Raw genomic sequence first — 57671 nt, 5'->3', positions numbered from 1 at the left:
GCTCCGCTCACCTGTCAATGGCGATCATCACGTCGGAGGCCTTGATCACGGCATAGGCCTGCTCCCCGACCTGGAGTGCGAGTTCATCGACCGCCTCGTTGGCGATCGAGGCGGTCACGATGGTGCCATCCAAAAGCTCACCCAATTGGGCGTCACTCAAGGCTACGTGATAGAAGCGCCGGGAGAAGTCCCGGCTGATCTCGGCTGGAAGCTCTACCCGCCGCCCGGCCACCTCGGTGAGGCGACGCTTCTGCGCCCTGGCCCATGGACTGGCCAGAAACACAAGGATGACGAGAGCAGAACCAAGATGGAACATCATGGACGAATCTCGGGGATGGACGAGCGCCTGACATTGCCATGGTCATGCGCGCCGCGCTATAGCCAATGAAACATAACGCTCAGGGAGGTTGATATCATGCGGATTGCCCATCGTCTCGGATTGTCGCTCCTCGGTGCGGCGCTTCTTGGTCTGGGGCTTGGCCCCGCGCCGATCTGCGGTCCGGCGCAGGCGCAGGGCAAGGAACTCGTCATCTTCGCAGCCGCCAGCCTGAAGAATGCCCTCGATGAGGCGTCGGCCGGCTTCGTGACGCAGACCGGCAAGCCCGCCCCGAAGATCTCGTACGCCGCCAGCAACACCCTGGCCAAGCAGATCGAGGCCGGAGCCCCCGCCGATGCCTTCGTCTCGGCCGATCTCGACTGGATGGACTATCTCGCCCACAAAAACCTGATCCGGCCTGAGACCCGGGTGAATTTGCTCGGCAACAGGATCGTGCTCGTCGCGCCCAGGAACGAAGCCAAGCCGATCGCGATCGGACCGGGTCTTGATCTCGCGGCCGTGCTGGGCGCAGGCAGGCTCGCCATGGGCAACATCGATGCGGTGCCGGCGGGCAAGTACGGTAAGGCCGCGCTGGAGAAGCTCGGAGCGTGGGACGGCGTGAAGAACCGGGTCGCCCAGGCCGACAACGTGCGGGGCGCACTCCTGCTCGTGTCCCGCGGCGAGGCGCCGCTCGGCATCGTGTATCAGACCGACGCCGCGTCGGATCCCAATGTCACCGTCGTGGGCACCTTCCCGGAGGACAGCCACCCGCCGATCATCTACCCGGTCGCCGTGACGAAGGACTCGAGCAACCCCGATGCGGGGGGCTTCGTAGCCTATCTTCGCTCATCCGGGGCCAGGCCCGCCTTCGAGAAGCAGGGCTTCACCATCCTGAACAAGCCCGCTCCCAATTCGTGAGACAGAGCCGTCAGGCCTGAACCGCGATCAGCTCGGACAGGCGCGCGACATCCTCGGCCACGGCCCGATCGGTGGCTTCCTGCATGCGGCGGTAGCGGGCGAGAACCTCGATCCCGAGCGGCGTCAGGCTGGCGCCGCCGCCCGCCTTGCCTCCCGCGGACGAGATCACGAGCGGCTGGCGGAAATAGTGGTTGAGGGTGTCGACGAGCGTCCAGGCCCGCTTGTAGCTCATCCCCATGCGCCGGCCGGCCGCGGCGATCGAGCCGGTTTCCTGGATGCCCTGGAGCAGATCGGCCTTGCCGGGGCCGAGCATGGTCTCCGCATCGAAGTAAATCCGCAGCCTGGCCTGGGGATATGCCGTCACCCTTCTCTCCCGCCCTGAGCACACTCTGAAGGTGACTTACCCGCATTGTTCGGACAGGAGCAAGCGGATGGACCGGAACTCCTCCATCGAGGTCCGCTGACGGGACAGGCGCCGCTCGCAGATCAGGGCGGAATAGTCCCTCCCGCTATCGGAGGATGCGGCGGGCCCTCGGGAGGCAGCGCAATGCCGCTCGGCTGCCGATTCGCCTGCAGGAAGGGCTCGCCACCCGGAATGGAGCGTCAGCCGCGCCGCGCCGCTTCGATCGCGGCAACGTCGATCTTCATCATGCCCATCATCGCCTCGAACGCGCGTTTGGCTTCATCGCCGCCAGCCGCCAGCGCCTCCGTCAGAACGCGTGGCGTGATCTGCCAGGAGATGCCCCACTTGTCCTTGCACCAGCCGCACGCACTTTCCTGACCGCCGTTGCCCACGATGGCATCCCAGTAACGGTCGGTCTCGGCCTGATCGTCGGTGGCGATCTGGAACGAGAAGGCCTCGCTATGCCTGAACGTCGGGCCCCCGTTGAGGCCGAGACAGGCAACGCCTGCAACCGTGAACTCAACGGTCAGAACGTCACCCTCCTTGCCGGACGGGTAGTCACCGGGCGCACGGTGCACGGCATGCACCGCACTGTCGGGAAAGATCTCCGCGTAGAAGCGGGCGGCAGTCTCGGCATCCTTGTCGTACCAGAGGCAGATCGTGTTCTTGACCATCGCGAGTTCCTTTCGCCGTAGAGCCGGCACTCCGGCCATTCTCGGCCCAAGCTCTTCCGAAATCGTTAGCAATCCGCCTTTCTCCCTTGCGAGGAGAGCCATCCCGATCACGCGCGGTCAGGCGAAGGCCGAGCCGAACCACAGGACCAGGAACGTCAGGAGAACGGCAACGGCTCCCCACTCCGCAGGGGTCAGGCTGAGGGAGGATGCAGAGGATCGTGTGCTCTTGCTCATCGTGATGCCGGCCTGTCAGAAACTCCGCCATGTCCCGATGAGGGTGCGAGGCGGATTCGCGCTCATGATCATCGATAAGCGTTCATATGCCGTCCGGCTGTGCCGGAGAACACACGCAAAATATCATGAGTGCGGAATTCCAGCGTCGGTCGCGAAACGTTCTATCGCTTACCCTGCCAGATTAAGCGGCAATCCCTGTGAGATGCAGGGTGAGCTCATCTGGCTGCCGTGCGCGACGAACGGTCGTGAGATGCCTCAGGGTCGCGCTAGCAGAGAGTTTTATCTTAAAAGACCAGAGCGCGGGATCATACTGCCTTCATTGGGAGCCAGAGGGTCGGCTTCGGGTCAACCCGAGATGTTCCGGAGGATCGGGCAATGTCCGATACTCTCTCCTTATCGGATTTTGCAGGTCGGCGCAGAAACTGCGGTCGTTCTAGATCACCTCAGCCCAGCCGAGCCACGGCCGCAATAAGATCGAACTCGGTGATCTCATCTCTCCTGGCTTGGGCCGTCCGCCGCGCCGCCTCGTTCATCACCCACTCGACATCGCTCATAGGGCGTCCAGCCAACTTCGCGGCGATGTTGGGCAGGTTCGGCATGTCTGCATGGGACCTGTCTGCCAGCATATGCTTCATGGCCAGCTGAACCTCGTCCGCGCCTGGATAGCCGATCTCAATCGAATGATCGATGCGGCCGCGCCGAAGAATGGCGGGATCGAGCGCATCGCGGCGGTTCGTGGTGGCAATGACGAGGATCCCGTTCTGGGACGCCTTCTCAACCAGCTTCAAGAACTCGGTGATCTCCTCGATCTTGTGGTCATGGCTCATAGGTCCACGGACGGCGGCCACGGCGTCGATCTCCTCCAGCACCATGAGTGCGGGTGAAGCGGCCTTGGCCTCGTCGAAAACCTTGCGGAGTGCGACACTCGTCTGGTGGATAAAGGGGCTTCCAACGGCACCCAGGTTGATCTCGAAGACAGACCACCCAAGCGCGCGCCTGAGCTTATCGACGGTGTGGCTCTTCCCGGATCCAGGCGGCCCGTAGAGAAGGATGCCGTTCGGCATCCTTACGCCGAGAGCCTCGTAGCGCTCCGGATCGGAACTCGGCTCAATGACGTACTCGTTGAAAAACCTCTCCAGCTCAGGCCGGCCGGGGAGAGAGAATGATATAGGCACCTTCGAGGGACGGACCCTTTCTTCCGACATCGCCTGGATGCCTTCACCATCAAAGGCTGCCAGGAAACGTTCGATCTCCCGATCGGAGACCCTGCCGTTGAATGAGCGGATCTCTTCCTTCGACAGGGTGGTCAGAGCAACGCCTCCGGTCAGGAGGGCCACCGCCATTTCCCGGCAACCTCCCCTGCCGTTGCGGCTCAGCGTGGAGAGTAGCGCACGACCAGGGAGGATGAGTGCAGACGAGAGATCAGCGTCCGGCTCGCGCTCCAGGAGATCCACCGTGGCGGAGGCGATCTCCTCGATCTCGTCCGGATCGTTGACTGGCCCCCGCTTCACCCGTTCCCGCAGCGTCACCACCTCTTCACCCAAGGCGATCGATGCAATGAGGAAGGTCTCTCCGCCGTACTCGAACTCCCGGAAGAACTGGCGGACATGCGCCGGCTGCCTGGCCAGGTCAGCCCCTGCTGGGCTGTCCGGTCTAAGTACAAGGGCAGTGCGGGCATCCTTCCGGCTCGCCAGCACCTGATAGCCTGATCCCTCCCGGATGAGACGCCCCACCTCCAGGGCGTCAGGGAGCACGCAGCCGATAGGGAACCACGGGAAGGAATGCATCTGCCTCACCACCGCATCAGGCTGGCCAGGGTGGAGGTCTGTGCTGCCGCTCCGACCCGGAACATGTTGTCGTGCATCCGCGACATGGCGCGACGCACACCGTCGATGTCCGCTTGGCTGATAGCCTCCTCTCCTTTCCGGACAAGCCTGTCGTGCAGATCCTTGTCTATGGCGAAGTGCCTGTCGCCAGCCATGTCCCGGAAGATCGAGACGATGAACTCGGGGCGCTTGTACAGGTCCGCCCGAGCCAGAGCCACGGCCTCGCGGAGCGAGGCCTGGGCGTCCCTGATGGCTTCCGGGGTGCCTCGCGCGACGGCATCCTGCGCATGCGCGAAGAGACGATCCGCCTGGGAATTGAGCTTGGGATCGGCATCGGGCCTGACTGCGGTGTCATAGGCGCCACGGAAGCTCCTGATCTCGGCAGCAAGGCTGTGCCCGAGATGCTCCGGTCGCGTCTTGATCCGGGCGATCTCCTGCCGGATCAGACGCCCCTCCTCCGCCACGGAGCGACGGGTATCGGCGTCCCATGCCGACTCGAGGTTGGCGCGCTGTCGGTCGATGTGCGTGGCGATCTCGGCGGCCTCGGCCTGCACTCTCGACCCGAGAGCCTCCCGAAGGTTTTCCAAGTCAGCCTCGGCGTCGTCAAGAACGGCGGAGGCCAACCTCGTGCCCTCTTCGCCGTCGAAGTTCCGGTGACCGGCTGTGGCGACGTAGAACTTGCCGACGTTGAACTCCCGGCTGATCGCCGGCAGCGACAGGGTGCAGTTCAGAAGGCCATTGTCGTCCATCGACCACTGGCAGATCACCTCGTCTCCGCGCCTGACCACCTCACCTCGCTCGAGATCCTCGGAGTCGATCCGGAAAGCACCGATGTTCAAGTTGAGGTCCGGATCGCGTACGCCTTCCTCCTGCTGGTACAACTCGAAATCGAGATGAGTGCCGTCGCCGGCACGCATGTCTCTTGCGGACCGGAACTTCTGCGTTCCACTTTCTGGAAGGAGGGTTCCCTTTTTCACAAGGTCGCAGAGCGCGTTGTACTCGGCTCCGGGAGCGCCATCGACGATCTTGACCGAGACTGTCTGGGTCGCGGGGATACCCGCGGCGCTGGCATCGGTCCGTGTCACCGTGAACTGGATGCTGGCCTCGGGAACCGGCGAGCCGTTCGGGTCGAAGACAGTGATCCGGAACCGGTTGTCGCCGCGGCTCGGCACCGGAACGTCGTTGACCGAGGTGTTCCCCTCGACCGCGACCTGGCCCGACGTCCAACCCTCCGCATTGTCGATCTGGGCGCGGTAGCCGTTGCCGACCGATGCTCCCGGCCTGATCCTGATCCTGATCCGGCTGTCGGACGTGCGGGCTGGGTAGTCGAAGCGGATATCGACGGGACCTTCCGCCCGGGCAGAGCCACGGGTGGACTTCGCGCTCGAAGCTGTTCCGCTCCAATCGCGGCTCTCGGCATAGATGGCGGCGCCCTTGGCCACAGCCGTCATCGGATCCGTATCCAGGTCCGCAGCAATCCCGAGTTGCTCCGGCACGCGCGAACGGACGATCGGCATGCGGCTGGGCCCACCGATGAACACGATCCGGTCGACGTCGCCGGGCTGGTACCCATTGTCGGCCAGGAGCTTGCGGCACAGGGCGATCGAGCGGTCGATCTCGTCCACGATCAGCTGCTCGAGGTGCCCACGGGTGAGTTCGGCGTCGAGGTAGATATCCTCCCCGCTGCGATCCCGGGCCCCGATCTGGTTCTCGTCCGCAAACACGCGGGCGGTTTCCTGGACCGATAGTTCGATCTTGGCCCGCTCGGAGTAGAACTGGGCGACCCGAAGCATGCGGTTGTAGGTGGAATCCGTCTGGAAGTTCTCCGGCAGGTCGAACTTCTCCAGGAGCCATGGGCGAACGACCGAGTTCACGATCACCCGGTCGAAATCGCGTCCGCCCAGCATGTTGATGCCGGCGTGCGCCACCACGTTCACCGTGCCGCCGACGCTCTGGACGATCGCAACGTCGAACGTGCCGCCACCGAGGTCGTAGACGAGGAACTGCCCGTTCTTGTTGGAGGCCTCCGCGATCGAGGCCATGGCCGCCGCGACGGGCTCCTGGAGGAGCCCGACCTTGTCGAGGCCTGCCGCTGCAGCGGCCCGCATCGTGGCCTCGGACTGCATCTGGTTGAAGGCCGCCGGAATGGTGATGATCGCGCCCTCTACCGGAAATTCGCCGGCCGCCATCCTGGCCTGCGCGAGGAGAGCCTTGACCACCTCCGCGCTGGCCTCCTCGGGGCTCATGGTCCTGTTCGGGCCCGGGAAGTGGACCGTGCTGCTCGTCCCCATGAGGCGCTTGAAACCCTGGGCGACGTTCTCCGGCGAGAATGCAGTCTGCTCGTAGGCCTTCCTGCCAACGTGCACGTTTCCGCGTCGATCGATGAGGATCGCGCTGGGAAGAACGTCTGCCCCCTCGACGGTCTTGAACAGCCGGAGGGTGCCCTTGTCGTTGCCGAAGATGGCCGAGTTCGAGGTGCCGAGATCAATCCCGAGATGCATTCGCTTCGCTCCTGGCGAGAAAAACCTTGCCCGTGACCACGGGGACCATGTCGGACACCACCGCGGGTTCGAGTGTTCGTTCGATGACGAGACCTTCCTCGTCGGAGAAATCGTCCGCATTCACGGCCGAGACTGGAAGGTTGACCTCGAATGTGCGGCCGTCGAACCCGAGGACGGACATCCCGCGCTCGGCGAGGATTGCGTCCAACCTGCCAGCCGCATATCGGGCCTGGGCCTGGAGGCGAGCCTTCGCCGCGTCGGGCACGTTTTCAGCGGCACGCTCCAGTGTGCGGAGCACCTTCCAGAATTCCGCCGCCAGGGCGGCTATGGTCTTAACATCGTCCATCGAACTCTCTCAGTTTATGGGGCAGCGGACGTAGGCGTATCTCAGCATGTCCTCTTCCCGGTACAGGCGACCGTTCGAGAGCACGTAACCAAGATTCCCGACGCCGGCCGGGCACTCCGCCGTGACCTTCCAGTTCTTGGCGGATCGCGACATGCCGAGGACTTTGCACTCGCGTCCGAGCCCTTCGAGCTCGTACGAGGTGATGCGAAGGGAATTGGATGTGTCGCCTCCCGGTGCCGGGCAGTAGCTCGGATCCCTGGCCCAGACCCCGATGACGGTCTCTTCAGCACGGGTCACTCGCGGTCCGTAAAGGGCCTTCTCGGCACTAGCATCCCAGGAATCGTCAGCCGGAAGGTTGTTGGCCGCCTTGAAATCGCGGAGCGCATAGCGTGAGGCCAGGCCCCAGACGCCGTCACCGGCCCCGCTGTAGAAGCCGAGTTCGGAAAGACGACGCTGCACACGTGCGGCATCGGCCTTGTTCAGCGGGTTGAGTGAGGCTCCTCTCGGAGGCGGGTAGCCTGCCGGGATCCAGCGGTCGGACTTGCTCGTCAATGTCCCCGAGGCACGGCGAGCGTATTGGCTGAGGAGAGCCGTCTCCGTCCGTTCATCCCAGACGTCATCCCGCGCAAGGCCGTTGGCCATCTTGAAGTCGCGCAGGGCGGTTCGGGACCTCGGGCCCCACATCCCGTCGACAATTCCTGTAAGGTAGCCGAGATCCGACAGACGCTGCTGGATCCGGGTTGCATCCTCCACCCTCAGCAGGTCGCTGAATTCGGCTGCATAGGCGGCTGCCCCACCCCCGGTACCTGGGATCGAGGCGATGTCCACCGGAGGCGGCAACGACTGCACCGGAGATGGCGCCGGGGTGTTGGCGGGCTGCGGGATCTGGGACTGCGGAACGGCCACGGGAGTGGCCGGAGCGGAATTGTAGGTGCTGGCTGGAGCAGGCGGTATGCTCGACGGCGTCGGCCACACGCGTGATGGCATCGATGCCGCGATGCGCCGGCCTTCGGCTTGAAGATCCGATCGCTTCGACGAGAGAGAGAGCTGAGCAGCCGTCATGTCGCTCTCTCGGTAGCGATAGCGGCTGCAGCGCGCGTTCCAATCGTCGACCATTCCGTTGAAGCGGGATACGTCCTGGCTCTCGGAGAGCTCCGTGCGGATGGTTTCAAGTCGGACCTGCTGGAACAGGCAGTACCTGATCTGCGATGCGCCCAGCGCGCGGGAGCCGTCGCCGACCGATGGCATGTCCTCGGTATCCAGTCGTGCAGGAACCGTCGGCGCAGGATCAGGCCTCGGGACGGTGGGAGCCTGGGGCGGGGTCGGGCGTGGGGCCGGCGCCGTGTACGGGGGTGACGAGTACGTCGTCCGCGTGGGGGTTGGCTTCTGATTGGCAATGAAGAGGATGATGCCGCCGATGGCTGCTGCCCCCCAGAAAAGCCGGCTCACGAGCCGCTTGCTCTTCTGCTTTCTCTGATGCTCAAGGCCCGCACGAACCTTCAGAAGGAAATCTCGCTCCTCCCCGCGGCCTTGGACATCCCCCAGGAGCCTGTTGACGATCGCAAGCGCCTCGTCGCGGCGCCCAGCCTTGACATGTTCCATGAGCTCGCGCTGGGCGATGATGCCCTCGATGTCCTGCTTGTCTGACTTCAAGCGGTCGCTCACCTCCTGCGACGGCGGGTGGCGGCTGGCGTGGTACAGCGCGCCCTTCAGCAGTGCCAAGGATCCTTGGGGAGCATCGAGGTCATTGTTCAGGGAGATCGCTAGGTCACGGATTGCCATCCATGGCGCATCGGACAGGTCCGTACCCTTCGTTCCCGCGACCGCTGCAGCGAACAGCTCGAAGAGGCGCTCGGCCTGTCCCGTGGCCCCGGTGCCGAAACCACCGCGCCGGAGATCGGAATCCAGGAAGGTAAGGGAGTCCTTCAGTTCCTGGATGTATTCGACGAGGGGCCTAAAGGGCTCGAAGGCGATGTTGCTCTGCAGGATATCGAGATCGCCTGCCATCTGCTCGCTTGCCCGAGGAAGCCGCGCGAAGGCCTCGATGGCCGCGTGCAGGATTCTTCCTGATAGGGAGTGTAGGCCGTGCTCGTTGGCGACCCAGAGGTAGATGTCCCTGACTTCACCGAACACCTCCCGGGCCCGCGGGTCGTCGCGTCCCTTGTGCTCCTCGAGGATCTGCAGAGGCCGCCCTATGCCGCTCCAGGCATGGAGGTTCCGGATGAGGGACTCGGGAGGCTCCGGATCCTTGGGGTTCTCCTTCAGCCCTTCACAGGCCGAACGGATGGCCTCGAGCCGTCGCGAGAGTTCGGGATCCGAAATCTGCCCGTAGGCGCTCATGAACACGTCGAGGCGTTCCGCCAAGGCCGGGTCGGATGCTCCGAGAAGCGGCTCTATCGCCTTGGTGGCCGCTTCCGCCGCCGTTTCCGGGTTCGCGAAAGTGGCAAGGACCGCCTTGTCCTGGGTCTCGAACAGGTCTCTCAGGACCTGGGCGACCGCCTCGCGATCGGCCTTGACCATGCCGGCAGTCTCGCGGGCATCGTTGATGGCGTCGAGGGCGGCACCTGGGGCCGCCGCGGCCTGCGCCTGGAGCAACGTTGCAAGGGCCGATCCGTCAGCCGGCACTCGCGCATGGACATGAGCCAGGAAGTTCGAACGCGGGAGAGAGTGAAGCTTCGTCGAGAGAGTGGCTGCGGCGTCCGAAGCAAGCCCCGGAGACTTCAGCATCCTCAGCACCTCCTGGACGGTCCCGAGATCCACATCGAGCAGGTAGGAGACCTCGGCTTCCAACCTGATGCGCGGTGTCATCAAGACCTGACGGGCCCGCTGAAGGTCCTGCTCGGGGGCGACTTCGTCCGCGACCGCGTCCCCGAAGGCATCCTCGATCTCGCGGGCGTCGGCCGTCATCTTCACGCCGAGGAGCGCGAACGGGTTCGACAGCAGGTCGAAGGCTGAGGGCATCGCGGCGCCGGTCATCGTCCGGCCTCCGGCTAGCCGGCCGTGTGGCCGTCGTCGCGTCTCAGGCTGCGCGCACGCAGCCATGCGTCGACCGCCCCATTCGCGCCGGAGGATGCAGAGATATCAAGGTCGGTGTCCGCCCTCTTGAGGTCCTTGATGAGGGAGGATCCAAGGCGCAACAGGATCTGCCGGCGTGTGCCGGCAGCATGAGAGACCCCGTCTTGCGCGGGATTGTCGGTCATGGTCGATGCCCCCAGCCGATCGAGCCGATAGCTCGATAGGTACCGTGAACATCGCACGGATCCGCAGAGTGTAAAGTCCTATATGCGGGTTTGACGCCTAATACCAAGACCCTGAAGGGCAGATCCGCTTGTGCTCTTCGGGACAAGGCGAGTGTCATTCAGTTTGGTGAGCCAGGGTGGCTCGCCGTGCCAATCCCACTCCGTTCTGCCTTTGATGCGCCTCAGCTTCGCGTGCTCGCCCGCGAGACGAAGAATGCGCCCCAGATGCGGCGGCTTCTGGCGCTCACAGTTCTTCCGGTACCTCAAGGACCAATGAAGCGAGCCTCTCTCAAGAGCTCGGCCGCGTATGAACTAGATGCCGTAATGGGCCTGCCGCTCACGAGGTAGCGGAACGGGTGGCTGTCCCTCAGAGTGATGTGTGTTGAACCGGGGTCCGAGTGATCGGCCCCAAGCATCATGAGGGACAGCCATGGACTACTATGCTGGAATTGACGTGTCTTTGGAACTCAGCAGCGTCTGCATCCTCGATGCCTCCGGGCAGATCATCCGCGAGGCGAAGGTCGCCAGTGAGCCTGAGGCGCTCGCTACCTTCCTCGCCAGCCTGGACCTGCCACTCACCCGCGTCGGCCTGGAGGCCGGGCCGCTCTCGCAGTGGCTGCATGCCGGCCTTCTGCACGCCGGGTTCGAGGTCGTGCTGCTGGAGACCCGGCATGTGAAGGCGGCGCTCTCGGCCATGATCGTCAAGACCGACCGGCGCGATGCCCGCGGCATCGCCCAGCTGCTGCGCATGGGCTGGTTCCGGCCCGTCCACTGCAAGTCGCCGCCGGCGCAGGAGGTCCGGGCCCTGCTCATGGCCCGCAAGCAGCTGCAGGCCAAGATGCGCGATATCGAACTCAGCCTGCGTGGGTTGTTGCGCGGCTTCGGCCTGAAGATCGGCGCGATCAGCAAGGGCCAGTTCGCCACGCGGGTGCGCACCCTCACGGCAGGTCATGAGATGCTGGAGAAGATCGCCGAGGCCATGTTACGGGCCCGAGAGGCTCTGCAGACGGAGTTTGCCCGGTCGCATCGCGCCATGCTGGCGATCGCCCGGGAGAACGAGGTCTGCCGGCGGTTGATGAGCGTGCCAGGCGTCGGAGCGCTGATTGCAGTCACCTTCACCTCCGCGGTGGACGATCCCGAGCGCTTCTCGCGCTCGCGGGCGGTGGGAGCGCACTTTGGCCTGACCCCTAAGAAGTATCAGTCAGGCGAGACGGATATCACGGAGCGGTGAGCCGGGTGGGTGACCCGATGGTGCGCACGGCGCTGTATGAGGGCGCCCACATCCTGCTGACGCGGGCCGTGCGCTTCTCGGCGCTCAAGCGCTGGGCGCTCGAGGTGGCCAAGCGGCGCGGCATGCGGCGGGCCAAGGTGGCGCTGGCCCGGAAACTTGCGGTCATTCTGCATCGCATCTGGATCGACGGCACCACCTTCCGCTGGAGCCGGCAGGGTGTTGCCGCATAGGAGGAGCAAGCATTCGGAACAGGGCGGCTCTCGTCCTGTTCCCCTGAGGTCCCGTCGCCGGGACGATGGAGGCGGTCAAGCCGTAAGTAGTGCCGTGAGCACCCATCGGGTGGAACACGCGTCCTAGATGGGCTGACCGCATCCTCTCTGATGGCATGGTGGGGCGGCCTCGCGCCGACCCCGAACAGAAGCAAGACTTCGGCGACAGGACTATCACTCAGGGGATTGACACCAAACGGCCCATTACAGAAGCACTGCGCCGATTTCTGCGACATGGTGTCCGGCATGGGCCGAACATGAAGAAGATCGCTTCTTAAATTCCGCCTTTTAGGCTAAAGTTCTCACGCTCGGGAATGATGGAACGTCAGCCCGGGTGCGCTTCGTGGGGCAGGCACGATGTGCCTTCATGATATTTTGGCTGCCGGGCCGATCCGCGATGGGACTTTGTGCCCGAATCGGCCAAACCCAGCCGGACAACCTGCTTCTGAGCCATTCGTATCACTCCGGGCCGCTCCTTATCCGGGAGCAGGCCTCCTTTGACCGGCCGACGACACAATGCCTTCTACTCTCGCGATCACCAGCTCCGCCAACATCTACATCAGGGCTCTGCTCGGCGATGAGAAATGGGGCACCGACAGTTTTACCTATAGCTTTCCGGCCTCCTCCACCTTCTATGAGCCGTCCTACGGCTACGGCGAATCATCCAATAATTTCGGAGGCTTCCTGAGTGCTCAGCAGACGGCCGCGCGCGCGGCGCTGACGCTCTATGCCTCCGTTGCCAACCTGTCCTTTCAGGAAATGTCGGAGACGGCCTCCCGGCACGCGGATATCCGCTTTGCGCGCTCCGATGCCCCCGGCACGGCCTGGGCCTACTTTCCGACCGAAGCGGAGTCCGGCGGCGATGTCTGGCTGAACAGCTCGAGCCACACCTACGATGCTCCGCGGAAAGGAAACTACGCTTACGCGACCATCGTGCACGAGCTCGGCCACGCTCTCGGGTTGGAACACACCCATGAGGGCACCGCGATGCCTCTGAGCCGGGATTCGATCGAATACTCCGTCATGAGCTACCGCTCCTATGTCGGAGCCTCCCTGTCGTACGGCTACACGAACGAGACTTGGGGCTACGCGCAATCGCTGATGATGTATGACATCGCGGCGATCCAATATCTCTACGGCGCGAACTACGCGACCAACAGCGGCAACACGACTTATGTCTGGACCCCGGCCGGGCGCGCTTATGTGAACGGCGTCCTGCAAAGCACCGCCGGCGGCAACCGGATTTTCGAGACGGTCTGGGACGGCGGCGGGACCGATACCTACGATTTCAGGCAGTATACGACCGGACTCAAGATCGATCTCAATCCGGGCGCATGGACCATCACGTCGAGCGCACAGCTTGCAAAGCTCACCTGGAGCGGCACGAAGCTCGCCGCCGGCAATATCGCCAACGCGCTCTTGTACGGGAACGACATGCGTTCCCTGATCGAGAATGCGCTGGGCGGTTCGGGCAACGACATGATCAAGGGAAATGCCGCTGCCAACTCGCTGCAGGGTGGCGCAGGAAACGATCAGCTCTATGGCCGCGACGGGAATGATCGCCTGTCCGGAGGCAGCGGGAACGACAAGCTCTACGGGCAGGGCGGAAGCGACATTCTGTCCGGCGGCAGCGGCGCCGATGCGTTCGTTTTCCTGAGCCTGAGCGATTCCCCGGCAGCGTCCAGGGACAGGATCACCGATTTCAAGCGCGGCCAGGATCATATCGATCTGCGCGCCATCGATGCCAATACCAAAATCGCCGGCGATCAGGCTTTCACCTTCATCGGAAAATCAGCCTTCTCCGGACATGCCGGGCAGCTCAAATTTGCCGGCGGCGTGCTGTCGGCGGATGTGAACGGCGACAAGATCGCCGATTTTGCGGTCAGCGTGACCGGCCTGACCGCGCTTTCCAAAGACGATTTCTACCTTTGACGCTGCCGGCGCCGATCCAATGCGCCGGTCCTAAAGCGCGGATGCCTCCAGATAGATCCGGACAAGCCGCTCGCATCCTTCACGGTCTTCCTCATCGAACCGGTTCGGATGCGGACTGTCGAGATCGAGAACTCCGAACACCTGCCCGTTCTTGATGAGCGGCACAACCAGTTCGGAGCGGGACGCGCCGTCACAGGCGATATGGCCCGGGAAGGCGTCGACATCCGGCACCACGACCGAAGCCCTGCGCTCCACGGCCGTCCCGCAGACCCCGCGCCCCACCGCAATGCGCACGCAGGCGACCTTGCCCTGGAAGGGGCCCAGGACCAGCTCCGGGCCGCGCATGAAGTAAAATCCGGACCAGTTCAGATCGGGCAGAAGCTGATAGATCAGGGCGGACATATTGGCCGCGTTGGCGATGGCGTCCGGCTCGCCCTCCAGCAGGGCGGCGAGCTGCTGAGCAAGCGAAGCATAGAGATCGCGCTTGCTGGCGGACGAAGGGAGAGTTTGAGCTTGGAACATGAGACTCACTTATGAGGCCTGTTCCCGCTTGTCCAGCCCACCTCAGGCCCCGGCGGGATCACAGGAACTCCTCGTTCGCGAGAAAGCCCTCGAAGGCCGGCTGCCCGAGGCCGTTGAGGCCGGATCGCCTATGGAACCATGAGGTCGATCGTCTCGAAGCCTCTGCTCGCCAGACGTTGCGCAAGGACGCGCCGGTGGCAATTGGCAGGATCGCGCTCGAAGCAGAGAAGGCAGATCGGCCGCGCCGCGGCCAGGGCTTCGAGGTCGCGAAAAGCCTTCTGGGCGTCTTCCGTCGAGAGGACTTCGTCGCAGTAGATCCGGCGCATCAGATCGCCGTCGCCGGCCCGGGCGGCCTGGCGGCCCGCTTTGGGCGTTCCGAGCTTGATGAAATGCTCGTACCCGATGCCCTGCCCCAGCAGCCCCTCGCGGAGCGCGGATTTCGAGAACCCGCGCTTCCGGGACAGTGCAACGGCGCGCACATCCGCGAGCGTTTCGACGCCCGCATCCTTCAGTCTGGCGAGGAAGCGGTCGAGATCCGCTCCCTCGTATCCGATGGTGAAAACCTGCGGCTTGGACATGCAGGAGATTACATAGACGGCATCGGATGCTGCGGCAAGTTGGGCTGAGTGTAGGGTCTCAACGCTTCCGGCGTGCGGAAATCACCCGGGACCGCGAAGTCGCGCGCGGCACCGCGAGCCTGTTCGAGTCCGCGCGGATACCCGGTCCGATCCGAGTAATCCTGCATCGGCGGCAGCGGATGCGGGCTCTCGCGGCTCAGGGTCTGGGCGCAATAGACATCGAGCGCCGTCACGCCGGCGACCGCCGCCATGGCAATGCCGACATTGCCCTTGTTCGGATTGGGGCCTTCGAGCGCGGTTGCAAGCGTCGCGAGGTCGAGGCCGTCGCCGGCCACACGGCCCCAGATCCATGGCGTCGGATCCTTCGAGGCGAGGATTCCCACGCCCGTCGCGATTTCCCGCACCCCATAACCGACGATCACTCCCTCCTGGCCCTTCATGCCGAGCGCACGGGCCAAAGCGCGCGGCGCAACGACCTCCGCAATGCCAAGGGCGATCGAGAAGACGCCGAGGCCCCGGGCGAGCGTGTCGGTCGCGGTGTCGGCCTGACCGCGCCGACGGGTTCTTTCGGTTTCGTAGCGCATGACATCCACCTTTTAAGGTTTGAGAACGACCTTGACGCACCCGTCCTGCTTGTCCCGGAAAATCTTGTACATCTCAGGCCCCTCTTCGAGGCCCACCGTATGGGTGATCACGAAGGACGGGTCGATCTGCCCGTCCTCGATGCGCCGCAGAAGATCGTCGGTCCAGCGGTTCACGTGGGTCTGGCCGGTGCGGATCGTAAGGCCCTTGTTCATGATGGCGCCGAAGGGAATCTTGTCGAGCAGTCCGCCGTAGACGCCGGGCACGGAGAGCGTTCCGGCCGGGCGGCAGACATAGGCCATCTCGCGCAGCACGTGCGGACGGTCCGTTTCCATCATCGTTGCCTGCTTCACGCGATCATACATGGCGTCGACCGTACCGGCCGCATGCGCTTCCATGCCCACGCAGTCGATGCACTTCTCCGGCCCCTTGCCGTTGGTGAGTTCGTTCAGACGCTCAATGACGCTCTCCTGATCGAAATTGATGGTGATCGCGCCGCCGGCTTCCGCCATGGCGAGCCGCTCCGGAACGCGATCGATCACGATCACCTGCCTGGCGCCGAGCAGGATCGCACTGCGGATCGTCATCTGGCCGACGGGACCCGCCCCCCAGATCGCGACGGTATCGGTCGGCTGGATGTCGCATTGCACCGCGGCCTGCCAGCCGGTGGGGAAGATGTCGCTCAGGAAGAGCAGCTTCTCGTCCGGAATGCCGTCGGGCACCTTGATGTGGGTGGCGTCGGCGAACGGCACGCGCAGATATTCCGCCTGACCGCCCGGGTAACCGCCCGTCAGATGCGTGTAGCCGAACAATCCCGCGGTCGTATGGCCGAAAGCCTTTGCCGCGATATTGCCGTTGCGGTTGGTTCGCTCGCAGACCGAGAAATTGCCGCGTTTGCACTGGTCGCATTGGCCACAGATAATGGTGAAGGGAATCACGACCCGGTCGCCGACCTTCAGTTTGCCTTTGGCTTCGGCGCCCACTTCGACGACCTCGCCCATGGTCTCATGGCCCATGATGTCGCCGTTCTGCATGCCGGGCATGAAATGGTCGTAGAGGTGGAGATCGGAGCCGCAGATGGCACAGCTCGTCACCTTGATGATCGCATCGCGCGGATGCTCGATTTCCGGATCAGGAACCGAATCGCAGCGAATGTCCGTCGTGCCGTGCCAAACGAGGGCCCTCATCGAAATCTCCTTCCAGCATGCCTGTGAACGGCCAAGCTGCGCCGCATGGCCGCGTCGATACGGGAAAGACTTCTTGGGAAGGGTTGCGTTCCCTAACGGGCGGAAATTTCCAGACCTTACCTCAAAAGACGCGGGCCTCAGACATGCTGGGGCAGACGGCGGATCAGGTCCGCGAGCGCCGGCTCCAAGACCTGGAGAGCCGCCTCCTCGACCTCGAACCAGCGCGCGTCGCGCTGCCCCTTCTCGCGCCAGGATTTGAGCTGTTTCGAGACCTCGAGCGGGTACACGTTCACGCGGCAGAGATCGAAATGGGAGGCGCGACGTTTCCAGTAATCGTAGGTGCCCATGGGTTTCTGCTTGATCGCGCCTTTCACGCCGGCTTCTTCCTCCGCCTCCCGGGCGGCCGCCTTGTAGGGCTTCTTGCCCTTCATCGGCCAGCCCTTCGGGATCAGCCAGCGCTTGGTCTCGCGGGATGTGACGAGGAGCACCTCGATCCGACCGTCCTTGATGCGGAAAGGAAGCGCTGCGACTTGGCTGAGTTCTTCTTGTGGCGTCCGGGGCATTCGACGAGAGTATGATTTTGCGCGGTTAGCTTGTAACGTAATTGATCTGAGCCGGCTAATAAAGGATCAATTTCACAGGCCCGGGGACATCTCCTTTCATCGGAGAAGGTTTCCTCCTGTATTTTCACGACCCTTTATGAACGTGTGACAACAAACCGGCCGCCCTGTGGATCCTGAGGAACGCCTGAACGCCATGACGACACACAGCCTGGACATGAGATTTGCCGCAGCCTGCGCCATTGCGCGTGAGGCAGGGGTGCTGGCCCGCAAGCGCTTCCTGGAGCGCCCGCGGTCTCAGCGTCCGGATTTCAAAGGCCCTCAGGACTTTCTGACCGCGACCGACGCGGAGGTCGAGGAGCTGATCCGGCGCCGCCTGGGAGAGCTGTTTCCCGCCGACTCCTTCTTCGGCGAGGAAGGAGGCGGCTCGTTCGAACGCGACGTGTGGGTCGTCGATCCCATTGACGGAACGGCGAACTTTGCCCGCGGCATTCCGCATTTCGCCATCTCGATCGCCTTCGTGCGCGACGGCCGGGTCGAAATCGGCGTGATCTACGACGTCATGCATGCGGATCTCTACACCGCCCAACGCGGACGGGGCGCAGTCCTCAACGGCGAGACGATCAAGGTGAGCGGATTGTCCGACATCCGCCAGGCGACGGTGGAGGCGGGCTGGTCCTCCCGCCTGCCGGCAGAGCCCTATGTCGATGCGGTCGCAAAACTCAAGGCAAGCGGCGCGAATGTGCGCCGGGCGGGCTCCGGCACGCTCGGTCTCGCCTATGTGGCGGACGGGAGGATCGACGCCTATTGCGAGCTCCACATCAATTCGTGGGACGCTCTGGCGGGCCTCCTCATCATCGAAGAAGCGGGAGGCTGGACCAACAACTTCCTGGCCAAGGATGGGTTGCGCAGCGGAAACCCCGTTCTCGCCTGCACGCCCGAACTCGCGGAAAACCTCATGGCGGCGACCGGAATCGCGAAGGAGCCCTGACGCGACGACATTATTCTAAAGATTCATTTTCACATGGACGGCAAGGCTCTTGACCGGAAGCGCCATTGAGGGGAGCTTAGCCGACCAATAAAAACCGTGACAATAACCGTAAGGGAGGAAACCAGAATGATGAAGAATTTCGCGGCCGCCACGATGCTGGCCGGCTCCATGACCGCCTTGTCCTTCTTCTCGGCCGGTGCGGCGCAGGCTCAGGGTGAGCTCGTGATGTATTGCGGCGTTCAGGAGGAATGGTGCCGCGCGATGACGAACGCCTTCGAGCGCGATACGGGCATCAAGGTTTCCATGACCCGCAAGAGCTCGGGTGAGATCTATGCCCAGATCAAGGCGGAATCCGCCAATCCCCGCGCCGATATCTGGTGGGGCGGCACGGGCGACCCCCACATGCAGGCTGCCGAGGAAGGCCTGACGGTCGACTACAATTCGCCGAAGATGGGTGAGCTGCAGGATTGGGCGGTGCGCCAGTGGGAGCAGTCCAAGCACCGCACCGTCGGCATCTATTCCGGCGCGCTCGGCTTCGGCTACAATACGGAACTCGCCAAGACCAACAACGTGCCCGAGCTGAAATGCTGGGCCGACCTGCTCAAGCCCGAGCTGAAGGACGAAGTTCAGGTCGCCGACCCGAATTCCTCGGGCACGGCCTATACGCTGCTGGCGACGATCATCCAGATCATGGGCGAGGACAAGGGCTTCGAATACCTCAAGGCCCTGCACAAGAACATCAACCAGTATACGAAGTCGGGCGCCGCTCCCGCCAAGGCGATGGCCCAGGGCGAAACGACGGCCGGCATCGCCTTCATGCACGACGTCGTGACGATGATCGTGGACAAGGCGCCGGTCAAGGTTGTCGCCCCTTGCGAGGGTACGGGCTACGAAATCGGCTCCATGTCGATCGTGAAGGGCGCCAAGAATCTCGACAGCGCCAAGAAATTCTACGATTGGGCCCTGAGCGTGGATGCGCAGAAGCTCGGCGCGGAAGCCAAGTCCTATCAGGTGCCGTCCAACAAGAACACGCCGGTTCCGCCCCAGGCTCCGAAGCTCAGCGATATCAAGCTCATCAATTTCGACTTCGCGAAATACGGCTCGTCGGAAGAGCGCAAGCGCCTCCTGTCCAAGTGGGACAACGAGGTCAAGAACCTGCCCAAATAGGCTGCCTGCACCGGCCGGCGAAGAGCGCAGCGCTCTTCGCCGGCCCGTATTTTTCGACCGTATGGTTTTGACGTCGGGCTTCGACAGGGGCCCGCCTTTGTTGTTACGCGAGAACTGATATGTCCCGGGCAACCCTTGGCTGGATCATTTTGGGCTGGGTCGGCTTCGTCCTCCTGCCCTGGTATGGCTTCGACCGCTCAGCCGCTCCGACCATGGCCGACTATGTCGTCGGCGGGTCGGCGCTCGTCCATGGCCTCAAGGGAGCCTGGTGGCTTCTGCCTGTTCTCGCACCGCTGCTGATGAGCCTGCGGCCTGCGGCTCTCCCCGCGCGGACCGACAACAGCATCTGGCTGATCGCATCCGGCATGCTGGGGCTCGCGCTGATCGTTCTCCAGGGCTTCACCATCGGCCTGCACGGCTGGACGATCGACATCCTCAAGGCGGCCACCGGCAGCGCCGGTCCGAGCCAGGCCGGCATGGGCTATGGCGCGACGCTCACCGCCGTCGCCTTCCTCATCGTCCTGTGTCATGGGCTTGCCGCGCGGGGATGGTGCCGGGGCGATGCCTTCGTGACCTCCTCCATCGGCGTCGTGATCGCGCTGATCCTCGTTTTCGTCTTCTTTCCCGTGACGACGATTCTGGCGAGCGCGTTCGCCGACAACAACGGCAACTTCGCCCCTCTCGAGTTCGTGACCAAATTCATGGACCGGTCCATCTGGGGGCTCGACTGCCTGTCGAGCGATCTGCGCTGCGGCGTGGCCTGGAACACTCTGTTCCTCGGTCTTCTCGTGGGCGTCGGCACCACCGCCCTCGGGCTTGCCTTCGCGCTCATCGCCACGCGCACGGCGTTTCGCTACAAGAAGCTCCTGCGCGTGATGAGCGTCCTGCCCATCATCACGCCGCCCTTCGTGATCGGTCTCGCGCTGATCCTGATCTTCGGACGCTCCGGCGCCCTCTCGGCCGTCCTGTGGGAGTGGTTCGGAATCCCGCGCTCGCGCTGGATCTACGGCCTCCCCGGCGTCTTCATCGCGCAGCTTCTCGCTTTCACGCCCATCGCCTTCCTGGTGCTCATCGGCGTGGTGCAGGGCATCAGCCCGACGCTCGAGGAGGCCTCCCAGACCCTTCGCGCCAAGAGCTGGACGACCTTCCTGACCGTGACGCTGCCGCTGATGCGCCCGGGCCTGGCGAACGCCTTCCTGCTCGGCTTCGTGGAGAGCCTGGCCGATTTCGGCAATCCGCTCGTCCTCGGCGGCAATTTCGAGGTGCTTTCCACCAAGATCTTCTTCGCGGTCGTCGGCGCACAGCAGGATCAGGGGCGGGCCGCCGTGCTCTCGATCATTCTGCTCGCGTTTACGCTCGGGGCGTTCTGGCTGCAGCATGCGTGGCTCGGCAAGAAGGTCTACACCACGGTGACCGGCAAGGGCGATGCCGGCATTCCGCTGCCCTTGCCGCGCCGGGTTGCCCTGGCGTCCTATTTGACCGTCATTCCCTGGGCTCTGTTCACGGTTGCGGTTTACGTCGTCATCCTGGTCGGCGCCTTCGTGCGCTCCATGGGCCGCGACTACACGCCGACCCTCGACCATTTCCTCACGGCTTTCCGGATCGAGCGGGCCGATTGGGGCCTCTATTTCTCCGGCTCGGCCTGGAATTCGTTCTTCGCCACGATTAAGGTCGCGGCCCTCTCCGCGCCGCTGACCGCGGCCATCGGCCTGCTGACGGCGTATCTGCTGACCCGCCAGCGCTTCTCGGGCCAGCGCGCCTTCGAATTCGGCACCCTGCTGAGCTTCGCGATCCCCGGCACGGTGGTGGGCGTCTCCTACATCCTCGCCTTCAATGTGCCTCCCATCGAAATCACCGGCACGGGATTCGTGCTCGTGATGTGCTTCGTGTTCCGCAACATGCCCGTCGGCGTGCGCTCCGGCATCGCGACGCTCAGCCAGATCGACAAGAGCCTGGACGAGGCCTCCCTGACCCTTGGCGCCAGCTCGGCCACCACCATGCGCCGCGTGGTGCTGCCCCTACTCCGCCCCGCCATCGTGGCCTCGCTGGTCTATTCCTTCGTTCGCGCGATGACCGCGGTCAGCGCCGTGATCTTCCTGGTGACTGCCGAGTACAACATGGCCACGACCTACATCGTCGGCCGTGTCGAAGCGGGCGAATTCGGCCTCGCAATCGCCTATTCCACCGTGCTCATCGTCGTCATGCTGCTCGCGATCCTGGCGATCCAGCTTGCCGTCGGCGAACGGCGTCTCGGACGCCGCTCGCAGAGTACTTCAGCCAGCCCCGTTGCCGCGCAAGCCATTCCATGAACCAGATATCCTCCATCAGCTCCCTGTCCCGCTCTCCCGCCTCCAAGAAGCAGGCGGCTTCGGTCGAGTTCCGCAACGTGACGAAGCGCTACGGAAGCGTCACGGCCGTGGACGACGTCTCCTTCACCATCGAGCCCGGCCGGCTCGTGACGCTGCTCGGCCCCTCCGGCTGCGGGAAGACGACGACGCTGCGCATGATCGCAGGTCTCGAAATGGCGAGCGAAGGCCAGATCCTGATCGGCGGACGCGACGTGACGAACCTGTCCGCCGCGGATCGCGACGTGAGCATGGTGTTCCAGTCCTATGCGCTCTTCCCGCATATGTCGGTTCTGGAGAACGTGGCCTATGGGCCGACCGTGCAGGGCGTCTCCAAGAAGGACGCCTACGAGATGGCCATGGAGAAACTCGCGCTGATCGGCCTGAAGGGTCTCGAGAAGCGTGCTCCCTCGGAGCTCTCCGGCGGCCAGCAGCAGCGTGTGGCCGTTGCGCGCGCGCTCGTCCTGGAGCCGCAAGTGCTGTTGTTCGACGAGCCCCTGTCGAATCTCGATGCCAAACTGCGCCGCCGCGTGCGCGAGGATATCCGCGAGCTGCAGCAGAGCCTCAACCTCACCGTGGCCTACGTCACCCACGATCAGGAGGAGGCGCTCGCCGTCTCCGACCGCATCATCGTCATGTCGAACGCCCGGATCGCTCAGACGGGCACACCGCGGGAACTCTATGAGGAACCCGCGGACCTGTTCGTCGCCGACTTCATCGGCGATGCCAATATCGTGTCCGGCGAGGTCGTCGACGGATCTGGAGCGACGGCGAATGTCCGGATCGGCGGCGTGAATCTCGAGCTTCCTCGGCGCGGCGTGGGACAGGGGCCCGTGAAGCTCGCGATTCGACCCGATGCGATCACGCTCGACGACGGCTCGAACGCCGCCGGCAAAACGATGGGAACGGTCAGGAAAGCATCCTATCTCGGCACGCAGGTGGAATACGAGGTCGAGAGCCCCGTCGGGAACCTGTTCGTCGTTCAATACGGCCGCAAGGATTCCATCGCCGCCGGCACGCCGGTCGCGATCGCCTTCGCGCCGGAGCGTGGCATCGCGATCATTCCCGGAGCCTGACCCGAGAGCATCGGACGTGAAAAGTGGGATCCGCTTTTGGGTCCGATGCGCTAGACGTCGCCTTCGTCCGGAATGTTGAGGACCGTGCCGCAGGCCTTGCAGTGCACCGCATCCCTGTCGTGCCGCTGCAATCCGCAGACAGGACAGGGATGACGCACCTTGTTGGGCCGCAGGAGAACCTGCACGAGGCGCAGGAACAGCGTCACGCCGCAGATCATGATGATGACCGAGAGCAGGTGCCCCAGGGTGCCCGTGAGCGTGATGTCGCCGAAACCCGTCGTGGTGAGCGCCGCGATGGTGAAGTAGAGCGCATCGACGTAATTGCCGATCGCGTGATTGGTCCGGTGCTGCGTCTCGTAGACGAAGCCCGTCATGATGAAGATGAACACGCCGAGATTGACGCTTGCGATGATCACCTCCTCGTTGCGCCTGAAAAAGGGGCTGTCGGAGCGCAACCGCACCAGAAGCTGATAGGTCCGCAGCAGCCGGACGGTGCGCAGGATGCGCAGAAAGCCGACGCCTTCGCCGACCACGGGAGCGAGGAAGGACACGATGGCCGCGATATCGGCGAAGGTGGCCGGATGGGCGAGGTCGCGCCACCGGTTCCGGCTGATGACGATCCGGGCCAGAGAATCGGCCAGAACGCCGAAGCCGATCACCATGTCGACCCGCTCCTCGAAGGGATAGCGCGGCAGGAAGGACGTGATGACGATGAAGAGGATCGTGATGATGTCGAAAAGGAGAAGGCCGTAGCGGAACCGGTGCGCTTCCGGGGCGTCGCCTTCGTAAAGAAACCTGAGCCGCTCGACGAATTTCCAGCGGGACTTTCCGCCGCCTTTACGGGTGGGCGCTTGATGCATAGGAAAACAGTGCTTTCTTTCAGGACCGGGACCCTGACACTATCTATATGGCAGGCCTGCAATTCTAACAGGGTGTCATTCAGGCCGAACCGGTTTACCAGAGCATTGAACGCAAAACCGGGAACCGGTTTCGCGTGAAAAGATGCTCAAAGCCAAACTGTTGCAGCGTAGGACGTGAGTTCGATGTCACGTCCTGTGCTGCCGTGACTCACCGACTTTCCCGAGATGGACGAATGCTCAAAGCTCTGATTTTCGACATGGATGGCACTCTGGTGCACAGCGACCCCGTCCATCTGCGGGCATTCGCCGAGGTTCTCAGCCCCGAGGGCGTGACGATCGACGAGCATGTCTACCGCTCCACGATCATCGGCCGCACCAATGAATCCATCTTCGCCACTCTCCTCCCCCACCGGTCGGTCGAAGACCATGTGGCCTTCGCCGATGAGAAGGAGGCGGCCTTCCGCCGCCTGGCTCTCGACCTGAAGCCCCTGGACGGTCTCGTCGAGCTTCTCGACTGGGCGGATGAGCGCGGGATCGGGACTGCGCTCGTCACCAATGCCCCCCGGCTCAATGCGGAACACATGCTGGACGTCCTTGGAATCACCAAGCGTTTTCCCATCCAGGTCACGATCGACCAGGTGGAGCGCGGAAAGCCGGATCCCCTTCCCTATCTGACGGCCCTGGAACGCCTCGGCGTGCGCGCGGACGAGGCCATCGCCTTCGAGGATTCACCCTCGGGCATGAAAGCCGCCAAAGCAGCAGGCCTCTTCTCCTTCGGCATGCTCACCGGGCTGACAGCCCAGGACATGCGCGACGTGGGTGCGGACGTCGTCATCGCGGATTTTCACGCCTCTGCCCTGTGGAATGTACTCCACAGCAAAGCTGCTGCCTGAACCACGCGTCAGGCTGCGTCCGATCGCACGACAGTCCCTGTTGCCTCGTCGAAGCGTCGTCGCGCCTGCAGGATCTCCTGCCGATTCTCGATCGCCCATGAGCCGAGGGCCTTCACAGTCTTGAGCAGGCTGCAACCCAGCTCTGTGAGACGGTACTCTACCCGCGGCGGGATCGTGGGATAGACCGTGCGCGTCACGAGTCCGTCGCGCTCCAATCCGCGCAGGGTCAGGGTCAGCATGCGCTGCGAGATTCCGCCGACCGCGCGGCGTAACTCGTTGAATCTCTTGGAGCCTCCACCGAGCTGCACCACGACCTGGACGCTCCACTTGTCGCCGACGCGGGAGAGAATCTCCGTCACCGTATGGCAATCGGTGGGCACATGGATGTGACTGGGTGTCATGAAAGTGCCTCCTTGCACAAGGCCCGCCAAGTTACCTAATGAGCCCTGGTTACGTAAGGGAACCTAATATCCGTTCCCATCTGTTGCAAATTCAGGATTCAAGATGACGCTCAAGCTTCACACCATCGTGGCCAGCACGCGCCCCGGCCGCATCGGGCCCGGCATCGCACAATGGTTCAACGACTTCGCCGCCCAGCATGGCAAGTTCGATCCCGTTCTGGTGGATCTGGCCGAGTTCAACCTGCCCATCTTCGACGAACCTGAGCACCCGCGCCTGAGAAACTATCGCCACGCCCACACCAAGGCCTGGAGCGAGAGCGTGGCGTCGGCCGACGCCTTCGTCTTCGTGACGCCCGAATACAATTACGGACCGCCGCCGTCGCTTCTGAACGCCCTCAACTATCTCGCGCTCGAATGGGGCTACACGCCCGCGGGCTTCGTGAGCTATGGCGGCATCTCGGGCGGCCTGCGCGCCGTGCAGGTCACGAAGCAGATCCTCACCACGTTCAAGGTGATGCCGATTCCGGAAGGCGTGCCGATGCCGATGGTGTTTCAGAACCTGGACAACGGAAGGCTGAAGCCGGCGGACATCCACAAGACCTCCGCCGCCACGATGCTGGACGAGCTGCACAGATGGGCCGAGAGCCTGAAGGCCCTCCGCACCCAGCACAAGGCCTCGCTGGAGAGGAAGGCTCAGGCTGCTTAAAGAGGCAGTCGGCAGATCCGATATGAAGGGCGTCGCTGCTCCCGCGGTGGCGCCTTTTTCGTTATCGGGAGTCAGGCCGTGCTCGCCTCGGGCGGTCGAAGGCGCCATGCACCGGGATGAATCAACACCGGCAAGAACCCGTACAATGGGCAGAACCCGTACAATGGGCAGGATCCTGTCCATCGAAGCGCCGGCGCGCGGAGACGATCTCGCTTCGGTTCCCGACAATCCATTCGACGAGCGGCGTGACGGCGCTCAGCAGAGAACGCCCGAGGTCCGTCAGCCGATACTCGACACGAGGCGGGACGGTCGGGAAAACCGTTCGTGCGACTATCCCGTCCCGCTCCAGATTCCGCAGCGTGAGGGTCATGATACGCTGGGAAATCCCATCGACGTCTCGCCGCAGCTCATTGAAGCGCCTCGGCCCATGCCCGAGCTGGATCAGGACCTCAACACTCCACTTGTCTCCGGTGCGCGACAGGATCTCCGTCACGGTATGGCAACTCCTCGTCACACGCAGGTTCCCCGGTAACAAAATTGTGCCTCCTTGCAGCGCGTAGCGAAGCGGTTTTAGGTGGAGGGACCGGCGGCCGCAGGCCGGAAGATGCACCGCATACCCTCAGGTCACTGACACGTTATATCGATGAAATTCCATATTGTCATCAGCAGCACACGACCCGGCCGGGGCGGAGTGTTCGTCGCCCGGTGGTTTCATGAGCAGGCGATCCGGCACGGAAAATTCGAGATCTCACTCATCGATCTCGCGGACTTCGATTTGCCGCTCCTCGATGAAACCAACCATCCCAAACTTCAGACATATGAGCATGATCACACCAGGTCCTGGAGTGACTGTGTGCGGGCGGCAGACGCCTTCGCGTTCGTGATGCCGGAATATAACCATAGCCCATCGCCCGCGCTGGTGAACGCTTTGGATTACTCTCCAGCGAGTGGCACTATAAACCCGCCGCATTCGTGAGCTACGGGGGTGTATCGGGAGGCCTTCGCGCCGCCCAGATGACCAGGCTGATCGTTGTCGGCCTCAAGATGATGCCGATCCCCGAAAACATCTCCATCCAGCACTATGCGCAGTATCTCGATGAAGAAAAGAACTTCACGCCTCCGGCTCAGATCGTCGCCTCGGTCGAACCCATGCTCGACGAGCTGCACAAATGGGCGGAGAGCCTGATGTCCCTTCGCACTCTGCCCGGGGCCTCGCAGGAGGCGAAGGCTCAAGTGCCTCGAAGAGGTGTTGTCCGATAGGACTTCAAAGGCATCCATGCAGGGAGCGGCGATGTCTTTTCCCTATGTGACGGGTCGAGTGCGCTTTGGGCCGTAAAAGATCACCCAGGTTTTGAACTCGTCCGAGAAAGTCTCGAAACGATGCGGGACATGGGCCGGCACATAGAGAAGATCGCCGGGGCCGAACGTCACGATTTCACCCCCACGGCTGAAGGTGCCGTGCCCTGATGCGATGACGTAGAGCTCATCCCGCTCGTGCGGCTGCTGCTTGTCGGTGCCGACCGGCGCATAAAGTTCGACGGTGATCGCGTCACCCTGTTCGAAGAACGTCTTGAACGGTTTCGCCGCCGAAAGATGTGCCGCTGCTTGAGCAAGCGAAACTTGGATGTCGCTGCCGGAATCGTCGTCCATGAACTTCCTCCAGTTTCAGAACCGGCGCGTCTGAAGATCCGGCGCGCCGCTTCTCATCCCACCGTGATCGGGAGCGACGATCAGATCCGTCCGGCAAGTGCGTCCTCGAAGAGCTTGCGGGCGCTCTCCTTCGTGATCGGCACGGGGTTGCCGCCGGCGGTAGGGTCGTTGGGTGCCATCTCGGACATTTCCTCGAAGCGGGCGCCGTCGACCTTCAAGCCCTCCAGCGTGTGCGGCACGCCGAGATCCTTGCGAAGCTGCAGCACCCAATCGAGGAAGGCCTGGAAGGACGGTTGAAGGCCGATATAGGCGGCCAGGCGCTCGATCCTCTCTTCGATGGCCAGGCGGTTATAGGCCAGAACATAGGGCATGAAGACCGCGTTCGTCAGACCGTGATGGGTATCGTAGAGCGCGCCTGTCGGATGCGACAGGGCATGGATCGCGCCGAGCCCCTTCTGAAAGGCGGTGGCCCCCATGGCGGCCGCGGACATCATCTGCGCGCGGGCTTCGATGTCCTTGCCGTCCCGATAGGCGCGCGGGAGGTATTCCTTCACGAGGCGAATGCCCTCGACCGCGATACCGTCGGCCATCGGATGATAGCCCGGCGCGCAATAGGCTTCGAGGCAATGGGCGAGCGCATCGAGGCCCGTGCCTGCGGTGATGTGCGGCGGCATGCCCACGGTCAGCTCCGGATCGCAGATGACGATCTTCGGCATCATGAGCGGGTGGAAGATCACTTTCTTGGTGTGGCTGGCTTCCTGAGTGATCACGCCCGCGCGCCCCACTTCCGAACCCGTGCCGGCCGTCGTCGGCACGGCGACGATCGGCAGGATCCCCGAGGGATCCGCACGGGTCCACCAATCTCCGATATCTTCGAAATCCCACATGGGACGGGTCTGCCCCGCCATGAAGGCGATGACCTTGCCCGCATCGAGCGCCGAACCGCCGCCGAACGCGACGACGCCGTCGTGCTTGCCGGCCCTAAGGGCCTCGAGACCTCTATAGACGTTCGTCTCGACCGGGTTCGGCCTGATGTCGGAAAAGATCGCGGCCCTCAGGCCGGCGCCGGTCAGTTGATCCAGCGCCGCCTTCGTCATCGCCTGAGTGGCGAGGAACGGGTCCGTGACGACGAGCGGAGCCTGCATGCCCACGGACTTGCAGGCTTCGGCCAGTTCCGCGATGCGGCCCGCGCCGAAGCGGATTGCGGTGGGATAGTTCCAGTTGGAGCGCAAGGACGTGGTCATGGTGCCTTCGATCAGATCTGACGGAGATGATAGGATTTCGGACGGGTGAGGAACTCGTAGGCCAAACGCGACAGGCTTGCGCCGCGCCCCGTATCCTTCACGCCGGTCCAGGCGAGAGCGGGATCGAGATAATCGCAACGGTTCATGAAGACGGTACCGGTTTCGAGCTTCTCGCCGAGAGCCTCGGCTGCATCCACATCGGATGTCCAGATGGCCGCCGAGAGACCGTAGGCCGAGTCGTTCATGAGGCGGATCGCCTCTTCGTCGCCCTTGACCTTCATGATGCCGACGGTGGGCCCGAAGCTCTCCTCGCGCATGACGCTCATGGAATGATCGACATCGGTGAGGACCTGCGGCGCCAGATAGGCGGTGCTGCCCGTATCCGCAGGAAAGTTCTTCGCATCGATATGAGCCCTCGCGCCCTTCGCCAGCGCTTGCGCATTCTGCTCGCGCACGAGATCGGCGAACCGCCGATGCGCCATGGGGCCGAGCGTCGTCGGATCCTCCAGCGGGTTGCCGAGCACGTACCTGTTGACCAGATCGACGGCTCCTTCCACGAAACGGTCGTAGTGCTTCTCATGCACATAAATGCGCTCGATGCCGCAGCAGCACTGGCCCGAGTTGAAGAACGCGCCGTCGACCAGGTTCTCGATCGCATGGTCGATATCGGCATCCTCCCGCACATAGGCCGGGTCCTTGCCGCCGAGTTCGAGACCCAGCGACGTGAAGGTGCCCGCAGCCGCGCGCTCGATGGCGCGCCCGCCGGCCACCGATCCGGTGAAGTTGCAATGATCCACGAGACCGCCGCTCAAGATGCGGCCCGTCTGATCGTGGCTGAGATGAAGGTTCCGGAACAGGCCCTTCGGCATGCCCGCGCGATCCATCGCCATCTGGAAGCGCTCGCCCGCGAGCAGGGTCTGCGACGCGTGCTTCAGCAACACCGCATTGCCGGCCATGAGCGCGGGCACGATGGTGTTGATGGCGGTGAGATAGGGATAATTCCACGGTGCGACGACCAGCACGAGACCCACCGGCTCACGTTTGATCATGCGTCGGAAGCCCGGCTTTCCATCATCGGCAGGAAGAGGCAGGAGACTCTTTTCCGCAATGCGGATCATATGGCGCGCCCGCTCTTCGACGCCGCGGAACTCGCCGCCGTAGCGCACCGGGCGACCCATCATCTGGGCGATTTCCGGCACGACCTCCTGGTTCATGGCGATCAGCGCTTCGAGGAAGGCCGAGACCTTGCCCGCGCGCTCGTCCAGGGGCACGTGGCGCCAGGCCGCTTGCGCCGCGCGGGCGGACGCGATCGCTTCGTCGATGGCGGCATCGGACATGACGGGACGGCGGACAAGCTCGCGTCCGTCGATCGGGGAAATACAGACGATATCGGTATCAGCCATGGTCTTTGCATTGAAAGACTATGGCCTGGTGAGGCCACAGCCTTCTCCCGTGTTGAAGCTTGAATAGTCTTTTAAATGATTTCGAAGTAGCGGGCGAGCTGCCAATCCGTGATGGCCTTGCGGGCCTCCCTCTCCTCCCATTCGCGCGTCGCGGCGTAATGGTCCACGAAGGTGTCGCCGAAGAGATGGCGCGCGGCCTGCGAGTTCTTCAGCCTGCCGGCTGCCTCGCCCAGGGAACGCGGCAAGGCGCGTTCCTTCGGGTGCTCCACCGCATAGGCGTTCCCTTCGACCGGCTCGCCCGGCTCGATGCGGTTCTCGATGCCCCAGAGACCGGAGCCGATGGCTGCGGCCAGAGCGATATAGGGATTGATGTCGGCGGCGGCGACCCGGTACTCCACGCGCTGGGATTTCTCGGAGCCCGGAATGACCCGAAGCGCCGTGGTGCGGTTCTCCACGCCCCAGGCGGAATCCGTCGGCGCCCAGAAACCCGGAATGAGACGGGTATAGCTGTTCACGGTCGAGGCCACCATGGCGAGGATCTCGGGCATGAGCTTCTGCTGGCCGCCCACATACCAGCGCATGATCTCGGACATGCCGTATTTGGCGTTCGCGTCGTAGAAGGCTCCCTTGCCCGTACTGAGATCGCGCAGGGACGAATGCAGATGGCCCGATTGGCCGGGCCAGTCGCGGGACCACTTTGCCATGAAGGTTGCCATCCAGCCTCGGCGCTGCGCGAGGATTTTCGTATAGGTCTTGAACAGAGCCGCCTTGTCGGCCGCACGAAGCGCATCGTCCACCCGGATCGCCGCCTCCAGCACGCCCGGTCCGGTTTCCGTGTGCAGCCCCTCGATCTCGAAATCCATCTTGTTCGCAAGATCGAGGAGCTCGTGATAGAAATCCGCATGCGCCCCTGAGCGCAGCACCGAATAGCCGAAGAAGCCCGGCGTGATGTTCTTCAGATTGCGGTAATCCTTCTCGCGCACGGAATGGGGCGTCTCCTCGAAGAGGAAGAACTCGAACTCGGCGGCGGCGGATACGCAAAAGCCCATGTCCTCCGCCCTCTTCAAAACCCGCCGCAGAACGCCCCGCGGGCACGCGGGCTCCGCGTATCCGTCGAACTCGGCCAGGAAGAACGGAAGATCGTTCTCGAAGGGGATGAGGCGCATGGTCTCGGGCACAACCCGTGCCGTCGCGTCCGGATAGGCCGTGTGCCAGCCCGTCAAGGTCGTGTTGTCGTAAAGCTGGTCGTTGGAGTCCCAGCCGAGCACCACGTCGCAGAATCCGAACCCTTTCTCGAGGGCGGATTCGAACTTGTCGCGGGCCATGTACTTGCCCCGCATGATGCCGTCGACATCGCTCAGCCCGATCTTGACGAATGGCAGGTCGCGGCTGCGCACATAGTCCATGGCATCGGCGGCGTTCTTGATTGTGGGAGCGGTCATGCTCGAAACCCCAGCGAGACGGATGGAGGGAGCGCACATCATGCGCGCTCCCGGACGGCGATCAATAGGACTTGTACTCGGTCTCGCCCCTGGAGACGGCGAACTCCTCCTCCGGCGAGAGGATGAGCTTGTGGCGTCCGTGAACCAGGAAGTAGGCCATCATGACCGCGTAGTAGGCCGCAACGCCCATGACGGCCGTGCGGAAGGCCGCATCGGTTAACTGGAAGACGAGCGTGACGGCGGCGATGACCATGCAGATCACGGCGCCCGCAAGACCGAACGGGCTCGAATAGGGCCGGTGCAGCTGCGGGAACTTCTTCTTGAGCACGATATAGGACATGCCCTGCATGAAATAGGCCAGCATCGCGCCGGCCACGGCCATGTTGAGCAGCGTGCCGCCGATCAGGGCGCCGCCCGCATCGACTCCCAGGGAGAACCAGATGATCAGCATCACCAGGAGACCGACCACCGCGCCCGTGATCAGGGCGATGTGCGGCGTCTTTCGTTCGCCATGTGTCACCGACAGGAAGCTCGGGAAATACCCGGCCCGCGACAGCGAATAGATCTGCCGCCCGAAGGCGAAGATGATGGTGTGGAACGAAGCGATGAGGCCGATCACGGCGATTGCCGCGAGGATCTTTGCAATGTCCGTTCCAAAGAGGGTTCGGAAGCCCTCGAGCAGCGGCTCGCCCGACTTGCCGAGACCCGCAGCGCCCGGCGCGATGCTCGTGTTCAGGAAGAGCACGAGGAAGGCGGAGGCGATGAGGGTCAGGATGCCGGCGATGATGCCCTTCGGCATGTCGGCTTGCGGATCGTGCGATTCCTCGGCTGCGAGCGGCAACTGCTCGATGGCGAGGAAGAGCCAGACGGCGAATGGCAGCGAGGCCAGGATTCCGACAATGCCATGAGGGAGGAACGGGCCTGCGCCGCTCGGCAGCTCGGTGCCGTCGGTCCCGATGTTCAGGGCCCAGCGCGAGAAGTCGATCTGACCGGAAAGCAGGACCGATCCATAGAAGAAGGCCAGCACGGCAAGGGCCATGACGGTCACGGTGACAGTTACCCTGAAGGACAGCTCGACGCCGACGATGTTCAGGCCGACGAAGAGAGCATAACAGAGGATCCAGTAGACGGGCTGGAATGCGGGTGCCGTCTCGAAGATCGCCGACAGGTACGAGCTGATGAAGAACACGATGACGGCGGGCGTCAGCACGAACTCGATGTTCTCCGCGATGCCCGTGACGTAGCCCGCCCACGGCCCCATGGAGGTGCGCGCGAAGGAATAGGCGCCGCCCGTATGCGGCAGGGCCGGCGACATCTCCGCGATGGAGAAGGTCAGGCCCAGATACATGATGGCGATGATGATGGTGGCGAAGAACATGGAGCCGAAGCCGTTGGCGAGGCCCAGATTCCAGCCTGAGTAATGCCCCGAGATCACGGCCCCCACGCCGAGCGCCCAGAGCGACCAGACGCGCGCATGACGCTTGAGTCGCCGCGCTTCGAAGTAACTGTCATCCACGGTGGTATAGGTGATGCCGGCGGAACTCTGCGCTCCGACCGGCGGGGCGTGAACCCCTGAACTTCCCTGTCCGACTGACATAGACTCTTCCTCCACGAATAGTCTGCCTCTCGAACCATGGCGCCTCATGCGCCATGGCAATCCGTTACAGCGTCCGCGCCCCCTCCCTCAAAAGCGGCGCAAGACGGTGAGCCCACGACGCCTGTCCGTCTTCCGTGCGGATCAGATCATTGCGGATTTCGATCATCAGCGGTGCGAGTCCGCGCCTCTCGGCATGGCGCTCGAGGGTGTGAAACACCCGGTCCGCCGGCGAATAGGGTTCGTTCATGCCCAGGACGAGCGCCGGATCCCGGCGCAATCCGGCTTCGAGGCGACGCGCAAAGCGCTCGTCGCGGTTGAAGATGAGGCCGATATGCCATGGGCGCGGCACGCCCCGGTAAACCGGCGTGAACGAATGAACGGTGACGATGCCGCTGATCTGCCCTGCGGAACGGCGGGCTTCGACAAAGCGGCTCACCATCCCGTGAAACACATCGTAGACCTCGCGGACCCGGTAGGCCCGTTCGTCATCATCGAGATTCTGGTTGCCGGGAATGGTCGTGCGCTCGCTGAGCGTCCAGATGGAATCGGGCGCCGAAGGATCGCGGTTGAGGTCGAGCACCAGGCGCGAGACGCCCGCATGGATGAGCGGCGCATCGAGCAATCGGCACAGCTCCTTCGCGACCCCGACAGCTCCTGGATCCCAGGCGATATGGCTTTCGAGCTGGTCCGCACTCAGACCGAGGGTCCCATAGCGCTCGGGAAGGTGCTTCGACGCATGCTCGCAGATCAGCAGGATGGGCGAGCGCCCCTGGGGGTTTTCCACGAGAACAACCGGCTTCGCGACCGGGGCGGCCGCCGTCCTGCCGGTGTCTGTCCGACTCGCATGGATCATGCGGCCTCCGTTTGCCCTGCCGGGCAGGCTGATACCCCTCTTTGAACGTTTGGTACGTTTCTTTCATGTTTCTCTTGTCTGAAATTTTTGGTACAGCTTTTGAAGGCCGTCAAGGAGGGATTCGTAACATTCCATCATGAAAAGCGACAGCAACGTCCCTTCTCTGAATCCACCGAGCCTTGCCGAACGCATTCGCCTCGAAATGGACTCCTTTACGCCCAGCGAGAAGCGCGCGGCCCACATGCTGCTGAGCCATTACCCGTTCGCCGGCCTGGATACCGTAGCGGAGTTCGCCGGCCGGGCCGGAATTTCGGCGCCGTCGGTCCTGCGTTTCGTGAACCGGCTCGGCTTCGGCGGCTTTCCGGAATTCCAGAAGCACCTGCGAGAGGAACTGGAGGCTCAACTCCTTTCACCGCTCGCCAAAGCCAACCCGTCGGACAAGGTCCCGGGCGCTCCGGCCCTGGCTTCCTTCGCCGAGGCCGTCATCGGCAATCTTCGGTCCACGGTGGAGAGCATCGCTCCCGCCGAATTCGACGCGGTGGTGGAACTCCTGAGCGACGAGAGGCGCCCCGCCCACTTCACCGGCGGACGCTTCACGGGTGCGTTGGCGCGTTATGCGGCGAGCCATTTCCGCATCGTGCGCAGCCATGTGGATTTCATCGAAGGTCAGCCGGCGCTCTGGCGCGACCGGATGATCGAGATCGGCAAGAAGGACGTGATCGTGGCTTTCGACATCCGCCGTTACCAGGAGGATGTCACCGCTTTATGCGAAACGGCCGCGAAGCAGGGCGCGACCGTCATCCTGCTCACGGATCCCTGGTTGTCGCCGATCGCCCGCGTGGCCCGCCATGTGCTGCCGGCCCATATCGTGGCTCCATCGAACTGGGATTCGTCGGCGGGTCTGCTGCTCATTACGGAAGCGCTCGTGGCCGCCGTGACGAAGCGCCTGTGGAAGACCGCGAAACCGCGGATGGAAGCCGTGGAGCGGCTGCGCAACGAGAGGCCTTAAGCCCCGCCGTCAGGCGTTTCTGCGCTGCAGCCAGCCGATCAGGAATGGCAGAACCAGGCCGATGCTGAGAAACCGCACGAGATGGTGAATGCCCACATAGAGCGGATCGAGGCCGAGAACGAGCGCGAGCACGGTCATGGCCTCGAGGCCGCCGGGCGCGAAGGCGACAAGGCTGTTGGCGAAGCTGACATCCGCTGCCCAGGCCGCGAGGGCGGAAAAGACCACCGCGATGCCCATGCCGACGGAAAACGACCCCAAGGCGGCGATCAATGCGCGCTTCAGCATGGAGCGCTGAATGTTGCGGAAACGCTCGGCGATGAAGAGGCCGATCAGCACGAGGCCGCAGGTCGCGATCACCGGCGGAATGACGCCCGTGACGAGTTCGGTCCCGTGACTGGCGGAGCTCACGACCATCGAGCCCAGAAGGATCGGCGCAGCAACCTTCAGCTTCTTGAACACGAGGCCGAGGCCTAGCCCGCCGAACAGGATGATCGCCAGGCCGCCGGGACTTTCGATCGGCATACCCTGGCCGATCAGCACATTCGTGTTGCCCCCTCCTCCGGTCACCACGACGATGCTCGGCAAAAGCGCAATCAGCACGAAGAGACGCAGGTTCTGCACGATGGCGACGGAGGGCACGTCCGCCTTGCGATCCGCTGCGACGGCGAGCACCGTCGAGAGGGCTCCGGGCACGGAGGCCAGAACCGCATCGGCCGTGCGCCAGCCCGAAATGCGGGTGAGCCAGAGCGTGGACGTCCACGAGATGGCCGCAACGCCAAGGACCAGAAGCACGAGACTTCCCGGGTAGCGCCCCATGGCGGTGATGGCGGCCGGGGTCACGGCCGCTCCCATCGCGGCCCCGGAGATCAGCATCGCCGCATCGGCGAGAGCCTTCGGCATGGGCACGGAATGCTTCGTCAGCCCCCATAAAATCGCCCCGATGGCGGCCCCGGACAGCCACGCGGCCGGAACGCCGATCCAATAAAAGACAAGCCCGCCGAGCCCGGCGATCAGGATCTGAGCGATGTGAGCGAGAATGAGAGGCATATCGAGAATGAACGGAAGCCCTGAGAGGCCCGTTCGCTCAATGAAGCTCTCCGCCGCTCAGGTCAACCGCCAGATTCGCGGGCGGGGCATGCAAGAACGGGTAGCCGCGGGTTCCCGCCGTCAGGCGACGAGCTTCGGCAGGGCCGCGCCGATGCGCCTGACAGCCTCCTCGAGATCCTCCGCCTTCCGAAGATAGCAGAGGCGCAGATATCCCTCGCCCGCGTCGCCGAAGGCGTTTCCGGGAGCAAGGCCCACATTCGCCTCGTCGATGAGGCGGAAGGCGATGTCCTTGGAATTCGTCGCCCCCTTGATCTTCAGGAAGGCATAGAACGCGCCGTTGGGCGGCGGCAGCTCGACCAGGCCCGTTTCCGCGAGCCGGCTGACGATGACGCGGCCTTGCCGGGCCCGGGCCACCTGATCGGCCAGGAAGTCCTCGCCCTGCTCGATGGCGGCAACGCCCGCGCGCTGGATGAACGTGGGCGTGCCGGAGGTCTGGTACTGGAGCAGGTTCTCGATCACCTGCCCCAGAACGGGCGGCGCTTCGAGCCAACCGAGGCGCCAGCCGGTCATCGCCCAGTTCTTCGAGAAGGTCTGCACGAAAAGAATGCGATCCTCCGGCGCCATCACATCGCGGAAGGAAGGCGCGCGCCCATCCATGCTGAGAGCAGAATCATGGATGAAGCGGCCATAGATCTCGTCCGCCACGATCCACAGCCCGTGACGGCGCGCCATGTCGAGGACCGCGCGCAGATCGTCGTGGCTTGCCGTCCACCCGGTCGGATTGGACGGGGAGTTCAGGACGACGACGCGGGTGCGCGGCGTCACGGACCGCTCCAGCCGCTCGACGTCGAGATGCCAGCCCTGCGCATCGATCGTCATGGGGACCGGGACGGGGCGTGCGCCGGCAATCGTGATCGCGCCCGCGAAATTCGGCCATGCGGGGGTCGGGATCAGCACCTCGTCGCCCGTCCCGCACACCATGCGGAAGGCGATCTGCATGGCGGGCATGCCGCCCGACGTCACGAAGAAGCGCTCCGGATCGAAGGTCCTGCGGTACACCCTTTCATGATAATGCGCGATGGCCTGACGCAGCTCGGGAATGCCGCTTTGATACGTATAGAAGGTCTCGCCGTCCTGCAGGGAACGGGACGCCGCATCGCAGATGAAGGCTGGTGTCGCAAGATCGCCCTCGCCGACCCAGAGCGGAATGATGCCGGAACGCCCGCGCCCGTACGAAAAGACATCCACGATGCCGCTGGTGGGAGCCTGCAGCGCTTCCGGCCGCAGGTTGAAGATCGAGGGAATCGGGACGGATGCGTTCATCTGAGGCCATTCCTTGCCAAACGGGTGAACAGGGATGACCTGTCCACCCGTGGAAGGCAAGCCTTCGATCCGCACTCATGACAAGAAGCGAAGAATCCCATTGCCGCCCGTGATGGATCAGAGGGTCCGGCTGGTTTTCATCAGATCGCGGATTTCCGTGAGCAGTTTCACATCGGCCGGAACCTCCGGCGGCTTGTCCGCCGTGCCGGTCTTGACATCCTCCGTGTGCCGCAGGCGGTTCATGCCCTTGACGAGCAGGAACAGGATCCATGCGATGATGATGAAGTTGATGGCGACCGTAATGAAGTTGCCCCAGGCGAGCACGGCGCCCTGGTTCCTGGCTTCGTTCAATGCCGTCGCCGTGACATTGCCGGACAGAGCCGTGAAATAGTTCGAGAAATCGAGTCCGCCGGTCACGGCTCCGACGATCGGCATGAAGATGTCGCCGACGAGGGAGTCGACGATCCTGCCGAAGGCGGCGCCGATGATGATGCCGATCGCCAGGTCGACCACATTGCCGCGCAAGGCGAATTGCTTGAATTCGTTCCACATGGCCGGACCCTCCTTTAGCTTTCCTGCCAAGGTAAGAAGGTGTCCGGCCATGCGAGGCCGTCAAGGCTCCCGGGCAGCCAGGAGATCCTGCAGGTTCAGGTGGCGGGTGACCATTTGGAGTTCCCCTTCCGCATTGCGCGGCCACTGGTCCTCGGGACGGTCCACATAGAGCTCTATGCCGTTGCCATCCGGGTCGCTCAGGTAAAGCGCCTCGCTCACTCCATGGTCGCTTGCGCCCTGGAGGGGAATGCCCGCCTCGGCCAGACGGTAGAGAGCATCCGCCAGGGCCGCCCGCGTGGGATAGAGGATCGCCACATGATAGAGGCCGGTCGTGCCCGGAGGGGGCGGCGAGCCGCCCTGGCTTTCCCAGGTATTCAGGCCGATATGGTGGTGATAACCGCCCGCCGAAACGAAGGCAGCCTGGGTGCCGTAGCGCTGCATCAGTTCGAAACCGAGCACGCCGCAATAGAAGGCGAGGGAGCGATCGAGATCCGCCACCTTCAGGTGGACATGGCCGATCCGGACGCCCGGGTGAATGGGGCGGGTTGCCAGGGTTCCGGCAACCTCATCCGACAAGGGTTTGATCATGACGGCATGCCTTCAGGCCGAACGAGTGGACAACGCCGGAACTGCCCCGACCGATCCGGATTTGAGGCCATACGCGCCCTCCCCCAGCAACGCTTGTGCGACAAGAGCCAGGATCCAGAACGCCAGGAACTCCCAACCGCCATTCGGATTGGAGAAAAAGAACCCGGCCGGGCCATGGACCGTAACGATGGCCCCCACCAGGATCGGGATGAGGGCGAGAGCTGCCCAACGGGTGTAAAAGCCGGCGATCAGGGCAAGGCCGCCGACGACCTCGGCCAGGATCACCGCATAGGCGAGCCCCCCAGGCAGACCCAGGCTTTGGAAGAATTGGGCCGTTCCGGCCGGTGTGAAGACGACGATCTTGAGGCCGGCATGGGCCAAGAACAGGGCGCCGAGGGTGACGCGCAGAACAAGCGCGGCATAAGGAGCGGTACGTGCGTCGATCATAGGGATCTCCTGGAATGCGATAACACCCATATGAGCTCATTCCGGCAATCCGAGAAGACGCCGCACGGGATATCAACTCACACCGTGACGGTGAAATCGCCACCTGCCTCGGCCGTCCTGCTAGTGGCGCTCAGCCCTTTACGGAGGTAAAGCTGATGGCAGCTTCCTCATAGGGATTCAAAGCATATGGTCGCCACCTGGGCGGTAGTCTTATCGGCGCTGGTCTATCTCTGCTTCCTGTTCACCGTCGCCTATTGGGGCGACAACGGAGGCAGGCGCATCGTCCAGGGGCCATGGCGCTCCACCATCTCCGCGCTGGCTCTTGCCGTCTACTGCACCTCATGGACCTTCTTCGGGTCCGTTGGGCTCGCCAGCCGCTCCGGGTTCGACTTCCTGGCGATCTATATCGGCCCCATCCTTGTGATCACCGTGGGGCACGCCCTCGTCGCGCGGGTGATCCGGGTGGCGAAGATGCAGAATATCTCCTCCATCGCCGACTTCGTCGCGGCCCGCTACGGGAAGAGCGAACGCGTCGCCGCCATCGTCAGCCTGATCGCGCTCGTCGGCTCCATCCCCTATATCGCGCTGCAGTTGAAAGCGGTCTCGGCCTCCCTCGACGTGTTCATCACGAAAGCCGACGGCATGCCGCCGCCGAATCTGCCCTTCATCGGGGACCTCGCGCTCGTCGTTGCCCTTGTGCTTGCGGGCTTTGCCGTCGCCTTCGGCACGCGCCACCCGGATGCCACGGAGCATCAGGACGGCCTCATCATGGCGATCTCGGTCGAGTCCATCGTGAAGCTCGTCGCGTTTCTGACCGTCGGCAGCTACGTGACCTTCGTCATGTTCGACGGCTATGACGGGATCAAGGAGCGCCTGACCGCTCTCGGCACGACGGGCAGCCTGATGGAGAGAACCTCGGGCTTCGGCAGCTACATCACTCTCATTCTTCTCTCGAGCTGCGCCGCACTGCTGCTGCCGCGCCAGTTCCACGTGACCGTGGTGGAGAATCATTCGATCCGGGACCTGAAGCGGGCCGCCTGGATGTTCCCGCTCTACCTCGTACTCATCAATCTCTTCGTGATCCCGATCGCGCTGGCAGGCCTTGCGATGTTCCCGACCGACGCGATCGACCGGGACATGACCGTGCTGGCGCTGCCGCTCGCCGATCAGGCCGGCACGATTGCCATTCTGACATTCCTTGGCGGGTTCTCTGCCGCGACCGCGATGGTAATCGTGGATTCCGTGGCCGTGGCCGTGATGATCTCCAACCATCTCGTCATGCCCGTCGTTCTGCGCCGGCGCGCTTTTGCCGGGATCGACCCGGGCGGCTTCGTCATTGCCGTACGGCGCATCTCGATCGTGCTCGTGATCCTGCTGGGTTACGCCTATTACCGCGCATCCGGCGAGGCCGCGCTCGCGGCCATCGGCCTTCTTTCCTTCGCGGCCCTCGCACAGGTGGCCCCTGCCTTTCTCGGCGGCCTGATCTGGTCGCGCGGTACGGCGCTCGGCGCGAGCGTGGGCCTCATCGTGGGCTTTCTCATGTGGCTCTATACGCTGCTCCTGCCGAGCCTCGTATGGGACGGCGTGTTCTGGTCCGACGTGGTGGTGTCCGGACCGTTCGGCATCGAGGCCCTGAAACCGACCGCACTCTTCGGCGTAGATCTGCCCCAGCTCACCCATGGCGTCGTGTGGAGCCTGACGCTCAACATTCTCTGCTACGTCGGCTTCTCGTTGTGGCGCCCCGTGACGGCGATGGAGCAGATTCAGGCGAACGTCTTCGTCGGCGAACCGCATACCTCCGCAACCCCGAGCTTCCGTCTGTTCCGCGCCAGCGTGAGCGTCGACGAGCTGCGCGCAATGGTCTCCCGCTATCTCGGCGAGGAGCGCACCGCGCGCTCCTTCGAAGGCTTCAGCCACAGCCGGGGGCAGACCCTCGAGCCGCGGGCGGAAGCCGACATCCATCTCCTGCGCTACGCGGAACACCTGCTGGCCTCCGCCATCGGCACGGCGTCCTCGCGCCTCGCGCTGTCGCTTCTTCTGCGCCGACGCACCGTCTCGACCGAAGCCGCCCTCAAGCTGCTCGACGATGCCTCCGCGGCCATCCAGCACAGCCGCGACCTTCTTCAGCATGCTCTCAACTATGCCAAGCAGGGGATCACGGTCATCGACCGCGATCTGCGTCTGCTGGCCTGGAACCAGGCCTTCATCGACCTTTACGACATGCCGCCCAACTTCGTTCAGGTCGGAATCGGCATGGAGCGTATCGTCCGCTACAACGCCGCGCGCGGTTCCTATGGTCCCGGCAAGATCGACGAACAGGTGGCCGCGCGTCTGCACTCGTTTCAGCACGACGTGGAACCCGTGCGGCTCAAGCTATTCCCTTCCGGAAAGGTCATCGAGATCCGTTCGAATCTCCTGCCGGACGGGGGTCACGTCACGACCTACACGGATGTCACCGAAGCGGTTCTGGCGGAGGAGGAAAGCCGTCGTGCCAACGAGACGCTCGAACAGCGTGTACGGGAGCGCACCGAAGAACTGACGCGTCTCAACGAAGCCTTGCGCAGCGCGAAAGCGGAAGCCGACGAAGCGAATATTTCCAAGACGCGCTTCCTGGCCGCGGCCTCGCACGACATTCTGCAGCCGCTCAATGCGGCCCGCCTTTACGCGACCTCGCTCGTGGAGCGCGACCGCGACGCCGGCGATGCGACCCTCGCCGAGAACATCGATGCATCCCTGGACGCCGTCGAGGAGATCCTCACGGCCATCCTCGACATCTCCCGCCTCGACACGGGCGCCATGAAGCCGCAATGGTCGAGCTTCCGCATGGATGAACTTTTCCGTCAGCTTCAGCGGGAGTTCGATCCCATTGCGAAGGAAAAAGGCCTGAATCTCACATTCGTGGCTCCCTCGCTCACCGTCCGCTCCGACCGGCGTCTGCTGCGCCGTCTGCTGCAGAACCTCGTGTCCAATGCCATCAAATACACGCCGACAGGCCGCGTTCTCGTGGGTGCGAGGCGGCAGGGCACCCATCTGGTTCTCGAGGTCTGGGATACGGGCCTCGGCATTCCACCCTCGAAACAGCGGATCGTCTTCCGCGAGTTTCAGCGTCTCGATCAGGGAGCGAAGGCGGCGCGAGGCTTAGGCCTCGGTCTTTCCATCGTGGAGCGCATCGGGCGGGTGCTCAGGCACCCGATCATCCTCAAATCGGAAGTGGGACGCGGATCGGTGTTCCGTGTCGAGGTTCCGATCGTCGCGGCGCTTCCGGAAACGCTCGCGGCTCCTGAACCGCCGAAGGCTCCGGCGACCGTTCTTTCGGGTCTGCACGTGCTCGTGATCGATAACGAGCCTGCCATCCTGGAAGGCATGCGGCTGCTGCTGTCAGGCTGGGGCTGCGACGTATGGACGGCATCCGATCTCGAAACGGCCTATAACGTCCTTCGAAACAACAAGGCCCTGCCTGAAGTCATCATCGCGGACTACCACCTCGACGACACCGACGGCCTGGAGCTCATCAAGGCTTTGCGCTGGAAGACGCAGGTCGACACGCCTGCCGTTCTCGTGACCGCAGACCGGACGCCGGCCGTGCGCGACACAGCCGCCGCCATGCACGTGCATGTGCTCAACAAGCCGCTGAAGCCCGCGGCCTTGCGCGCATTGCTCACCCAATGGCGCGCCACCCGCGTGGCGGCGGAGTGAGGAATCGATAAGCGATCACGCGCCGAGCGCGTGATCGACGGCTGCGACCGCGTGGATCGTCGTCGTGTCGAAGAGCGGCACCGCGCTGTCTTCGCCGGAAACCAGCAGCATGATCTCGGTGCAGCCGAGAATGATGCCCTCGGCGCCGTTCTCGATCAGGCGCGCGATGATGCCGCGATAGGCGTCCCGCGACAGAGGATCGATCCTGCCGAGCACGAGCTCCTTGTAGATCACATCGTGCACGACCTGACGGTCGGCGGCATCGGGCACGATCACGTCCAGATCGTGGAGGGATTGCAGGCGGCCCTTGTAGAAATCGTCGTCCATGGTGAAGGCCGTGCCGAGCAGACCGACCCGCCGAATGCCAGCTGTTCTGATCTTCTCCGCGGTCGGGTCGGCGATATGCAGAAGTGGAATGCTCACGGACGACGCGATCGCATCCGCGAGACGGTGCATCGTGTTGGTGCACAGTACGATGAAGTCCGCGCCACCGCGCTCCAGGCGAAGGGCCGCATCCTTCATGGCGTCGGCAAGCCTGTCCCAGTCGCCTGCGTGCTGGAGGTGCTTGATCTCGTCGAAGTCGACGGACAGCATGAGGCTGCGCGCGGAATGCGCTCCCCCCAGGCGCCTGTGCACCTCCTCGTTGATGATGCGGTAATACTCGGCCGAGCTTTCCCAGCTCATCCCGCCGATGAGCCCGATGGTCCTCCGTTGCATGATGACCTCAGGCAACAGGCTTGTAGGGCGCACGCCCGCTGGCCAGGGCATCGTCGAGCAGCTCAAGCCGGTCCTGCCCCCAGAACACCTCGCCATCGAGGACATAGGCCGGCGACCCGAAGACATCGTTCGCCACGGCGTTCTCCAGATTGAGCGCATAGATCGCCTCGGTCGTGCTGCCGGTGGCGATATCCATTACTGAGGACGAATCCAGCCCCGCCTGCTCGGCGATCTCCGAGAGCACGAGGGGATCGGCAAGGTTGCGCTCCTCTTCCCAGATCGCCGAGAAGGCGCGACGCAGGAACGCATCGGGGCTCTTGCCCGTCGTCGACACGGCAATCACGTAGCGGTCGGCCAAGTTCACATCGAAGGGCCAGTGCTTCGGACTGATATTGAAGGACAGGCCGCGTTTCTCGCGCCAGCGCTGCAGTTCCACGAGGCGGTAGCGCTGCCGGACCGGATGGCGCTGCCCCAGCGGCAATCCGCCTGTCTCGGAAAAGACGCGGCCCAGGAAAACGGGCTTGTAGTTCACCTCCACCCCGTGCCGCTGCACGATGTCCATGAAGGGCACATGGCCGATATAGGCCCAGGGGCTCACAAGCGAGAAGTAGTAGTCGATGACACGGGGCATGAGTCTCACGCTTCGCAGTTCAGGCTGAAGGGACCGGACCAACCTTGAACCATCACGCCGCTCTCTTCAACGTCTCTTCTGCATGAAGGAAGGCCTTCACCTCGGGGCCCGCATCAGGCGGCTGCGTCACGATGCCGGCCTCGCTCAACAGCTTCGCCATGGGAACATAGCCTTTGAGGGCCCTGTCGTAGAGCCCGGCGCGGACCAGCGCGATGGCATTGAGGATCGGGCTGCCGTCACGGGCCCGGGAAACCAGCCGATGCTCGATGACCACATGGGTTTCGGACCAGGTGAGAATGCGGGTCTCCAGGCCGAAGACCTGGAACAACCGCATCTCGCGGCGGAACCGGATCTGGCCTGCGCTCACCACAGGCACCCAGCCGTGCCTGAGAACGGGCCGCCACAGGCCGGAGCGGATCATGATGTCGGTGCGCCCGAGATCCATGAGCGTCCAGTAGCGCCCGTTGTTCATGTGGAGCGATGTGTCGAGATCGTGCAGCCACACCCGGAATTTCAGACGCGAGACATTCCGCACCGGATCGATCCTCGGCCTGAAGAACGAAACAACGATGAGGGATATCAGGCGCAGCCAGAGATTCATGCCATTCCCAATCCGCTGATCCTCTGAAAGGCGACGAGATCGAGGACAGGCGCGTCGAGCCCGAAACCTGTCAGGAGGCAATGGACCTGACCGCGATGGTGTGTCTGATGATTGAAGACATGGGCAAGGGTGGGACCGAGCGGCTGCTCGATCTCGGTGGGGTTCGTAAGGCTGCGATAGCGGATCCGTCCGGCGAGATCCGCCTCGGACAGGTTCTCGACATAGGCCGTGATCCGCTTGTCTTCATTTCGGCGCGCCGGCCAAAGATCGGAAAGTTCCTCGAACAGGACCGCATCGAGCCGATCCGGGGCCTCGCCCTCTCCCGTAAAGCGTCTGAGCCAAATGCGGTCAGCGGCGAGAAGATGGTTCAGCGTGCCGCTCACCGATTTGAAGAACGCTCCCCGGTCCGCGTGATAATCGGCCTTTGGCAGTTGCGCGGCAGCCTCGTAGATGCGTTCGTTGCACCACGCGTTATAGGCCGCCATCATGGCAAAATGGGACTTCATGGCACTGGCTCCGTCGTGTCCGTCCTCGTGTCATGGGACGACGCCGAGGGGGGGTCAAGATTTTCTCCTTCCCCTCCCTTGCGTCAGGGCAGCGCCGGATGAGCTCTGCGCCGTCCTGATCATCGCCCGCACGAAGCCAGGATGACCACGAGCGATGGCGCTCAGGCCGCCTTCCTCGCCGCGGCACGGCCGTAGAAGGTGTCTCCGGAGCCTGCCATGTCGAGAAGGATGCGCGGCGGGGCAAATCGATCGCCATGCTTTGCTTCCAGTGTCCTGCACAGTTCCACAAAGGCCTTTGCGCCCATGAAGTCGATATAGGACAAGGCGCCGCCTGTATAAGGCGCGAACCCGAAGCCCAGGACGGACCCGACATCCGCCTCGCGCGGATCCGTGATCACGCCCTCCTCGAATGTCCGTGCGGCCTCGAGAGCCTGCGTGACCAGCAGACGCTGCTTCAGCTCCTGCATATCGACGAGTTCGGGCTCCACCTGCTTCGGCTGCAGGTCCTTGAGGCCGGGCCAGAGACGCTTCTGGCCCGCTTCCGGGTAATCGTAGAAGCCTTTCCGGTTCTTGCGGCCGAGGCGCCCCTCCTTCTCGACGAGGCGGGAGAGCAGCTCCTCCTGTTGCGGAATGATCGCCGCGTCTCCAAGCTGCGCTTTCGTGGCTTTCAGGATCTTGAGGCCGAGATCCACGCCGACCTCGTCATTGAGCGAGAGCGGCCCCACCGGCATGCCGGCCTGCTTGCCGGCCTGCTCGATCATGGATGCGGGCAATCCCTCCATGAACATGAGGTGACCTTCGAGGATATAGGCCAGCACGCAACGGTTGGCGAAGAAGCCGCGGGAGTCGTTGACGACGATCGGGGTCTTCCTGATCAGGCGCACATAGTCGAGCGCGACGGCGAGCGCCTTGTCGCCCGTCTCCTTGCCCCGGATGATCTCCACCAGCATCATCTTCTCGACCGGCGAGAAGAAATGGATGCCGATGAACTGGGCCGCGTTCTTCGAGGTCTTGGCGAGGTCCGTGATCGGCAGGGTCGAGGTATTGGAGGCAAAGATGCAATCCGGACGGATGGCGGCTTCGACCTTCCGGATCACCTCCGCCTTGACGGTGGGGTCCTCGAAGACCGCCTCGATCACGAGATCGCATTCGGAAAGATCGTTGTAGTCGGCGGTCGCCTTGATGCGCGCGAGCAGCGCGTCGCGGTCCGCCGTCTTGGCGCGGCCCTTCATGACCTGATCGGAGATGAGCTTGTGAGAATGAGCCTTGCCTTTCTCCGCAGCCTCGACATCGCGATCGATCAGCACGACCTCGAGACCGGCATTGGCGGTCACGTAGGCCACGCTCCCGCCCATGAAGCCCGCGCCGACGACACCGACCTTCCGGATGGACGACGGGGGCACGTCCTTCGGCCGGCGCGCGCCCTTGTTGAGATCCTGCATGGAGATGAAGAGCGTGCGGATCATCGCCGCCGCCTCCTTCGAGCGCAGGATCTTGGCGAACCAGCGCGACTCGACCTTGAGCGCCAGATCCATCGGAAGCTGAAGGCCCTGATAAACTGCCTCCAGGATCGCCCGTATGGCCGGGTAATTGTCCTGCGTCTCGCGACGGTAGATCGCATTGGCCGGCGGCCAGATCTGCATTCCGGCCGCGGAATAGACCTTGTTCGAGGGAAGCTTGTAGCCCTTCTGGTCCCAGGGGGCCACGGCCGAACCGCCGTTCCGGATCCAGTCCTTCGCCGCCTGCACGATCTGGTCCCGCGGAGCGACCGCGTGGACGAGGCCCATATTGCGCGCCATCAGCGGGCGGATCTGCTCACCCTTGAAGAGCATCTGCAGGGCATCGCCGGTCTGCATCAGGCGTGCGACGCGCTGCGTGCCGCCTGCCCCGGGGAAGAGGCCAACCTTCACCTCCGGCAGGCCGACACGGGTGGCATCAGCATCGGAGAGAACCCGGAAATGGCAGGCAAGCGCCAGTTCGAAAGCGCCGCCGAGGCATACGCCATGGATCGCTGCCGCGAACGGTTTGCCGCAGGTCTCCAGGCGGCGATAGAGGAGCGAGAGTTTGCGCGATTCCTCGAACAGGAAGGAATTGGCAGCCTCCTCGCCCTCCTCCTTCGCGACGCGCATGTACTCGGCGTTCGAGGCTTGGAGCCTGTTGAGGTCCGCGCCGCCCGAGAAGGCTTCCTTCCCCGACGTGATGACGCATCCTTTGATGGTCTCGTCGGATGCGACCGTTTCGATGATCCGGGACAGTTCGTCTATCACCTGGGTGGTGATGACATTCATGGACCGGTCCTTCATGTCCCAGGTGGCGAGCGCAAGGCCGTCGGCATCGACCTCGAAGCGGAAATTCGTGAAGTTCGTCATGGTTTCTCTCCCGTCTCCGCTGTCCGTCAGACGCGCTCGATAATCGCCGCCGTGCCCATTCCGGCCGCAACGCACAGCGTGATCAGGGCCGTCTGTTTGTCGGTGCGCTCCAGTTCGTCGAGCACCGTGCCGAGGATCATCGCACCGGTAGCCCCGAGCGGATGGCCCATGGCGATCGCGCCGCCGTTCACGTTGACCTTTGCCGGGTCGAGTTCGAGCGCCTGGATGTAGCGCAGCACCACCGCCGAAAACGCCTCGTTGATCTCGAAGAGATCGATGTCGTCCTTCGTCATGCCCGCCTTCCTGAGCGCAAGCGCGGACACGTCGATGGGCCCGGTGAGCATGAGAGCAAGGTCGGACCCGATGGATGCGAACCCCTTGATGCGGGCGCGCGGCTTGACCCCGATCCTCGCGCCCCCCTCCTTCGACCCGACGAGGACGGCGGCGGCCCCGTCCACGATGCCGGACGAATTGCCTGCATGGTGCACGTGATCGATGAACTCCACATCCGGGTGCGCCGCAATCGCCACCGCATCGAAGCCTCCCATCTCGCCCATCTGCACGAAGGCGGCCTTGAGCTGGCCCAGCGACTGCATGTCGGTGCCCGGGCGCATGTGTTCGTCCTTGGCCAGGATGGTGAGGCCGTTCACGTCCTTGACCGGGACCACGGACCTGGCGAAGCGGCCCTCATCCCACGCCCTCGCGGCGCGCTTCTGCGACTCGACCGCATAGGCGTCGACATCGTCGCGGGTGAAGCCGTATTTGGTGGCGATCAGATCCGCCGAGATGCCCTGCGGCAGGAAGTAATTGGGGATCGCGATACCCGGATCGACCGGCCATGCGCCACCCGATGCGCCCATGCCCACGCGACTCATGGATTCGACACCGCCCCCGAGGGTGACGTCCTTCATGCCGGACATCACCTGCGCGGCGGCAAAATTCACCGCATCGAGTCCCGAAGCGCAGAAGCGGTTGATCTGAACGCCCGGCACCTCCTTGCCGAAGCCCGCCTTCAAAGCCGCCGCGCGTGCGATATCGCCGCCCGCCTCCCCGACGGGATCGACGCAGCCGAGGACGACGTCCTCCACGAGCGTAGGGTCGAGGTCATTGCGCTTGCGGATCGCATCGAGCGCCGTGACGGCGAGGTCGACACTGGGAACCTCGTGGAGCGAACCATCCGGCTTGCCTCGCCCGCGTGGCGTGCGAACGGCGTCGAAGATAAATGCATCTGCCATGGGGGCCTCCCGGTCTCTCTATCGTCCCGGACGCACATCGCTCAGGGACCGTTTTCAGAATTGGGCTCTTCACTCGTCTCGCGTTTCCGGCCCTTTGCCTGGCTGCGGCCGGAAAGGCGCCGATCCGTCAGAATGCCTCCACGGGCATCGCCATCGTGACATCCGCGCCGGACGTGATGCGCGCCAGGCGCAGGCCGGTTTCCGGCATCGTGCGTTCCATGAAGAACCGTCCCGTGAGAAGCTTTGCATCCATTCTCTCGGCCGCGCCGTCTCCATCGGCTTTCCTGGCATGAGCGGCCTTCGCGATCTTGGCCCACATATAACCCATCGCGACGATGCCGAAGAGATGCATGTAATCGGTGGCGCCGGCGCCGGCATTGTCGGGCTTCGCCATGGCGTTCTGCATGAACCACATGGTCGCCTGCTGCAGGTGGCCGAGCCCCTGCTGCAAGGGAGCGACGAAGCCCTTCAGGTTCTCGTCGCTTTCGTTCTCCTGGCAGAACGCGCCGACCTCGTTGAAGAAGCTCATGATGGCGCGGCCGCCATCCTTCCCGAGCTTGCGGCCGACGAGATCCATCGCCTGGATTCCGTTGGCGCCCTCGTAGATCATGGCGATGCGGGCGTCGCGCACGAACTGCGACATGCCCCATTCCTCGATATAGCCGTGGCCGCCGAACATCTGCTGCGCCTTCACGGCATTTTCGAAGCCGAGATCGGTCAGCACGCCCTTCACCACTGGAGTCAGGAGGCCCATATGGTCGTCCGCCGACTGACGCTCGGCCTCGTCGGTCGAGCGATGCGCGATATCGCTCTTCAGCGCCGTCCAGACGAGGAGCGCGCGCCCGGCCTCGTTGAAGGACTTGATGGACAGAAGCGTGCGGCGCACATCGGGGTGCACGATGATCGGATCGGCAGGTTTGTCCGGGAACTTCGGACCGTCGAGGGATCGGCCCTGCAGACGCTCCTTCGCATAGGCGGCTGCATTCTGGTAAGCGACCTCCGATTGCGACAGCCCCTGAACGCCGACCGCGAGACGGGCCTCGTTCATCATCACGAACATGGCATTGAGGCCGCGGTTCTCCTGGCCCACGAGCCAGCCCACCGCACCGTCGTAGTTCATGACGCAGGTGGCATTGCCGTGGATGCCCATCTTGTGCTCGAGCGAGCCGCAGGACACGCCGTTCCTTGCTCCCAGCGAGCCATCCGGGTTGACGAGGAACTTGGGCACCACGAAGAGCGAGATGCCCTTGGTCCCAGCCGGCGCGCCCTCGATACGGGCCAGGACCAAATGCACGATGTTCTCCGCCATGTCGTGCTCACCGGCGGAGATGAAGATCTTGGTGCCGGAGATGGCATAGGATCCGTCGCCGTTCGGAACCGCCTTGGTCTTGAGCAGGCCCAGATCCGTGCCGCAATGGGGCTCGGTCAGATTCATGGTGCCGGTCCAGGCGCCCTCGACCATGTTCGGCAGATAGGTCTTCTTCTGCTGCTCGGTGCCATGAACCAGAAGGGCCGCGATGGCACCCTGGGTCAGTCCCGGATACATTCCGAGCGACAGGTTCGCCGAGGAGACGAATTCCTGCATGACGGTGTTCAGGGTCGAGGGCAGTCCCTGGCCGCCGTATTCCTCCGGCATCGACAGGCCCATCCAACCGCCGGCCGCATAGGCCTCATAGGCCTCCCTGAAGCCTTTCGGCGTCGTCACGGAACCGTCCGGATTGCGGGTGCAGCCCTCCAGATCTCCCGTGCGGTTCAGGGGAGCGAACACCTCCTCGCAGAGCCTGGCCCCTTCGGAGAGGATCGCCTCCACCATATCCGGCGTGGCATCCGCAAAGCCCGGGAGATTGTTGTGACGCTCGAGCTGGAAAACGTCGTTCAAGAGAAACATGACGTCTTCGACGGGGGCCTTGTAAACCGGCATGCACTCCTCCTCCAAGATCGGCCGCTGGCATCGGCTCGTCATGCGACCCGCCCAGCTCATCAGATAGTTTATATATAAACTATCAAGTTCTTTTGGAAAGAGGTAGGGCGCAAAATCTCCTCGAACACGGACAGACGTTCAGGGTCTGGAATGGATCTCACGCACAAGACCCGGCGGAGGCCCGCAATGGCGGCGCCTCGCGCATCGTGCGGACCCGGCGGGCCGCTCAAACGATGCGCTCATCTCAGAAGGGAGCATGGGATCGATCCCCTCAAACTACAGCATCGGACGTGAAATCGAACCCACATCCGATGCTGTCAGTTGATGCTTTTGAGCATCTTTTCACGCAAAACCGATTCCCACTTTTGCGTCCGATGCTCTAGTTCGCCCGGAGGAACCAGGATGAAGATCATCCTGGTTCCTCCGGGCTCATCGTCAATGACGGAGACCTGCCGGGTCTATGCCGCGATGGCGAGGCTGCTGCGGCGGGTCCTGAGTTCTTCGAGGGCCTCTTCGATCTCTGCCTTCTGCTGCTCCAGATGGCGGATTTGATCCTCGACCTGGTCCAATGACAGCCGGAGATTCATAGCCGGACCGTTGGCCGACCGCTCCTCCGCCAACATGGCGCGGATCTCGGTGAGGGTAAAGCCGAGCTGCTTGCCCTTCAAAATCACCGAGAGACGCTCACGGTCGCGCGAATCGTAAATGCGGGCGGTACCGTCCCGACGTGGTGAGAGGAGACCTCGATCTTCGTAGAAGCGCAAAGTACGCAACGTCACGCCGAATTCACGCGCCAGATCTCCGATCGTGTAGACCTTGGCGCCTTCCCCCAACTCATGATGACTGAAATCCGCTACAGTTTGGCTCATCGAATGCCCCGTCTGTTATTGTTGGTGTGCATCAGCACGTTGTCCGTAACGTTATGATAGTACATCAATCGTGTTCATTGCAAGAGCTTCGAGGCAAGGGCCGCCTATAGGCATTGCGCCCCGTTTTTGCTTGCACTCTATCCAAGGGGAAACTGCCCGTTCAGAGAGGGACATAGGGCGCTAAAGCCCGACCCTTTAACGGCTTTTTTACGACGTTGACCGAAAGTTGCATCGTCGCTCGGGTGCCCATGAGGCCATGTGATTCGCCTCGATCTCAGATGTCACGAGCGTCGCGGCAAGCATAAGCAGGGGGCTTAAGGCGGGCCAGAAGTTCATAGTATCCCCCGCGAGCGCGGCCATGAGACACCCTGTCCTTCCGAACCTCGACGAACCGGATCTCGACGCCCGGCAATGGGCTAAAGGTGCCGCCCGTCGGGCCGGATTGAGCCTCGAGGAATGGGCGGCTGCCATCCTGATGGACAAGGACGCCAGACGAGCGTCCTCCCTTCAGGAGCGCAAGCCCAATAGCCCTGAACCCGGTGTCGCTGTGCCGCGTCACGCCAGAACCGCGCGGCCCGAACTGGAACGCACTTTCGAAACCCTCATGGCGGCCGTTGCGGCCCAAGGCGAACGCCAGGCGCAGGATCATGCGTCCCGCACGGCGATTGCGCTGGAGTCCATGGCGAGCTGGATCGAGCAGACGGAGGAGCGGTTGAACGAGACCGCCCGTGCCTCCGCGGACCATCAGGACCGGATGGCAACCGCGCTCTCGCAGGCGCTTTCCACCTTGAGGAGCCGCCTTGACTCGGTCGAGCGCCAAGCCGTGGTCGAACGGCAGGCGCAGCCCGAAGCGCCATGGAATCCCGCCATCGATGCGATCCAGGCCGACATGGAGCGGCTCCGCGCAAGCGTGGACAATCTCGCGACCCAGGAGGAACTCGCCGCGCTCGGCCGCGACCTCAAGGAGATCGCCAAGGAGATTTCCCATGGCCCCGCCAGCAAGGATCTCCTGATCCTCGCGCAGTCCACGGCCGCCATATATCGCCAGATCCGGACCCTCTCGGAGGATGTCGGTGGCGCCCTGAACGAGCGGATCGGAGGGGCAATCGATGAGCTGAAAGCCCGGGTCGAGCGGATCGCGGAAACCGGCGTCGACCGCAGCGTGATCGATTTTCTCAGCAGTCAGATTGTGGACCTGCGCCATGATCTCTCCCACCGCGCGGAGCCACGCCAGATCGAACGGCTGGCGAAGGACGTCACGGCCATCGCCGACCAGGTCGCGGATCTCCGCGTCCATCAGGTCGAGCGCAGCGATTTCTCCGCTCTCAAGACATCGCTCGAGAATGTGTGCGCGGCTCTCAACCGCACCGCCGCGATGCAGGAGGCATCCGACATGCCGTCGCAGCTCGACACCATGAGCCGCGACTTGGCGGCGCTGGCGAGCCGCCCGGCGCCGGAAGCCGCGGATCTCGATCCTATCACCGATCAGCTGGCGTTCCTGACCGAGCGCATGGCCGAGCTGTCCGAGAGCCGGTTCCGCCAGAACGATGCTCTCGGCGCCATGATCGAGCGCCTGTCGGCTCAGGTTCAGATCGTCGCCGAAAAGGAGCCTCTCCCACGGGAGCCGCTGATGCAGCGGTTCGATACGATCGAAGAGACCCTTCGTCAGATCGGCGAGCGGGCCGACATCTCATTGGTGGAGCCCCTGTTGCGCGGCATCGACGAGAAGCTCGGCCGCGCCTCGTCCGCACCATTGAACCTCGATGCGCTCGATCGGCAGATCGGCTCCCTCGCAGAACGGCTGGCCGAGAGATCGGGAGAGCCCCTGCAGAAGATTCTCCACGAAGCCACGCAAGGTCTGCGCAATCTCCAGACCGACGCTGCCGAAATTGCAGAGCGTGCCGCGAAGACCGCCTTGAAGGACCTTCAGCCGAGCCTGCCCGTTGCCGCCGATATCGATGCCTTGAAGCAAGGATTCGTCGAACTGAAGGCTTTGCAGAGCCGAGCCGACAAGAAGACGCAGGAGACTTTGCGCGCGGTCCACAATGCGCTGGAGACGCTCATCTCCCGGTTCCCCGAACGGATCGCCGGAGAGCCCCGATCCGCTCTGCCCGGCCAGTCCGGCCGCGACCTCTCCTCTCAACCGATGCCTCAGACGGATCGTCTGGAGGCGGCCGTACGCCGCCTGCACGCGGTCACCCTGTCCCAGGTCGAAGAGGTCGCGACGACAGGTGCGCAAGCCCATGGCGGGCCGATCGGATCCGAGATCATCACGCACCAGCCGGCGGACGAGGATTTCGGCAATGTTCGGGCGAGCTTCATCGCAGCCGCCCGACGCGCCGCACAGATCGACAAGGCGGATGACTCCGCCCTCGCGTCCGAGACTGCGGAAGACATGGATCTCGAAGAGTTCGAGGCCCTGGCGGCAGATCAAGCTGCGTCCGCCTCACCGGCCTCTCTCATGGAGCGTATCCGCCGGAGCCTCGACGCACACCGCCGCTCGCTTCTTCTGGGACTGGGCCTTGTCGTTCTGGCGACGGGCGCGGCGCATGTCATGTCGAGCGGTCTCGTATCCTCCTCCTTCCCGCTGATCGTATCGGGCAGCGCCTTGCGGGCCGATTCTCCTCCCAGGGTGCGGTCTTCCGAAGAGGCCACCGCGACGGGAAGTCTCGCCGCGCCTCCGGAGAAGACGAACCTCTTCCAGCCATCGAGCCTCGCCACGACGATCGAGCCGGCGCTCACCACGCCGGGCGCCGACACAACGCCGAAATTCCTCATTGACCCCGCAACGGTCGGTGACATCCCCGTCACCGTTCCGGCCCCGCTCCGCGAGGCGGCGCTCGCAGGCGACGCGTCGGCCCTTTACGAGGTCGCGTCCCGCGCCGCCGAAGGACGTGGCCTTCCTCAGGACATGCCCCTCGCCCTTCATCTCTATGAGCGTGCAGCCCAGGCCGGCCTCCCGCCGGCCCAGGAAAGGCTTGCGACGCTGATGGAAAAGGGCATCGGCCGCGAGCGCGATCCGAAGCAGGCGGCCATCTGGTACGAGCGGGCGGCGCAGGGAGGCAACATCCACGCCATGCACAACCTCGCCACGCTTCTCGTGTCGGGACTGAACGGCAAGCCTGATTATGCGACGGCTTACCGCTGGTACAGCGAGGCTGCCGAAGCCGGGCTCAAGGACAGCCAGTTCAACGTGGGCGTGCTCCTCGCCCGCGGCATCGGGACCAGGCAGGATCAGGCGAAGGCCTATATGTGGCTCGCTCTCGCGGCCGCTCAAGGCGATGCCGATGCCGCCAAGAAGCGCGACGAGCTCGCCGGACGGCTCAGCGCCGCCGAACGAAAGGCCACCCAAGCCTCGATCGAGCGGTGGCAACCCCGCCCGGTCGACCCTTTCGCGAACGGCGTGCCCGCTCCTTCGGGCGGACAGACGGCCGCGTTGAACGAAACCTCGGACAATAGGAGTTGATGGCTGAACCCAAAGCGGTCAGGTTAGGTTCATCGCCTGTCCTTTAAATCGCCCCTCGCATCATTGTCACAAGCCGAGGCTGCACCGGCCAAGGGGATCCGGAGTGCAAATCTATCTGCCGATCGCGGAAATGCCTGTAAGCGTTCTTCTCATCCTCGGGATGGGTGCGGCGGTGGGCTTCATCTCGGGTCTGTTCGGCATCGGAGGCGGCTTCCTGATGACGCCCCTCCTCATCTTCCTCGGCATTCCTCCCGCGGTCGCAGTCGCCACCCAATCGGCCCAGATCGTCGCCTCGTCGACCACCAGCGTGCTCGGCGCGCTCCGGCGCAACGCGCTCGATCACAAGCTCGGCGCCATCCTCGTGGCGGGAGGTCTTGTCGGATCGGCGCTCGGCGTCTGGTTCTTCGCCGCCGTCCGGCGGGCAGGGCAGCTCGATCTCGTGATCGTCCTGTCCTACGTGACGCTGTTCACGGTCGTCGGCAGCCTGATGCTGAAGGAAAGCATCCGCGAATTCTGGACAAGGCGTCGTGGCGGCGCCGTGCGCCCACGGCGCCAGGCCGGCGAACACGCCCCCTATCTCGGTTGGCCTCTGCGGATGCGCTTTTATCGCTCCAAGCTCTACGTCAGCGTCATCCCGGTTCTCGGGCTCTCCCTGTTCATCGGCTTCGCCGGAGCCGTGCTCGGCATCGGCGGCGGCTTCATCGTCGTGCCGGCCCTGCTCTACATCTTCCGCGTGCCGACGACCGTGGTGGTTGGAACCTCGCACCTCCAGATCGTCTGCACGACCCTCGTCGCCCTCATCCTGCATGCGGTGATGAATCAGGCGGTCGACATGGTGCTGGCGATCCTGCTCATCCTTGGCGGCGTCTTCGGCGCCCAGTTCGGCGCGCGCATGGGCCGGAACCTGAGAGCGGAGCTGTTCCGTTTCCTGCTTGCCATCCTGCTGCTCGCCGTGGGCCTGCGCTTCGCCCTGGAACTCGTCATCGAACCCCGGGAACCGTTCTCGCTCACGGTGCAGGAACGGCGCCAGTGAGACTTTTCTGGATCCTCTCGATCACGCTCGTCTCCCTGAGCCCCGTCTCCGCGGAAACGTTGATCACGTCCCTGTCGAACCATCGCGTTCTCATCAACTCGAACTATACGGGGACGTCCATTGCCGTGTTCGGTGCCATCGAGCGGGATGCGCAGACCATCGCCCGCGCCAGCGGCTACGACGTGGTCGTCACGGCCCGAGGGCCGCGGCAGTTCCTCACGGTGCGCGAGAAGCAGAAAGCGGGTCCCGTCTGGGTCAATCAGGAGCAGCAGAAGTTCCCGCAGGCACCGGCCTATTTGAGCGTTCTGAGTTCGAGGCCGATTGAGAAGATCACGAGCGATCAGTTGCGCCAGCGCCAGAAGATCGGCCTGAGGGCGATCATCAACGCCCCGGATTTCACGAATGAGCGTGGCGAGGGTGAGGACAAGGAGTTTCGCGAGGCTCTGTATCGCCTCAAAGCCCAGGAAGGCCTTTATCTGGAGGACGAGCGCGGGGTCACCTTTCTGACGCCCGACATCTTCCGGGCGAGCATCCCGCTTCCCGCGACGGCGCCGCCGGGCGAATACGACGTGCAGGTCGTTCTATTCGCCGATACGGTGATCCTGGCGAGCACGATCACTCACTTCGAGCTGGTCAAGACGGGTTTCGAGGAGCAGGTCGGCGCCGTGGCCCGGGACTGGTCCCTGCTCTACGGCCTCGCCACCGCGCTGCTCGCCATCGCATTCGGCTGGCTCGCCAGCGTCATTTTCCGGCGGGACTGAAGCGTCAGTCCCGGCAGAGCATCGCCTTCGCGATGGCGAAGATGCGCTCGCTTCCGATGAGATGGGCCGTGAAACCCTTCGGAAAGAGCGGCCTGAAGGCGGCATCGCAGGCATTGAGGCCGCCCGCATAGGCCCCGAGCGCCGGCATGATGCAGCGGGTGCCGTCCGTCAGGAAGCAGCGGCGCCGCGTCGCCCGCCCCCGCATCACCACCTTGCCGACCGGATGCAGATGCCCGGCAATCTCCGCCGCATCACCGGCAACCGGCTCGTGCCGCAGGGTCAGAGAGCCGAGCGTCATCTCCTCCACGACCTGCCCGCCGATGCTTTCCGGCAGAATGCGATCGTGGTTGCCCGTCACCCAGATCCACTCCCGGCCGGTCTGAACGCTGCCCAGGGTGGAGCGTTCCTCCTCGCCAAGCCGTTCGGGTCCGCCGATATCGTGAAAGCTGTCGCCCAACGCGATGACGACGCGCGGGTTGAAGCGCGCTACCACGTCGGCCAGAGCGCTCAGGGTCTCGCGGGTGTCGTAAGGCGGCAGCATCATGCCGCGGCGCGCGAAGGACGAGCCCTTTTCGAAATGCAGGTCGGCAACCAGCAGCGCATCATGTGCGGGCAGGACCATGCCGCCGGACAGATCCAGGACGGCCAACTGCCCCGCCAGCTCGATCTCGTGGGTTGTCTGTTTGTTCTTTCGCAAAGCCGTCACGCCAAAGCCTCATCGAGAAGCGCCGCTTCCGCCTCGGCCAGAATCTCGTCCGCATTGTCGCTATAGACGCGCTCGCGGCCGATCTCCAGCATGACGGACACGCCCAAGGGAGAAACCCGGTCGAGCGGTTTGTGGATGATTCGCCCCCGGATGCGCTGAAGCATCATGCCGAGGCGCCTCACGTCCAGGAGTCCCGTTGCCGCATCCGCCCGCGCGGCTCGCAGCAGCACGTGATCGGGCTCGTGCTT

The 57671-nt window shown here is 63.7% G+C and carries 49 protein-coding genes and 3 pseudogenes (1 of these 52 running past the window's edge); 15 read left to right on the top strand and 37 right to left on the bottom strand.

Annotated elements, in window-relative coordinates; genetic code table 11:
• Positions 1-7 precede the first annotated feature (7 nt).
• Positions 8-130 (bottom strand): annotated as a pseudogene (locus RE429_RS23950) (TOBE domain-containing protein); the annotation flags it as partial.
• A 285-nt stretch (positions 131-415) separates the two neighbouring features.
• Here RE429_RS23950 and modA point away from each other — a divergent pair.
• A complete protein-coding gene (gene modA, locus RE429_RS23945) occupies positions 416-1234 on the top strand; it encodes a molybdate ABC transporter substrate-binding protein (protein ID WP_414475835.1) in 819 nt (272 codons plus the stop codon).
• Between the two features lie 10 nt (positions 1235-1244).
• Here modA and RE429_RS23940 read toward each other — a convergent pair whose 3' ends face one another.
• From RE429_RS23940 to RE429_RS23910, 7 genes are all read right to left on the bottom strand, one after another.
• A complete protein-coding gene (locus RE429_RS23940; RefSeq protein ID WP_414475834.1) occupies positions 1245-1598 on the bottom strand; it encodes a winged helix-turn-helix domain-containing protein in 354 nt (117 codons plus the stop codon).
• A 239-nt stretch (positions 1599-1837) separates the two neighbouring features.
• A complete protein-coding gene (locus RE429_RS23935; RefSeq protein ID WP_414475833.1) occupies positions 1838-2311 on the bottom strand; it encodes a VOC family protein in 474 nt (157 codons plus the stop codon).
• 677 nt (positions 2312-2988) lie between these two features.
• Positions 2989-4332, bottom strand: coding sequence for an ATP-binding protein (locus RE429_RS23930; RefSeq protein ID WP_414475832.1), 1344 nt, complete (start codon positions 4330-4332; stop codon positions 2989-2991).
• A gap of 5 nt (positions 4333-4337) precedes the next feature.
• Positions 4338-6872: an Hsp70 family protein gene (locus RE429_RS23925; RefSeq protein ID WP_414475831.1), complete on the bottom strand. Its 2535-nt coding sequence runs from the start codon at positions 6870-6872 to the stop codon at positions 4338-4340.
• Positions 6856-7218 (bottom strand): hypothetical protein, encoded by a 363-nt coding sequence (locus RE429_RS23920; RefSeq protein ID WP_414475830.1) that lies wholly within the window; start codon positions 7216-7218, stop codon positions 6856-6858. The genes RE429_RS23925 and RE429_RS23920 overlap by 17 nt, the downstream gene beginning before the upstream one ends.
• 9 nt (positions 7219-7227) lie before the next feature.
• Positions 7228-10194 carry a peptidoglycan-binding protein gene (locus RE429_RS23915; RefSeq protein ID WP_414475829.1) on the bottom strand — a complete coding sequence of 989 codons (2967 nt, stop codon included), beginning with the start codon at positions 10192-10194 and terminating at the stop codon, positions 7228-7230.
• Between the two features lie 14 nt (positions 10195-10208).
• A complete protein-coding gene (locus tag RE429_RS23910) occupies positions 10209-10418 on the bottom strand; it encodes a hypothetical protein (protein WP_414475828.1) in 210 nt (69 codons plus the stop codon).
• A 469-nt stretch (positions 10419-10887) separates the two neighbouring features.
• On the opposite strand from RE429_RS23910, the pseudogene RE429_RS23905 reads away from it, so the two are divergent.
• Both RE429_RS23905 and RE429_RS23900 read left to right on the top strand, forming a co-directional pair.
• Positions 10888-11918, top strand: a pseudogene (locus RE429_RS23905) (IS110 family transposase).
• 555 nt (positions 11919-12473) lie between these two features.
• On the top strand, positions 12474-13889 hold the full coding sequence (locus tag RE429_RS23900; RefSeq protein WP_414475827.1) for a M10 family metallopeptidase: 1416 nt from the start codon (positions 12474-12476) through the stop codon (positions 13887-13889).
• 30 nt (positions 13890-13919) lie between these two features.
• Here the strand turns inward: RE429_RS23900 and RE429_RS23895 are convergent, their stop codons facing one another.
• The 5 genes from RE429_RS23895 to RE429_RS23875 all read right to left on the bottom strand — a co-directional run bounded on the left by RE429_RS23895 (position 13920) and on the right by RE429_RS23875 (position 17321).
• On the bottom strand, positions 13920-14411 hold the full coding sequence (locus RE429_RS23895) for a GAF domain-containing protein (protein WP_414475826.1): 492 nt from the start codon (positions 14409-14411) through the stop codon (positions 13920-13922).
• Between the two features lie 128 nt (positions 14412-14539).
• Complete coding sequence (locus RE429_RS23890; protein WP_414475825.1) at positions 14540-14989, bottom strand: DUF488 family protein; 450 nt, start codon at positions 14987-14989, stop codon at positions 14540-14542.
• Positions 14990-14997: 8 nt separating this feature from the next.
• Entirely contained in the window at positions 14998-15573 is a 576-nt protein-coding gene (locus tag RE429_RS23885) for a cyclase dehydrase (RefSeq protein WP_414475823.1), read from the bottom strand.
• Positions 15574-15585: 12 nt separating this feature from the next.
• Positions 15586-16758, bottom strand: a complete 1173-nt coding sequence (locus tag RE429_RS23880; protein ID WP_414475822.1) for a zinc-dependent alcohol dehydrogenase — start codon at positions 16756-16758, stop codon at positions 15586-15588.
• 137 nt (positions 16759-16895) lie between these two features.
• Positions 16896-17321 carry an NUDIX hydrolase gene (locus RE429_RS23875; protein ID WP_414475821.1) on the bottom strand — a complete coding sequence of 142 codons (426 nt, stop codon included), beginning with the start codon at positions 17319-17321 and terminating at the stop codon, positions 16896-16898.
• A gap of 193 nt (positions 17322-17514) precedes the next feature.
• On the opposite strand from RE429_RS23875, the gene RE429_RS23870 reads away from it, so the two are divergent.
• From RE429_RS23870 to RE429_RS23855, 4 genes are all read left to right on the top strand, one after another.
• Positions 17515-18309 (top strand): inositol monophosphatase family protein, encoded by a 795-nt coding sequence (locus tag RE429_RS23870; protein ID WP_414475820.1) that lies wholly within the window; start codon positions 17515-17517, stop codon positions 18307-18309.
• A gap of 129 nt (positions 18310-18438) precedes the next feature.
• Positions 18439-19476, top strand: a complete 1038-nt coding sequence (locus tag RE429_RS23865; RefSeq protein WP_414475900.1) for an ABC transporter substrate-binding protein — start codon at positions 18439-18441, stop codon at positions 19474-19476.
• 119 nt (positions 19477-19595) lie between these two features.
• Positions 19596-21785 (top strand): ABC transporter permease, encoded by a 2190-nt coding sequence (locus tag RE429_RS23860; RefSeq protein ID WP_414475819.1) that lies wholly within the window; start codon positions 19596-19598, stop codon positions 21783-21785.
• The gene (locus RE429_RS23855) at positions 21782-22897 is read left to right on the top strand and encodes an ABC transporter ATP-binding protein (RefSeq protein WP_414475818.1); all 1116 of its coding nucleotides are present in this window, start codon (positions 21782-21784) and stop codon (positions 22895-22897) included. The genes RE429_RS23860 and RE429_RS23855 overlap by 4 nt, the downstream gene beginning before the upstream one ends.
• A 50-nt stretch (positions 22898-22947) precedes the next feature.
• Here RE429_RS23855 and RE429_RS23850 read toward each other — a convergent pair whose 3' ends face one another.
• Positions 22948-23757 (bottom strand): ion channel, encoded by an 810-nt coding sequence (locus RE429_RS23850; protein WP_414475817.1) that lies wholly within the window; start codon positions 23755-23757, stop codon positions 22948-22950.
• Between the two features lie 233 nt (positions 23758-23990).
• Here RE429_RS23850 and RE429_RS23845 point away from each other — a divergent pair, with 233 nt between their 5' ends.
• Positions 23991-24650 carry an HAD family hydrolase gene (locus RE429_RS23845; RefSeq protein ID WP_414475816.1) on the top strand — a complete coding sequence of 220 codons (660 nt, stop codon included), beginning with the start codon at positions 23991-23993 and terminating at the stop codon, positions 24648-24650.
• Positions 24651-24658: 8 nt separating this feature from the next.
• On the opposite strand, the gene RE429_RS23840 is transcribed toward RE429_RS23845, so the two are convergent.
• Positions 24659-25051 carry a winged helix-turn-helix transcriptional regulator gene (locus RE429_RS23840; protein WP_414475815.1) on the bottom strand — a complete coding sequence of 131 codons (393 nt, stop codon included), beginning with the start codon at positions 25049-25051 and terminating at the stop codon, positions 24659-24661.
• A 103-nt stretch (positions 25052-25154) separates the two neighbouring features.
• Here RE429_RS23840 and RE429_RS23835 point away from each other — a divergent pair, with 103 nt between their 5' ends.
• On the top strand, positions 25155-25757 hold the full coding sequence (locus RE429_RS23835; protein ID WP_414475814.1) for an NADPH-dependent FMN reductase: 603 nt from the start codon (positions 25155-25157) through the stop codon (positions 25755-25757).
• 121 nt (positions 25758-25878) lie between these two features.
• Here the strand turns inward: RE429_RS23835 and RE429_RS23830 are convergent, their stop codons facing one another.
• A complete protein-coding gene (locus RE429_RS23830) occupies positions 25879-26250 on the bottom strand; it encodes a winged helix-turn-helix transcriptional regulator (RefSeq protein ID WP_414475813.1) in 372 nt (123 codons plus the stop codon).
• Positions 26251-26400: 150 nt separating this feature from the next.
• Here RE429_RS23830 and RE429_RS23825 point away from each other — a divergent pair.
• A pseudogene (locus tag RE429_RS23825) lies at positions 26401-27017 on the top strand (NADPH-dependent FMN reductase).
• Between the two features lie 42 nt (positions 27018-27059).
• Here RE429_RS23825 and RE429_RS23820 read toward each other — a convergent pair.
• From RE429_RS23820 to RE429_RS23795, 6 genes are all read right to left on the bottom strand, one after another.
• Positions 27060-27407, bottom strand: a complete 348-nt coding sequence (locus tag RE429_RS23820) for a cupin domain-containing protein (RefSeq protein WP_414475812.1) — start codon at positions 27405-27407, stop codon at positions 27060-27062.
• Between the two features lie 80 nt (positions 27408-27487).
• A complete protein-coding gene (locus RE429_RS23815) occupies positions 27488-28651 on the bottom strand; it encodes an iron-containing alcohol dehydrogenase (protein ID WP_414475811.1) in 1164 nt (387 codons plus the stop codon).
• A gap of 11 nt (positions 28652-28662) precedes the next feature.
• On the bottom strand, positions 28663-30054 hold the full coding sequence (locus RE429_RS23810) for an aldehyde dehydrogenase family protein (RefSeq protein WP_414475810.1): 1392 nt from the start codon (positions 30052-30054) through the stop codon (positions 28663-28665).
• 71 nt (positions 30055-30125) lie between these two features.
• Positions 30126-31496: a glutamine synthetase family protein gene (locus tag RE429_RS23805; RefSeq protein WP_414475809.1), complete on the bottom strand. Its 1371-nt coding sequence runs from the start codon at positions 31494-31496 to the stop codon at positions 30126-30128.
• A 61-nt stretch (positions 31497-31557) separates the two neighbouring features.
• Positions 31558-33093, bottom strand: coding sequence for an amino acid permease (locus tag RE429_RS23800; RefSeq protein ID WP_414475808.1), 1536 nt, complete (start codon positions 33091-33093; stop codon positions 31558-31560).
• Between the two features lie 64 nt (positions 33094-33157).
• Positions 33158-33946: an N-formylglutamate amidohydrolase gene (locus RE429_RS23795; protein WP_414475807.1), complete on the bottom strand. Its 789-nt coding sequence runs from the start codon at positions 33944-33946 to the stop codon at positions 33158-33160.
• Between the two features lie 136 nt (positions 33947-34082).
• Between RE429_RS23795 and RE429_RS23790 the strand changes: the two genes are divergently transcribed.
• On the top strand, positions 34083-34955 hold the full coding sequence (locus RE429_RS23790; protein WP_414475806.1) for a MurR/RpiR family transcriptional regulator: 873 nt from the start codon (positions 34083-34085) through the stop codon (positions 34953-34955).
• Positions 34956-34964: 9 nt separating this feature from the next.
• On the opposite strand, the gene RE429_RS23785 is transcribed toward RE429_RS23790, so the two are convergent.
• The 5 genes from RE429_RS23785 to RE429_RS23765 all read right to left on the bottom strand — a co-directional run bounded on the left by RE429_RS23785 (position 34965) and on the right by RE429_RS23765 (position 38912).
• Positions 34965-36002, bottom strand: coding sequence for an AbrB family transcriptional regulator (locus RE429_RS23785; RefSeq protein WP_414475805.1), 1038 nt, complete (start codon positions 36000-36002; stop codon positions 34965-34967).
• A 120-nt stretch (positions 36003-36122) separates the two neighbouring features.
• Positions 36123-37325 carry a pyridoxal phosphate-dependent aminotransferase gene (locus RE429_RS23780; protein WP_414475804.1) on the bottom strand — a complete coding sequence of 401 codons (1203 nt, stop codon included), beginning with the start codon at positions 37323-37325 and terminating at the stop codon, positions 36123-36125.
• A gap of 117 nt (positions 37326-37442) precedes the next feature.
• Positions 37443-37877 carry a large conductance mechanosensitive channel protein MscL gene (gene mscL / locus RE429_RS23775; protein WP_414475803.1) on the bottom strand — a complete coding sequence of 145 codons (435 nt, stop codon included), beginning with the start codon at positions 37875-37877 and terminating at the stop codon, positions 37443-37445.
• A 60-nt stretch (positions 37878-37937) separates the two neighbouring features.
• Complete coding sequence (locus RE429_RS23770; RefSeq protein WP_414475802.1) at positions 37938-38465, bottom strand: VOC family protein; 528 nt, start codon at positions 38463-38465, stop codon at positions 37938-37940.
• Positions 38466-38477: 12 nt separating this feature from the next.
• Positions 38478-38912 (bottom strand): DoxX family protein, encoded by a 435-nt coding sequence (locus tag RE429_RS23765; protein ID WP_414475801.1) that lies wholly within the window; start codon positions 38910-38912, stop codon positions 38478-38480.
• 186 nt (positions 38913-39098) lie between these two features.
• Between RE429_RS23765 and RE429_RS23760 the strand changes: the two genes are divergently transcribed.
• Positions 39099-42608, top strand: a complete 3510-nt coding sequence (locus RE429_RS23760; protein ID WP_414475800.1) for a NahK/ErcS family hybrid sensor histidine kinase/response regulator — start codon at positions 39099-39101, stop codon at positions 42606-42608.
• Positions 42609-42623: 15 nt separating this feature from the next.
• On the opposite strand, the gene RE429_RS23755 is transcribed toward RE429_RS23760, so the two are convergent.
• From RE429_RS23755 to RE429_RS23720, 8 genes are all read right to left on the bottom strand, one after another.
• Positions 42624-43325 carry an aspartate/glutamate racemase family protein gene (locus RE429_RS23755; RefSeq protein ID WP_414475799.1) on the bottom strand — a complete coding sequence of 234 codons (702 nt, stop codon included), beginning with the start codon at positions 43323-43325 and terminating at the stop codon, positions 42624-42626.
• Positions 43326-43332: 7 nt separating this feature from the next.
• Positions 43333-43956 (bottom strand): 2-hydroxychromene-2-carboxylate isomerase, encoded by a 624-nt coding sequence (locus RE429_RS23750; protein WP_414475798.1) that lies wholly within the window; start codon positions 43954-43956, stop codon positions 43333-43335.
• A gap of 52 nt (positions 43957-44008) precedes the next feature.
• Positions 44009-44557: an acyl-CoA thioesterase gene (locus tag RE429_RS23745; protein WP_414475797.1), complete on the bottom strand. Its 549-nt coding sequence runs from the start codon at positions 44555-44557 to the stop codon at positions 44009-44011.
• Positions 44554-45063, bottom strand: a complete 510-nt coding sequence (locus RE429_RS23740) for a DinB family protein (protein ID WP_414475796.1) — start codon at positions 45061-45063, stop codon at positions 44554-44556. Before RE429_RS23740 ends, RE429_RS23745 begins: the two co-directional genes overlap by 4 nt.
• A gap of 161 nt (positions 45064-45224) precedes the next feature.
• Positions 45225-47432: an FAD-dependent oxidoreductase gene (locus tag RE429_RS23735; protein WP_414475795.1), complete on the bottom strand. Its 2208-nt coding sequence runs from the start codon at positions 47430-47432 to the stop codon at positions 45225-45227.
• Positions 47433-47458: 26 nt separating this feature from the next.
• Positions 47459-48667: an acetyl-CoA C-acetyltransferase gene (locus tag RE429_RS23730; protein WP_414475794.1), complete on the bottom strand. Its 1209-nt coding sequence runs from the start codon at positions 48665-48667 to the stop codon at positions 47459-47461.
• 127 nt (positions 48668-48794) lie between these two features.
• Positions 48795-50588 carry an acyl-CoA dehydrogenase C-terminal domain-containing protein gene (locus RE429_RS23725; protein WP_414475793.1) on the bottom strand — a complete coding sequence of 598 codons (1794 nt, stop codon included), beginning with the start codon at positions 50586-50588 and terminating at the stop codon, positions 48795-48797.
• Positions 50589-51046: 458 nt separating this feature from the next.
• Positions 51047-51457, bottom strand: a complete 411-nt coding sequence (locus RE429_RS23720) for a MerR family transcriptional regulator (protein ID WP_414475792.1) — start codon at positions 51455-51457, stop codon at positions 51047-51049.
• Between the two features lie 358 nt (positions 51458-51815).
• Here RE429_RS23720 and RE429_RS23715 point away from each other — a divergent pair, with 358 nt between their 5' ends.
• From RE429_RS23715 to RE429_RS23705, 3 genes are all read left to right on the top strand, one after another.
• Positions 51816-54923: a hypothetical protein gene (locus RE429_RS23715; RefSeq protein WP_414475791.1), complete on the top strand. Its 3108-nt coding sequence runs from the start codon at positions 51816-51818 to the stop codon at positions 54921-54923.
• Positions 54924-55026: 103 nt separating this feature from the next.
• Positions 55027-55956, top strand: coding sequence for a sulfite exporter TauE/SafE family protein (locus RE429_RS23710; RefSeq protein ID WP_414475790.1), 930 nt, complete (start codon positions 55027-55029; stop codon positions 55954-55956).
• Positions 55953-56717: a TIGR02186 family protein gene (locus RE429_RS23705; protein WP_414475789.1), complete on the top strand. Its 765-nt coding sequence runs from the start codon at positions 55953-55955 to the stop codon at positions 56715-56717. The genes RE429_RS23710 and RE429_RS23705 overlap by 4 nt, the downstream gene beginning before the upstream one ends.
• Positions 56718-56721: 4 nt before the next feature.
• Here the strand turns inward: RE429_RS23705 and pdeM are convergent, their stop codons facing one another.
• Together pdeM and RE429_RS23695 are read right to left on the bottom strand one after the other, a co-directional pair.
• Entirely contained in the window at positions 56722-57423 is a 702-nt protein-coding gene (gene pdeM / locus RE429_RS23700; RefSeq protein ID WP_414475788.1) for a ligase-associated DNA damage response endonuclease PdeM, read from the bottom strand.
• Positions 57420-57671, bottom strand: the 3' end of a protein-coding gene (locus RE429_RS23695; protein ID WP_414475787.1) for a ligase-associated DNA damage response DEXH box helicase. 2256 nt of this gene lie beyond the right edge of the window; only the last 252 of its 2508 coding nucleotides appear in the window; its start codon lies beyond the right edge, outside the window; it ends in the stop codon at positions 57420-57422. Before RE429_RS23695 ends, pdeM begins: the two co-directional genes overlap by 4 nt.

Origin of the sequence: Microvirga sp. M2, from assembly GCF_047497095.1 — a bacterium.
Taxonomy (GTDB): domain Bacteria; phylum Pseudomonadota; class Alphaproteobacteria; order Rhizobiales; family Beijerinckiaceae; genus Microvirga.
This window is presented reverse-complemented; position numbering and strand designations above follow the sequence as displayed.

Bases quoted from the DNA above. Each gene is read 5' to 3' on its own strand.
- modA (WP_414475835.1), top strand. From the start codon at position 416: ATGCGGATTGCCCATCGTCTCGGATTGTCGCTCCTCGGTGCGGCGCTT.
- RE429_RS23935 (WP_414475833.1), bottom strand. From the start codon at position 2,311: ATGGTCAAGAACACGATCTGCCTCTGGTACGACAAGGATGCCGAGACT.
- RE429_RS23930 (WP_414475832.1), bottom strand. From the start codon at position 4,332: ATGCATTCCTTCCCGTGGTTCCCTATCGGCTGCGTGCTCCCTGACGCC.
- RE429_RS23925 (WP_414475831.1), bottom strand. From the start codon at position 6,872: ATGCATCTCGGGATTGATCTCGGCACCTCGAACTCGGCCATCTTCGGC.
- RE429_RS23920 (WP_414475830.1), bottom strand. From the start codon at position 7,218: ATGGACGATGTTAAGACCATAGCCGCCCTGGCGGCGGAATTCTGGAAG.
- RE429_RS23915 (WP_414475829.1), bottom strand. From the start codon at position 10,194: ATGACCGGCGCCGCGATGCCCTCAGCCTTCGACCTGCTGTCGAACCCG.
- RE429_RS23910 (WP_414475828.1), bottom strand. From the start codon at position 10,418: ATGACCGACAATCCCGCGCAAGACGGGGTCTCTCATGCTGCCGGCACA.
- RE429_RS23900 (WP_414475827.1), top strand. From the start codon at position 12,474: ATGCCTTCTACTCTCGCGATCACCAGCTCCGCCAACATCTACATCAGG.
- RE429_RS23895 (WP_414475826.1), bottom strand. From the start codon at position 14,411: ATGTTCCAAGCTCAAACTCTCCCTTCGTCCGCCAGCAAGCGCGATCTC.
- RE429_RS23890 (WP_414475825.1), bottom strand. From the start codon at position 14,989: ATGTCCAAGCCGCAGGTTTTCACCATCGGATACGAGGGAGCGGATCTC.
- RE429_RS23885 (WP_414475823.1), bottom strand. From the start codon at position 15,573: ATGCGCTACGAAACCGAAAGAACCCGTCGGCGCGGTCAGGCCGACACC.
- RE429_RS23880 (WP_414475822.1), bottom strand. From the start codon at position 16,758: ATGAGGGCCCTCGTTTGGCACGGCACGACGGACATTCGCTGCGATTCG.
- RE429_RS23875 (WP_414475821.1), bottom strand. From the start codon at position 17,321: ATGCCCCGGACGCCACAAGAAGAACTCAGCCAAGTCGCAGCGCTTCCT.
- RE429_RS23870 (WP_414475820.1), top strand. From the start codon at position 17,515: ATGACGACACACAGCCTGGACATGAGATTTGCCGCAGCCTGCGCCATT.
- RE429_RS23865 (WP_414475900.1), top strand. From the start codon at position 18,439: ATGAAGAATTTCGCGGCCGCCACGATGCTGGCCGGCTCCATGACCGCC.
- RE429_RS23860 (WP_414475819.1), top strand. From the start codon at position 19,596: ATGTCCCGGGCAACCCTTGGCTGGATCATTTTGGGCTGGGTCGGCTTC.
- RE429_RS23855 (WP_414475818.1), top strand. From the start codon at position 21,782: ATGAACCAGATATCCTCCATCAGCTCCCTGTCCCGCTCTCCCGCCTCC.
- RE429_RS23850 (WP_414475817.1), bottom strand. From the start codon at position 23,757: ATGCATCAAGCGCCCACCCGTAAAGGCGGCGGAAAGTCCCGCTGGAAA.
- RE429_RS23845 (WP_414475816.1), top strand. From the start codon at position 23,991: ATGCTCAAAGCTCTGATTTTCGACATGGATGGCACTCTGGTGCACAGC.
- RE429_RS23840 (WP_414475815.1), bottom strand. From the start codon at position 25,051: ATGACACCCAGTCACATCCATGTGCCCACCGATTGCCATACGGTGACG.
- RE429_RS23835 (WP_414475814.1), top strand. From the start codon at position 25,155: ATGACGCTCAAGCTTCACACCATCGTGGCCAGCACGCGCCCCGGCCGC.
- RE429_RS23820 (WP_414475812.1), bottom strand. From the start codon at position 27,407: ATGGACGACGATTCCGGCAGCGACATCCAAGTTTCGCTTGCTCAAGCA.
- RE429_RS23815 (WP_414475811.1), bottom strand. From the start codon at position 28,651: ATGACCACGTCCTTGCGCTCCAACTGGAACTATCCCACCGCAATCCGC.
- RE429_RS23810 (WP_414475810.1), bottom strand. From the start codon at position 30,054: ATGGCTGATACCGATATCGTCTGTATTTCCCCGATCGACGGACGCGAG.
- RE429_RS23805 (WP_414475809.1), bottom strand. From the start codon at position 31,496: ATGACCGCTCCCACAATCAAGAACGCCGCCGATGCCATGGACTATGTG.
- RE429_RS23800 (WP_414475808.1), bottom strand. From the start codon at position 33,093: ATGTCAGTCGGACAGGGAAGTTCAGGGGTTCACGCCCCGCCGGTCGGA.
- RE429_RS23795 (WP_414475807.1), bottom strand. From the start codon at position 33,946: ATGATCCATGCGAGTCGGACAGACACCGGCAGGACGGCGGCCGCCCCG.
- RE429_RS23790 (WP_414475806.1), top strand. From the start codon at position 34,083: ATGAAAAGCGACAGCAACGTCCCTTCTCTGAATCCACCGAGCCTTGCC.
- RE429_RS23785 (WP_414475805.1), bottom strand. From the start codon at position 36,002: ATGCCTCTCATTCTCGCTCACATCGCTCAGATCCTGATCGCCGGGCTC.
- RE429_RS23780 (WP_414475804.1), bottom strand. From the start codon at position 37,325: ATGAACGCATCCGTCCCGATTCCCTCGATCTTCAACCTGCGGCCGGAA.
- mscL (WP_414475803.1), bottom strand. From the start codon at position 37,877: ATGTGGAACGAATTCAAGCAATTCGCCTTGCGCGGCAATGTGGTCGAC.
- RE429_RS23770 (WP_414475802.1), bottom strand. From the start codon at position 38,465: ATGATCAAACCCTTGTCGGATGAGGTTGCCGGAACCCTGGCAACCCGC.
- RE429_RS23765 (WP_414475801.1), bottom strand. From the start codon at position 38,912: ATGATCGACGCACGTACCGCTCCTTATGCCGCGCTTGTTCTGCGCGTC.
- RE429_RS23760 (WP_414475800.1), top strand. From the start codon at position 39,099: ATGGTCGCCACCTGGGCGGTAGTCTTATCGGCGCTGGTCTATCTCTGC.
- RE429_RS23755 (WP_414475799.1), bottom strand. From the start codon at position 43,325: ATGCAACGGAGGACCATCGGGCTCATCGGCGGGATGAGCTGGGAAAGC.
- RE429_RS23750 (WP_414475798.1), bottom strand. From the start codon at position 43,956: ATGCCCCGTGTCATCGACTACTACTTCTCGCTTGTGAGCCCCTGGGCC.
- RE429_RS23745 (WP_414475797.1), bottom strand. From the start codon at position 44,557: ATGAATCTCTGGCTGCGCCTGATATCCCTCATCGTTGTTTCGTTCTTC.
- RE429_RS23740 (WP_414475796.1), bottom strand. From the start codon at position 45,063: ATGAAGTCCCATTTTGCCATGATGGCGGCCTATAACGCGTGGTGCAAC.
- RE429_RS23735 (WP_414475795.1), bottom strand. From the start codon at position 47,432: ATGACGAACTTCACGAATTTCCGCTTCGAGGTCGATGCCGACGGCCTT.
- RE429_RS23730 (WP_414475794.1), bottom strand. From the start codon at position 48,667: ATGGCAGATGCATTTATCTTCGACGCCGTTCGCACGCCACGCGGGCGA.
- RE429_RS23725 (WP_414475793.1), bottom strand. From the start codon at position 50,588: ATGCCGGTTTACAAGGCCCCCGTCGAAGACGTCATGTTTCTCTTGAAC.
- RE429_RS23720 (WP_414475792.1), bottom strand. From the start codon at position 51,457: ATGAGCCAAACTGTAGCGGATTTCAGTCATCATGAGTTGGGGGAAGGC.
- RE429_RS23715 (WP_414475791.1), top strand. From the start codon at position 51,816: ATGAGACACCCTGTCCTTCCGAACCTCGACGAACCGGATCTCGACGCC.